A 49204-nucleotide genomic window follows, 5' to 3' on the forward strand; every position below is an offset into this window, starting at 1 on the left:
AGTGACGCGTCGAGGGCCGGTACGGTGCGCCGTACCGGCCCTTCGCCGTCTCGTCAGGAGGCCTTCTTGAGGCACACGACGTAGACGGTGCCGGCCTTCCTCGTGCTGGGGGCTGTGCTGACCGAGGAGGACTTCGCGGGCTGGGGGTGGCGGCTGCCGTTCCTGGCGAGCCTGCCGCTCGTCGCCGTGGGCCTGTACGTCCGGCTCCGCGTCCGTGAGGCCCCGGTCTTCCGCGAGGCGGTGGACGCGGGCCGGGTCGCCCGCGTGCCGTTCGCCGGGCTGATGCGCCACCAGTGGCGCCGCGTGCTGCTCGGGGCCGGCGCCATGACGATCGCGTACACGCTGTTCTACACCGCCACCACCTACTGCCTGGCGTACGGCACCACGACGCTCGGCCTGCCCAGGACCACCATGCTCGCGCTGACCCTGGCCGGGGTGGCCCTCATGGCGGCGGGCACGGCGGCCTCGGCGGCGGCGTCCGACCGGTTCGGCCGCCGCCGCACGCTCATCGCCGGTATGACCCTCGCGGCGGTGTGGGGGCCGGTGATGTTCCCGCTGATGGAGACCCGCTCAGTCGCCCTCACCGGGGTGGCGCTGGGCGGCGCGCTCGGGCTGATGGGGCTGACCTTCGGGCCCATGGGGGCCTACCTGCCCGAGTTGTTCCGGACCGAGTTCCGCTACAGCGGCGCCTCGGTGGCCTACAGCCTCGGCGGGGTGCTGGGCGGGGCGGTGCCGCCGCTGGTCGCCACCGGTCTGCAGGCGGGTGGGGGGAGCGCGGCCGTCGGCGGCTACGTGGGCGCGACGGCCGTGCTGAGCCTGCTGTGCGTGCTCGCGCTGCCCGAGACGCGGGGCCGGGTTCTGGACGACGACCTGGCGCGGCCGGCCGGGGCGTGACCCGGCTCGGCCGTCGCGTGCTCCGGGTGGACGCGCCCCGGATCAGGCGGCTTCGTACCCCGGGAACAGCAGCGAAAGCTCGCGCGGGTGGGCCGCGATCAGCCGCAGCTCGTCGTCGGTCAGCGGGCGGCCGTTCATCGCGTTGCAGAGCTGCACCAGCCGGAACGTCAGGTCCTCGTCGTGCACCTCGGCGCCCAGCCCCTCCATGACGTGGCGGAACCCCGCCTTGCCGCCGTACTCGCCGGTCAGCACGACCCGGCCGGCGCGGTCGTGCCAGTCCTCGGGGAACGGGCCGAGCGTCGCCTCGTCGTACAGCTCGTAGTTGCCGTGGTCCTTCAGCGCGCCGTCGGCGTGGATGCCGCTCTCGTGGGCGAAGGCGTTGCGTCCCACCCCCACCTGGTTGTACGGCAACGGCTGCCCGAACGCGTACGACGCCCACAGCCCGAACCGGCGCGCCCACGACAGGTCGAGCGGGTCGCCGATCTCCGCGTCCTTGGCGTCCAGGCCGAACCCGTGCCGGAAGGCGAGGATCGTGGACAGCAGGTCGGCGTTGCCGGAGCGCTCGCCGATGCCGTTCACGCAGGTGTTGATCCACGCGTCCTGCCCGGCCTCCAGGTCGCCGAGGGCGCCCGAGACGGAGTTGGCCACGGCCATCCCGAGGTCGTTGTGGCAGTGCGTCTCGACCGGCATGCCGGTGGCCGAGGCCAGCGCCGCGAAGCGCTCCCGGATGCGGCCGGGCGTGTCGCCGCCGATCGTGTCGCAGTACCGCACCCGGTCGGCGCCCGCCTCCTTGGCCGCCAGCGCGAACTCCACCAGGAACCCGGTGTCCGTGCGCGACCCGTCCTCCGCGTTCACGCCGACCGTCTCGGCGCCCGCGTCCTTGGCGGCGCGGACGGCGGCGGTCATCTCGCGCACGATCGCGTCGCGGTCGAGCCGGCCGCGGAACTTGTTCTGGATCATGTAGTCGGACGTCGAGATGGACAGGTTGTAGTGCCGCAGGCCCAGGGGCGCCGCGCGCTCCACGTCCGCCGCCACGCCCCGGCACCAGCCGGACAGCCGCAGTTCGCCGAACGCTCCGGCCTCGGCCAGCGCCACCTGCGCCCGGACGTACGGGACCTCGTGGAACAGGAACGGGAAGCCGATCTCGGACTGTGCCACGCCGAGCCTGGCCAGATAGAAGTTGACCATGGTCTTGCCGAACTTGGACAGGCCGGTGCGCGCGGTCTGCACGCCGTCCCGGTTGGTCACGTCGAGGAAGTGAATCTGGGGCATGCCCTCACGTTGACACGCGCTTTCAATGTGTATCAATATTGATTTTCATCAACATGCGGTCGAGGGGGGAGGCCGGACGTGGAGTGGATCGACGCCGCCACGGCGGCCGAGCGGCTCGGGGTGAAGCCCGCGACGCTCTACGCGTACGTGAGCCGCGGGCTGCTCACGCGGCGGCACGGCGAGGACCGCAGGAGCCTGTTCGAGGCGGGCGAGATCGAGCGGCTGGCGCGGCGCGGGCGGCCCCGGGGGCAGCCGCCGGAGCTCGTGATCGAGTCGGGCGTCACGGCCCTCGGGCTCGACCGGCCGTACTACCGGGGGCGCGACGCGCTCGCCCTGGCCAGGACGGCGGGATTCGAGGCGGTCGCCGAGTGGCTCTGGACGGCCGACCCGGGCGCCCTGCCGGCGCCGAGGGGGAGCGGTCGCGCGCCTGCGGCGGGTCGCGGTCGCTCGCGGGACGGGGCGCTCCGGGGCGCCGCCGCGTGGACGTGCGACCGGGACGCGTTGCGGGCCGCGATCGAGGCGCAACGGGGACTGCCCGCCGACCTGCTGCCCCTGGACAGGATCCAGGTCATCATCACCGTGCTGGGGGCGTCCGACTCGCTGCGCCACCAGCTCGACCCCGCCTCGGTGGCCGCCACCGGCCGCCGCCTCGTCGCGGGCCTCGTCGACGCCCTGCCACGAGCGGGCGACGCCCCGGCCAGGCCTTCAGGCGACGAGAAGCCGGGGGGCGGCGGGTCGGTGGCCGGGCGGCTCTGGGCGCGGCTGTGTCCGCGGCCCGCCACGCCCGCCCTCCTGTCCGCCCTGGAGGCGGCGCTCGTCCTCCTCGCCGACCACGAACTGGCCGCCTCCACGCTGGCCGCGCGGGTCGCCGCCTCCGCCCGCGCCGACCCGTACGCTGTGGTGCTCACCGGCCTCGGCGTCCTCGGCGGCCCGCTGCACGGCGGCGCGTCGTACGGCGCGGAACGCCTGCTCGACGAGGTGACCGAGCCGGGGCGCGCGACGCGCGTGATCGCCGACCGGATCCGGCGCGGCGAGCGCATCCCCGGCTTCGGCCACAGCGTCTACAAGAACGGCGACGCCCGCGGAGAGCTGCTTCTCGCGCTCGTCCGGGAGGCGGCGCCCGGCCACGAGCGGCTCGCCGCCACGCAGGCGGTCCTCGACGAGGTCCGCAGGCGGCGGCTTCCGGAGCGCAACGTCGACTTCGCCCTGGCCGCCCTCACGACCGTCGCCGGGATGGTGCCGGGCGCCGGAGAAGCGATCTTCGCGGTGGCCCGGATCGCCGGGTGGCTGGCGCACGCCATGGAGGAGTACGAACGCGGCTCCCTCCTGCGTCTGCGCGCCTCGTACACGGGCCCGCCCCCCGAACGCGCCACCGACGATCCGGCCACCACCTGACCCCGGCCGGACCTCCTGGGCTCGTGCCCCTCCCGGCCTCAGTCGTCGTGGGCGATCAGCATGAGCTGCCGCCACAGCAGCACGACGAACACCGCGGAGCCGGCGAAGGCGAACCAGAAGGGCGCCGCGACACCGAAGCGGGTGGCCAGGACACCGCCGATCACCGAGCCGACCACCAGACCGAAGTAGACGCAGATGGTGTTGACGCTGCCCACCCGGCCCTGGAGCTCGCGCGGGACCGCGCGCTGGCGGACGGTGACCGAGGTCGTGCCCCAGATGAAGGCGTGCGCGCCGAAGGCCAGGAAGATGGCCCCGGCGACCCACGGTGAATGCGTGAGGGCCAGACCCAGGTGGGTGAACGTCTCGATGACGAGTCCGATCCGCATCAGGGCGCCGAGGCTCACCCTGCGGGTGATGGCCCCGTACAGGCCGGTGCCGACCAGGCCGCCGATCCCGCCGATCGTGGTCATCAGGCCGAACCCCATGGCGCCCAGGCCGAGCTGTTCCTGGGTGTAGAGGACGAGAACCGACCAGGCCGCGCCGAACGTGAAGTTGAAGATCAGGATGGTGAGCGCCAGCGTGCGGACCGCCGCGTGCCGGATGGTCCAGGTGAACCCGGCGATGAGTTCCCGTACGGTGTCGGGCTTGGGGCCGCCGGCCTGGCGGCCGTGCGGCGGCAACGTGATCCGGGAGACCAGGACGATCCCCGCCGCCACCAGGAGCAGTTGGCCCGCGAACGGCCAGGTGAAGCCCAGGCCGAACAGCGCTGCGCCGATCGGCGGCCCGGCCAGCTGATTGAGCGTGATGAATCCCGTGCCCAGGCGGGCGTTGGCGATGACCAGATCGTCCTTGCCGACCATCATGGGCGTCAGCGTGGCCGTCGCGTTGTCGGCGAACACCTCGGCGATGGACCGGAGCGTGAGCGCCGCCAGCGCCGTCGCCACGGTCACGGTGCCGGTCACCATGAGCGCGACGAGCGCCGCCAGCACCATGGCCCGTGCCGCGTTCGCGACGAGCACGATCCTGCGCCGGTCGTGCCGATCCGACAGCACGCCCGCGTACAGGCTGAACAGCAGCGGCGGCGCCCAGCCGACCAGGGCCGACAGTGAGATCATCAGCGGGTCGCGGGTCAACGTCGCGATCAGCAGCGGTCCCGCGGCGGCCGCGACCCCGTCACCGAGATTCGTCAGCCAGCTCGAGGCCAGCACCCACCGGAACCCTGTCCCCAGCCGGGCAGGTAAAACTCTCTCCACCACCGCGATCACGAGCGCAAAACCATACGTTTCGCCGGAATCTACGGCAACGCATTTTTCGCCGCTGAACGCCGGCGTCATCCCGTCGCGCGACAGTTCAACGCCATCCGCCGGCGTTTCGACAAGGCCACCAGGAGCGTACGGAGGATCATGCCGGGGGGCGCTGCGGCTCGGGCGACAGGGCCTCGACCAGGTCACGGATCGTGCTGCGATGATCGCCGGACCGCCACGCGAGGGCGAGCACGCTCGGGGACAGACCCCTGACCGGGATGGTCATGATCCCCGGCCGCCGGTAGATCTCGGCGTTGCCGGCGGCGAGCAGGACGACGGTGTCGCCGCTCTCCAGCGCCGCGAAGGTCTCCTCGGCGTTCGTCACGGTCGTGCAGGTCACCGGTGGCCGCCCGCCGCGCTCGTCGGTCGCGAGCCAGTGGTCGCGGAGCGGGCCGGCGCTTTCCGGCAACGCCAGGAAATTCTCGTCCAGGAGTTCGGCGAAGTCGACCTCGTCCCGTCCGGCCAGCCAGTGGTCGTCCCGGAACGCGACCCAGCGCGGCTCCCGGGCCACGACCCGGACGTTGAGATCGTCCTGACCGGGGAACGGCAGCCAGACGAACGCCACGTCGACCTCGCCCTCGGCCAGGCCCGCCGTGGGGTCGGTCCAGTTGACCTGGCGCAGCCGCAGGTCGCAGCCCGGACGGCGTTCGGTGAACCGTTCCCGCAGCGTTCCCAGGAGGCCGCGCCCGACACTGGTCGACATGCCCACGACCAGCCGTGACGCTTCGGCGGCGGCGGCGTCACCGACGGCCCGCTGGGCCTCGTCCCACTGCTGGAGCAGCTTGCGCGCGGCCGGCAGCAGCGCCTCGCCCGGCGCGGTGAGCCGCACCGTGCGCCGGTCGCGGTCGAACAGCCTCACCCGCATCAGCTCTTCGAGCTGGCGGATCTGCTTGCTCAGCGCCGGCTGGGAGATGAACAGGCGCTCGGCCGCGCGGGTGAAGCTGAGCTCCTCCGCCACCGCCACGAAATACCTCATGTCACGTAGATGCGCATCCATAACCTCAAGTTATTACAGCAGGTATTGGACGTGCGGAGAAGGTCGGCGCCACGATGGCGGCATGAGCACCACGGAGGATCGCCTGGCGATCATCGAGACCTGTACCCGCATGGCGTGGCACGCCGACCAGCGTGAGTGGGAACGCCTCGGCGAGGTGTTCGCGGACTCGGTGACCCTGGACTACACCAGCCTGAACGGCGGCGAGCCCGCCGTGCTGACGCCGGCGCAGATCGTCGAGGCATGGTCGCGCCTGCTTGGCGCGTTCGACGCCACGCAGCACCTGATCACGAACCACCTGGTGACCGTCGACGGCGACACCGCGCTCTGCACGGCGTCGTTCCAGGCCACACACCGCCTCACCGATCCGTTCGGCTCGCAGCTGTGGACGCTGGGCGGCACCTACCGCTTCGACCTGGTCCGGTCGGCCGGCGCGTGGAAGATCAGCGCTGTGGTGATGACCGCCACCTGGGCCGACGGCAACCGGAACCTGATGTCCTTGGCGGCGGGGAACGGATGATCGCCCTCGTGACCGGCGGCAACCGGGGGATCGGCCGGGAGGTCTGCCGCGAGCTGGCGGCACTCGGCCACACCGTCCTCCTCACCGCCCGATCGCCGGAGGCGGCCGAGACCGCGGCCGGGGAACTGGGAGGCGACGTCGTCCCGCTGCGGCTCGACGTCACCTCCCAGGAGGACATCGCGGCGGTGGCGGCCGCTGTCGCCGAGCGGTACGGGCGGCTGGACGTCCTGGTCAACAACGCCGCCATCACCTACGACACCTGGCAGCGCGCCGCGTCCGCCGACCTGGACGTCGTCCGCGAGGCCGCCGAGACGAACCTGTACGGTCCCTGGCGGCTGATCCAGGGGCTGCTGCCGCTCCTGCGCGAGAGCGCGCACCCCCGGATCGTCAACGTCTCCAGCGAGGCGGCGTCGCTGACCAACATGGGCGGCGGCACCCCGGCGTACGGCACCACCAAGGTGGCCCTCAACGCCCTGACCCGCATGCTGGCGGCGGAGCTTCGCGGTGACGGCGTCCTCGTGAACGCGATCTGCCCGGGCTGGGTCGCGACGGACATGGGAGGCCCGGGCGGCCGTCCCGTCGCCGAGGGCGCGGCCGGCATCGTCTGGGCGGCCACACTGCCCGACGACGGCCCGACCGGCGGGTTCTTCCGCGACGGCCGTCCCCTCCCTTGGTAACCGCCCTGTGAAGGAAATGACATGATCTTGGTGACGGGCGCGACGGGCAACGTCGGCTCCGAAGTGGTCCGGGCCCTGGCCGCGGCCGGTGCACCCGTCCGGGCGCTGGTGCGCAAGCCGGACACCATAGCGCTGCCGGACGGCGTCGAGACGGTGACGGGCGACCTCGACCGGCCGGAGAGCATGACCGGAGCGCTGGCCGGGGCCCGGGCGGTGTTCCTGCTCCCCGGGTACGCCGACATGCCGGGCCTGCTGGCCGAGGCCCGGCGCGCGGGTGTGCAACAGGTCGTGCTGCTGTCCGGCGGCTCGGCCGGGAGCGGCGACATGACCAACGCGGTGACCCGATTCATGGCCGCGTCCGAGTCCGCCGTGCGGGAGTCCGGGCTGCCGTGGACGTTCCTGCGGCCGAGCGCGTTCATGTCCAACGCCCTGCGCTGGCTGCCGCAGCTCCGGTCCGGCGATCGGGTGCGGGTCCCGTTCCCGGACGTCCGCGCGGCGAGCGTCGACCCGTACGACATCGGGGCCGTCGCCGCCCGCGCGTTGCTGTCGGAGGAGTACCGGGGCGAGATCCTCCGGCCGACCGGCCCGGTCGCGATGCGGCCCGCCGACCAGGTCGCCGTGCTGGCCGGGGTCCTCGGCCGCGATCTCGAGGTCGTGGGCCTGACGGACGAGGAGGCGCGCACCGACCTGCTCGCCACCACGCCCGCCGAGTACGTGGACGCGTTCTTCGACTTCTACGTGAACGGCTCGCTCGACGAGTCGATCGTCCGCCCGACCGTCCGCGAGGTCACGGGCCGCGAGCCCCGCACCTTCGAGCAGTGGGCACAGGCCCACGCGGACGACTTCCGCTGAACCCGCTCGCATCTGACTCCGACTCCACGAAAGCTCCAGATGAACCAGAGATTGCGGCGCCTTCTCGCCGCAGGCTCCGCCGCCGCATGCGCGTTCGCGTCGGTGGCGGGCTGTTCGAACGACGACAAGCCCGCGGCGTCGCAGGCGCAGAAGGACCACACGCCCGCGGCGTCGCAGGCGCAGCAGGACGACACGCCCGCGCGGAAGGCGGAGCCGGGACGCTTCGCCTCGTCCAACCCGGGTTCGGTCAACACCTACTGGATCCAGGCACCGGAGGGCCTGGTCCTCATCGACACCCTGCGCACGCCGGCCGATGCCCGGAAGGCGGTGGCGGAGATCAAGAAGACCGGCAAGCCGGTCGCCGCCATCCTGCTCACCCACTCCCATCCCGACCATGTGGGCGGGGCGGGAGCCTTCCACGAGGCGTTCCCCCAAGCTCCCGTCTACGCGTCCAAGTCGACCGACAAGACGATGCGGGAGGACAAACGGGGCTTCTACCCGCTGGCCCGTTCGGCGAACGCGGACTTCCCCGCCAAGATCACCTACGCCGACCGGACCTTCGAGGACGGCGCGCCGTTGCGGGCCGGCGGCCTCCGCTTCGAGACCGCCACGTTCGCCCACGGCGAGTCCGACACCGCGGACGTCTACTACCGTCCCGACACCGGCGACCTCTTCTCCGGCGACCTGGCGACCGGCAAGGTCACGCCCGCGCTGATCGAGGGGACCAGCTGCGGCTGGCTCCAGATCCTCGACCAGCTCGGTGGGCGCTTCCCCGGGGCGAGGACGATGTACCCGGGGCATGGTGCCGCGGGCCCGGCCCGCGCACTGATCGACGAGCAGCGCCGGTATCTCCAGGTGTTCCGCGGTCTGGTCCGGCCGGCCGTCGCCCCGGACTCGCCCGAGGGCAGGACGGTCGGCCCCGGCGAGCAGAAGTCGATCATCGCCGAGCTGGACCGCGCCTACCCCGGCTTTCCGCCGGTCGCGGACCTTCCGACCATCGCGCAGGAGAACATCAAGGCCGTCGCGCGGGAGCTGTCCGCCGAGGACCCCGCGAAGACGCCCGCCGCCTGCGCGGACACCCCCCGGCAAGGGGCGGACGGGCTGCTCGCGCCGGTGAGCGCCTACGTCACCGCGGTCAACGGCCGTAACCTCGACGCGCTGGCGGGAGCGTTCGCCGCCGACGCGGAGCTCATCGACGTCGGGCGGCGTTTCCAGGGCCGCGCCGCGATCCGCGACTGGGCCCGGGCCGAGGTCATCGGCGGCACCCTGACCGTCATCCGGGTCGCCGAGAACCGGCCCGGGCACCAGCGCCTCCTGGTGCGCTTCGCCCCCGGCGGCCAGGGAGGCTTCGAGGCCTACTACGCCTTCACCGTCGACGGCTCGTCCATCACCAAAGCCGAACTGACCTATGCGAACTGATCGAAGGAGCGAACGTTTCATGACCACCATGCAGAAGGTGAAGTTCTCCGCCGGCGACGCGGCGCTGACCGGGAACCTGTTCCTGCCCCGCAGCGCCGGGCCGGTGCCGGGCATCGTGGTGGCGGGCACCTGGACGAGCGTCAAGGAGCTGATGGCCGACCGGTACGCCGAACGGCTCGCCGACCGCGGGTTCGCCGCCCTGTCCTTCGACTTCACCGGCTACGGCGAATCAGAGGGCGAGCCGCGCGACTACGAGGCGCCGGAACAGAAGGTCCGCGACATCAACCACGCGGTCACCTTCCTCGCCGGACATCCCGCGGTGGACGCCGCCCGTCTCGGCGCCCTCGGCGTCTGCGCGGCCGCGATGTACATGAGCGGGAACGCCGTCGACGACCCCCGCATCCGGTCGCTGGCGCTCGTCGCGCCCTGGCTGCACGACCCCGAGATCTGCCGGGAGGTGTACGGCGGCGAGGAGGGCGTCGCGAGCAAGCTCGCCGAGGCCGCACGGGCACGCGCCACGTACGAGGCGACCGGCGAGGTCGAGTACGTGCCGGTCGTCAGCGGCTCCGACCCTCGCGCCGCCATGCCGTTCGACATCGACTTCTACCTCAACCCCAACCGGGGCGGCCTCCCGCAGTGGCCCAACCGCTTCGCGGTGATGGCATGGCCGGGGTGGCTCGGCTACGACTCGATCTCCCTCGCCTCCAGGCTCACCCAGCCCGTCCTGCTCGTCCACAGTGAGGACGCCGCCATCCCGCACGGGGCGCGGCGCTTCCACGCCGCGCTGGCCGGGCCCAAGGAGTTCGTCTGGACCGAAGGCGACCAGTTCGCCTTCTACGACCAGGAACCGCAGGTCACGACGGCGGCGGACGCCGCGGCGGCCCACTTCGCCCGCACGCTGCCCGGCGAATAGCTGCCGGACGCCTGCTGCCGGGTTCGGCGGGCCGTGTAGCGGCCTTCTCGGATCAGCGTCTTTCCCGGCATGAGGGAAGGGGCGTGAAGCCGCACCCTGGTCGCGGCTTCACGCCCTGCGCTGACGCGACACCTGGTTGCGGCTTCAGGCCCTGCGTTGACGCGACACCTGGTTGCGGCTTCAGGCCCTGCGCCGACGCGACACCCTCAGGCCCGTGAGCCGCTCAGGTCGCCGGAGGCCAGGCGGCGCCGGGCCGGAAACCGCACGCGGGCACGGCCCGACCCGGCGCCCCGCGCCCTGAGGCCGCGGCCCCGCAGCCCCAGCCGCACCAGAAGTCACACGGACGCCGCAACCGGGCCCCTGTCCACGTACGCGGCCAGCGCCCGTACCCGGTCCGCGTGCTGGTCGTGCCCCACGATCACCGGCGGCTCGTTGTACGGCATGGCGTCCGACGAGCGGCGCAGCTTGATGTACTGCCCGCACGCGTCGATCGCGTACGGCTCCATGTCGTCCTGCAGCGCCCCGATCACCGTGATCCCGTACGTCTCGCCGATGCGCCGGAACAGCGCCACCGCCTCCCGCCGGTGCTCCTTGCCCAGGTTGCGGCCCAGCTCGTCCAGCACCAGGCACAGATGGCCGCCGCCGGACGAGGCGATCGCCGCCGCGCACACCAGCTTGACCGCCTTCTCGTCCATCAGCGCGGTGTTGGCCCGCCGGTTGTACGGCACGAACCCCTGCCCCTCGCCGCGTCGCCACTTCGGCGTCACCCGCCACTGCCAGCGCTGCTCCGGGTCGGCCGGCGCGGGCGGCACCGGGAACTCCAGCGTCGCGCCGTATCCGCCGTACGAGGTGTCGAGCTTCTCGAACTCCTCCGCCACCCGGGTGAGCCGTGCCTTGATCGCCGCGCTGAGCGCCGCCCGGTGGACGGCCGTCGACTGCGCCGCCTCCTCCGCGCCCTTGTCGGCCGCCGCCAGGTCCCGCTGCCGCGACACGACCTGGGCCTCGATCTGCCGCCGCTGATGCTTCTCGTACTCCTCCTGGCCACGCAGGTAGGACGCGAGCGCCCCGCACACCGCCGCGAACGTCGCCTGCTCGCGCGCCGTGCTCCCGCCCCGCTCCGACAGCAGGAACGCCAGCTCCTCGGGGATCTCGGCGTCCTCCTCCGGGAACGTGTCGCGCAGCGCCTGGTCGAAGTGGCGTTCGGCGATCCGCCACCACTCCTCGGCGGTGCGCGGCCGCTCCTCCTCGGGCAGCGCCCGCAGCCACTCGCGGGCCGTCTCGGCCGGACCGCCCCAGTCTGCGGCCAGCGCGGGCAGCTTCAACGCCTCCCGCTCGCCGCCGACGCGGGTCTCCTGCTCCCGCGCCTGGACGCGCTCGGCCTCGTGCCGCTGCCGCCGGCCCTCCAGCCGTTCGATCTCCATGTCTCGCGTACGGGCCCGGAAGTCGAGCCCGGCGGCCTGGCGCTCGGCCTCGGCCACCGCCGGGACGACCTCCTCCAGCGCGCCGGCCAGCTCCTCCAGCCGCGCTCGCCGCTCGGCCAGCCGCTCCTCCACCTCGGCGAGCCGCACCCCGGCCCGCGCGCCGTCGAGCCGCCGCTGCGCCTCGGCGACGGCCTCCTCCTCGTCGCGCACGGCCTGCGCCGCGGTCTCCTGCGTGTCACGGGCCCGGTTCAGGCGCTGCTCGGCGGCCTTGATGCGCGCCTCGCGCCCGGTCGCCACCCCGTCGAACGCCCCCACGACGCTCACCCCGGCCGCGCTGACCAGCACCGACCCGGGCAGGTCACGCAGCGCCCGGGCGGCCTCGTCCAGCCGGCCGGCATCGACGATCACCGCGTGCTCGTGCGGCCAGCCCCGCAGCCCGCCCAGGCTCAGCCCCGGGGTGCGGGACTGGTCACGTGCCTGCTCGGCCACGTCCAGCGCGTCGAGCAGGCCGGTGGCGGGGAGTCCGGCCGCGGTCAGGGCGTTGAGCTGCGCCGCGGCGGGGCCGCCCTCGGCGTCGTCCAGCGCCGCCTGCGCGGAGGCCACCTCCCGGTCGGCGACGCCGAGGGCCTTCAACGCCTCGTTCAGGCGCAGCCGCGCCTCGCGCAGCTCCCGCTCCGCCGCAGGGACGTCCCGGCCGTCGGCGAACCGGCGAGCCTCCTCCAGCTCGGGGATCCGGCCGCGCAGCTCGTCGGCGGAGTTCTCCGCCACGGCCCGGTCCGCCTCCAGCTTGGCGGCCCGCGCCTGGAGCGCCGCCAGCTCCCGCCGCGCCTCGGTGACGCCCCGGTCCAGCGTGTCGTCCTTCAACGTGGAGATCTCGGCCTTCACCAGTGCGATCGCCTCGGCCGCCGCCGCGTTCGCCGCCTGGTGCCCGGCGAGTTCGTCGGCCAGCGCCTCGTCCTTCGTCGCCGCGTCGGCCAGCTTGCGCGCCTGCCTGCCCCGCCAGCACCGGAGCGCCTCGGCCAGACGTACCCGGGCCTGGTCGCGGCGGTCGAACGTGGTCAGCAGCGCCCTCGACTCCGCCTCGAACTCGGCCAGCCGCTCGGCGGCCTGCGCCGCGCGCACCCGCTTGGCGTGCTCGTCGCGGCGTGCCTCCCGCTCCTGCTCCAGCTCGGCGTCGAGCCCGGTCAGCGCCGCGATCGCCTCGAACACCCGCTCCGGGGAGATCTCGTTGAGCGGCTGGGACAACAGGTTGGTGGCCACCTTGCTGCGCACGGAGGTGGACAGGAACGACACGCAGCGGACGCGGTCGCCGTACAGGACCTTGGTGAGGTCACGCGCCACCACGTCGCGCCGCCCGGCGGACCGGGGGAGGGACGCCCAGATCTCGTCGGCCCGCGCCACCCGCTCCGCCTCGGACGCGGCCGACGCCAGGTGGACGCCGTCACGCCAGCGGATCTCCAGATGCGGCGCCTCCTGGTTGACGCGCAGCCACACGGTCATGGCCCCGCCGGAGGTGTCGGGCACGGCGAACAGCTCCCCGCTCTCCAGCGGCTCCGCACCGTCCCCCTCGGCCCCGTCGCCGCCACTCACGCCTGCACCGGCCTCGCTGCCGCTGACACCTTCCACACCCAGGGCTCCCGCGCCCCGGTTCTCCAAGCCCGGGGCCGCCATTTCGAGGGCTTCCGGGCCAGGGCCTGCCGTGCCCCGGCCCGCCGTTCCCGAGGTCGCCGTGCCTCGGGCCGCTGTTCCCGAGGTCGCCGTGCCCGAGGCCGTTCCCGGTCCTGTCACACCCGGGCCTGTCGCGTCGGGGCGGAGGCCGCCTGGTCCTGTGACCGCCGTCGCGCCGGCCGGCAGGACGCGCGACAGATCCCCCGTACGCACCTCGGGCGGGCCGAAGACCCCCACGATGTAGCCGTGGTCGGCGCTGGCCCACTGCCGCCCGCCGGCGCCGCTGGCCAGCTCCGCGTTGAACAGCAGCTCCGACACAGCCTTGGCGCCCGAGGCGAACCGCCACTGCTCGTCGCCCAGCAGCGCCGTGACCGACGCGATGAACGACGACTTGCCCGCTCCGTTGGAGTCCTTGGGACCCGCGCCGGCGACGACGATGAGGGTGCCCGGGACGGTCGGCACCGGATGGGTCGAGAGCCGCGAGATGTTGACCGCCTGTACAGCGATCAGCACCCGGTCCCCGACCACGTTCTCCACCTGCGACACTCGAACTCCCGCCACCCTTCCTGTGCGGTCACGCCATCCACTGACCCGGCTCCGCCGCCGGACAGTCCCGTACCTGTCCACCCACCCGACCCTGGGTCGCGCGGTCCTGCTTCACCCGCTCGCCTGTGTGGTCGCGCGGTCCTGTCTCATCCGCCCGCCTGTGGAGTCGTGCGGTCTGCTTCATGCGCCTATCCGGCGGATCTTCGAGCTCGTACGGCCGCCGCGAGCGGTGTGTGGGGACCGGCCGCCAGGATCAGCTCCTCCTGCAACCGCCGCCGTGCCGCCGGGGTGAGCCGGTGGAACTGGGGGCCGGGCACGTACCCGCCCGCCTCCTCGCCCGCCTTGACCTGCGCCAGCAGCCCCGCGTGCCGCAGCACCCGCAGCGCCGCCTCCAGCTCGCCGATCGGCACTTGGGTGTGCCGCCGCAGCTCCTCGACCGGCGTGGGGTGCGGGGACAGCCACGTGTCCTCCGGCAGCACGCCTTCGGCGCGGGGGATCGCCACGGAATGCACGAGCACCAGCGTGAGCACCGCGCGCTCGGCCTCACCCAGCCCCATCGAGCCGCCTGGCCGGTTCGAGCCGCCGCCCAGTCCTGTCGAGCCACCTGGCCGGTTCGAGCCGCCGAACGCGTTCGAGCCACCCGACCCCACAGGGCCACGCGAACCCCGGGCTCTGCCCGGAGAAGCACCGTTGCTCCCGGGGTCACCCCCGATCAAGGTGGACGCGCTTTCGGCTCCTCCGGCAGTGTCTGCGGACGAGATCGTGGCGGCTGCGGCGGGGGTCGCCGCGCCTGCGGGAGAGCCTGCGGCTGCGGGAGATGTGGTCGCGCCTGTGAGAGAGGCTGCGCCGGCGGCCAAGGTATGTGACCCTGCGAGCGGGGTGTTCGTGCCTGCGGGCGCGTCACCTGCGGCCGGGTTGGTCGTGCCCGCCGGCGACGTGGCCGTTCCTGCGGATTGGGCTGCCGTGCCCGTGGCTGTGGTGCTCTCGTCTGCGTTGCCGCCGGCCGACGCGAGCCGGGGCGCGCCGCCGCGCGGGGCGACGATGTTCGGCGCGACGGTGTGCGCGAGCGTGCCGACGGTTCCCTCGCCGGGATCGCCGGAGTCGCGCGAGCTGCGGGGATCGCCGGGGGTGTCCAGGACGGCGTCGATGGCATCGGCGGCGCCGGAGCCGCTTGTGGCGTCGCCGGCCTCGCCGGAACGGCCGAGGGCACCGGGACCGGCAGCCTCGCGGAGCTGGCGTAGTGCCCGGGCGGCTGCCTCATCGGAGTATCCGGAGATCCAGCGTTCGCGATGTTGGATGAGCGTGCGGCCGCGCCGGGCGAGCATCTCGCCGAGCGTGTGCCGCAGCGCCGGGTCGCGCAGGGCGGCGAACCGCGCCTCCTGCACGGGTTCGGCGGCGTACTCCACCACCATGTACGCGGCCACCAGCTCAGCGCGCCGTCTCTCGTCGTAGCCGTCGAGGAGATCGTCGAAGTCCGCCACCCCGGCCTCGGCCCGCCCTCCGAGAGCCGACAAGGCAGCCGCCCGAGCCCCGGTAACCCGAGCCTCGGCCTCCCGAACCTCGATCGCCCGACCCCCGGCGGCCCGAAGGCCGCCTTCCGGAAGCTCAGTCGCAGGAGCCCCGGCCGCCCGAACGGCTTGCGGAAGCTCTGTCACGCGAACCCCGTCGGCCAGGGGCTCTGCACTCTCGCCCTCGGCCCGAAGCTTCGCCGGGTCCCCGCCGGACTCGGGCTCGGCAGGCCCACCGCCGATCTGAGTGTCGGGCTGCTCTCCGCCTGGCAGGGTCTCGGCCGGCTTCCCAGCAGGCATGGGCTCGGTTTGCTCGTCGCCGGGGCGCGTCTCCTCCAGCTCTCCCTCGGCGGGCACGGCACCCTGGTCCGCCTCGGCGCCCTGGTCCGCTCCGGCGGCGGTCGTCGCGCGGGCCGCCGCGACGATGTCGGCGTCCGCCACGACCCTCAGTTCCTGGCGCTCCGGCTCCGGGATCCGGCGTACGAGTTCCTTGAGCTGCGCCAGCGACGACACCGGCCACAGCGCGCACCTCGGGCCGAGGGTCACCAGCCCGTCCGCCATGACGACCCAGGCCGAGTCGTGCAGCCGGCGCAGCGCCCCCACCGCCCAGTTGCGCATGAGGTCGTCCGTGCGGCCGATCAGGGCCCGGTACGTCGCCAGCACCAGTTCCACCGGCGCGGGTTCGCCCGGCCACGGGTCGATGGAGTGGTCCGTCCAGCAGCACTTGAGGCACGCGGCCAGGACACGGCGTGTCTCGCCGGAACGCTCCACCGGCACCGGCGCCACCTGGTGTTCCTCCAGCAGGGCGGGGGTGACGCCGTCGGGCCACACCGGGAGCGCCTGGCCGGTGGAGTCGGGCCGGGTGAGCCGGAGCATGCCCGGCGGGGCCGGTGCCCCCGCGCCCAGCGTAAGAGGGCCGCCGGAGCGGGCCAGCACGTGGGGGGTGGCGCCGTCCGGGGGCGTGCGCTTCGAAGCCCGTGTCATGACGCGCCTCCGGGCAGGCTCGACGTGCCCACGACAGGACGGCGCGAGGCGTCCTCGCGCGACGCGCCCTTAGAGCGAAGCGCTCTGCCCTCTGCGCGAAGTGGCCTGCCCTCCGCCTGAGGCGATGGGTCATCCGCGTGAGGCGATGGGTCATCCGCGTGGACGAGAGTCCGAGCGAGAGACCGGATGCGGGTCATGGGGTGCGCTCCAGGTGGCCGTGGGAGAGCCAGGCCGGTTCACGGTCCGGGTCGATGGTGAGGTCGTCGGACCAGGTCAGCCGGTACGGCAGCTCCGGCCGCAGGTCGATCGTGGTCAGGTCGGCGAGCAGTCGCCGGGCCGACGGCCAGTCGTCGCCGAGCACGTCGGCCAGCGCCACCCGGGACGAGGGTCCGAGCAGCGACTCCGCGACCGCCGTCAGGCGCTCCACGACGGCCCCCGGCGAGGAGTCGAGCGAGTCCTGCGGCCCCGGGTCGGGCAGGGCGGAGCGTGGGGGAGTGGGCTGAGCCGGGGCCGGGCGGGGTGCCTCATCCACCGCCCGCGCGATCGCCGCCGGGTCGTGCCACGGCGCCGGCGCGTCGAACACGAACCCGTCGAGCACCGCCGCCAGCCGCTCCTTGGAGGCTGTCTGCGTGAACGTGCGCCACGTCTCGGTCGGCAGCAGAGTGAGGTTGCGGGTCGTGCCGGCCGAGTCGGCCAGGCGGCCGGCGGCCCGGCGGGAGGCGTCGCTGTAGGCGTAGATGGCGGCCCGCAGGTCGGTGCAGACCCTGTCGAGCTCGGGCCAGCGGGTCAGGATGGTGCCGTGCAGGCTCTGGGCGCGCCGGGCGATCTCCTCGGTGCCCCACAGCTTGGGCGCCTGCTCGCGCAGCTCCTCGATCGTGCCGGTGGTGAGCGTGATCAGCTCCAGCGCCCACAGCCGGAACGCGCGGGCGAGGTTGGCGGCGCTCTGCCGCGCCTCCTCCATGGTGGTGCGCGGGTCGGCGACGTTGAGGTCTTCGAGGGCGAGCAGCCGGTGCATCTCGGACTGGCCGCCGTCGTCCATCATCCGCCGGATGAACATCAGCCCCACCACGCTGGTGAACGACGCGCGGTAGCGGAGCTGGTTGGGCTTGGGGAACACCTCGCGGATGGCCCCGAGCCCCTTGAGCACCCGCAGCCGGTTGTCGAACTGGTCACCCGGGTAGGCGCGGCAGGCGAAGCGCATCTGCTCGTGCGTCAGCCACTCCTCGCCCGCCTCCGCGAACGCGGCGAACAGCGTCTCCGCGATGTCGACGAGGGCCGGGTCGTCCACCACGGCCCCGCTGTCACGGGCCAGGGCCGCGAACATGCGGCGGTAGGTCGACAGGACCGCCTCGTCGGAGAGCGCGGCGTCGAGGGTCAGGGGCTGATCGGGCACGCGCTCTAAGGTAAGGCTTCCGGCCGACAATCTCGGACCGCGGCGGGGCGCGGCCTTCCCGCTCCGGTTCGGCGCCGGGTGGACGATACGGGACAATCCACGCCGGGCGCCTGGCGATGCGGGACAATCCAGACGCACCGGTACGGGACGCGAAAAGGAGGGGCGGGCGTGAGGAGTGTCGAGGCGCAGCTGCTGCACCGGCCGCCGGGCCTGGACGCCGGTGAGGTGGTGCGGCGCCTGCTCGCCGTGCAGGCCCAGGACATCACCTCCGCCTACCTGGCCTTCCGCGCCCGTTCGGCGTCCCTCCGCCTGGCGGACGTCGAGGCGGCGTGGCGGGATCGCGAGATCGTCCGCGCCTGGGGCCCGCGCGGCACCCTGCACTTCGTGCACGCCGACGACCTGCCGTGGCTGCACGCCCTCACCCGGCGCGACACCACCGCCCTGCGCCGTCTGGGCCAGGAGGGCGTCACCGGCGACGACCTGCTGTCCCTGATCGAGGGCGCCCTGGCCGGTCAGGGGCCGCTCACCAAGGCCGAGCTGGAGGAGCGGCTGGCGGGCAGGGCGCGCGGGCAGGGCGTCGTGCACCTGGTCGCGCTGGCCGCCTTCCACGGGCTGGCCGTGCTGGCGCCGCCCCGGGGCGGCAAGCCCACGTACGTCCACGCCGCCGACTGGCTCGGCGCCCCGATCACGCCGGAGCCCGACCGGGAGCGGGCGCTGGCCGAGCTGGCGCGCCGTTACCGCCGCGCCCACCGGCCGGCCGAGCCGGAGGACCTGGCCGCCTGGTCCGGACTCTCCCTCGGGGAGGCACGTACGGCTTGGCGCCTGAGCGGCCCCGATCCGGATAAGCCGGATAATTCGGACGCGCCGGACCCGCGCCCCGGCGAGGAGGCCCTGGCGCGCCAGGCGGCGGGCGTCCCGGTGCGGCTGATTCCGGCGTTCGACGAGTTCCTGCTCGGCTGGAGGAGCCGCGACCCCGTCGTGCCCGCCGCGCACGCCCGGCAGGTGTTCCCCGGAGGCGGGATCCTGCGCCCCGTGGTGCTGGCCGACGGCCTGGCCGCAGGCGTCTGGGAGCGTAAGGGCCCGGAGGTGACCGTGAAACCCTTCGGCCCCCTGCCGGCGGAGCCGCTGGCGGAGGAGGTCGCCGACGTCCGCCGCTTCCTCAGCCGAGAAGAGGGGAGATGATCTCCTCCGCCACCCACCGGGCCACTCCCTCGGGGAACGGCGGACGCACGTTGAGCACGATGTGGGTCAGCCCGAGCCCCGCCAGCTCCTTGACCAGCGCACGGGTCGCCGCCGGGTCCTCGTACGAGACGGTGACCTGCGTGGACCGGGTCGGCGACGCGGGGTCCCGCCCGATGGCGGCGCACCGCTCGGCCGAGGAGGAGCGGCGGCCGGCGGGCCGGCTTGGGCTCGCACACCACGTCGCGCAGCCGGTAGTGGCGGCCGTTTCCTGACCGCTCACGTCGAAGTCGAAGCGCTCCTCGGTCCACATGCGCCTGATGATCTGGCAGGACTCCGCGAGCCGGGTCACGCCCTGGCCGGAGGAGGCGATGTGCAGCCCGTACGCGTCGTACTCCCGTGGTACGAGGGTGTCGCCCGGCTGGTGCGTCCCGCCCACGCCGAGCCCGAGGACGAGCGGCGCCTGCTGCGCGCCGCCCTCGACCGGCTGGCCGCGGATCAGTGAGCCAGGCTCAGAGCGGGTCCAGGGGCTGGGTTCCGAGCGGGTCCAGGGGGTGGGCTCAGAGCGGGTTCATCAGGTACGCCCCGGCCACCAGCGACGCGCACGCCACCACCAGGAAGAAGAACACGTAGAAGCCGCCCGGCAGGATCGTCAGCCGGGCGAGCTGGTCGGCGTCGGAGTCGCGGGCCTGCCGCAGCCGCCGCTTGCGCTGTAACTCGATGATCGGCCGCACCCCGCCGAACAGCAGGAACCACACCGCGACCATGGCCGCCGCCTGCTGCACCTCGTTGGGCGCGTACATCGACAGGGCGAACACCGCGCCGCCGGTCGCCAGCAGGATCAGCGCGCCGTACAGGTTGCGGATCAGCAGCAGCATGCACACAAGGAAGAGCAGCACGGTCCAGATCAGCAGCGTGATGCGCCCCCGCTCGGTCAGCCACGCGGCGGCCAGCCCGAGCAGCGACGGCGCGAGATAGCCGGCGAGTGCGGTCAGCACCATGCCGGGCCCGTTGGGCCGGCCCCGGGTCAGGGTCACGCCCGAGGTGTCGGAGTGCAGCCGGATGCCCTCGAGCTTGCGCCGGGTGAGCAGCGCCATCAGCGCGTGGCCCCCTTCGTGCGCGATCGTGATCAGGCCCCTGCTGAGCTGCCAGGGGGTCCTGAACGACACGATCGCGAGCGCCGCCAGAGCGGTGACCGGCACGACCCAGGGGGCGGGATCGGGTTGTGCCTTGATGAGGTGGGCCCAGAGCTCGTCCATCGCCCAAGACCCTATCCGGGCCGCGCCCCCCGTGTGGAGGCCGCTTGACCGCGGCCTCGGTGGGCAGGTGGGGAAGGCCGGCGTTTCCGTGTGGGGGCGCGTTCGCGTGCTGGTCACAGGCTGCTCGCCGGTACGACGTAGCGGACGTGATCTGATACAAAAGTGAAGGATCGGCTGGATACATGGCGCGACACCACCCGGGACCGGGACAGACGGTCACCCGATCAGCCGGCGGGAAGAGGGACGGCGTGGCACGGATGAGGAGTTTCAGGCGGGGCGAGGCGACCCGTCAGGAGGCGCCCGAGCACGAGATGGACCCCCGCGCCGTCGAGGAGCAGCCGTACCGGCCGACCGTCATCGACAACGCCGTCTACCAGGACGGCCATCGCCTGGACAACCCGGGTTCCCTCGCCGACGCCTTCGAACGGCTCAAGAAGACCCCCGAGAGCCTCGCCTGGATCGGCCTCTACCGGCCGAAGGAGTGGGAGCTGGTCAAGCTCGCCGAGGAGTTCGAGCTGCACGAGCTGGCGCTGGAGGACGCCATCGTCGGCTCCCAGCGCCCCAAGGCCGACCGCTACGGCGACACGCTGTTCGTGGTGCTGCGCGCGGCCCGCTACCTCGACGACGTGGAGGAGGTGGCGTTCGGCGAGGTGCACGTGTTCGTCGGCCCCAACTTCGTGATCACCGTACGGCACGCCGAGGCGCCCGACCTGCACAGCGTGCGCAAGCGCATGGAGTCCGACCCCGACCTCCTCCGGCAGGGTCCCCAGGCGGTGCTGTACGCGATCCTCGACGCCGTGGTCGACGGCTACGCCCCGGTCGTCGCCGGGCTGCAGAAGGACCTGGAGGAGATCGAGGCCCAGGTGTTCAGCGGCGACCCGTCGGTCTCGCGGCGCGTGTACGAGCTGTCGGGCGAGGTCATCGAGTTCCAGCGGGCCACCGCGCCGCTGGTGCGGCTGATCGACGGCTTCATCGCCGGGGCGGCCAAGTACGGGGTCAACGACGAGCTGCAGAGCTACCTGCGCGACGTGGCCGACCACGCCATCACGGTCAGCGAGCGGGTCGCCGCCTTCCGCCAGATGCTCCAGGACATCCTGGTGATCAACTCCACGCTTGTCACCCAGGCGCAGAACGCCGAGATGGCCAAGATGACCGAGGCGAGCATCCAACAGGGCGAGGAGGTCAAGAAGATCTCCGCGTGGGCGGCCATCCTGTTCGCGCCGACGCTGGTCGGCACCATCTACGGCATGAACTTCGACCACATGCCCGAGACCCACTGGGTGCTCGGCTATCCGTTCGCGGTCGTGCTCATGGGCGTGGTGTGCGTGACCCTCTACCTCGTCTTCAAGCGGCGCGACTGGCTTTGACGCGGCGGCTCACTCCGGGGAGGGGCTCTGGGCGGTCCAGCCGGCCGCCAGCACGATCCGCGTCTCCCGGCCGTCTCCCGTGCCGGGGCTGTCGCTGCTGGACAGCACCTGCGAGCTCGCCGGGTCGACGACCAGGGTCCGCCGCACGCCCGTGGCGGCGTCCAGCGTGAACGCGAACGCCTCGCCCGGCCGCCCCTTCGGGTCGGCGGAGCGGCCCAGGTAGCGCACGTTCGGCAGGTCCGCGAGCAGCCGGTACGCGGCGGCGCGCACGGCGGGCGGCGACGGCTTGCTCCACAGCAGCCCGCTCACCGCGTCGGCCAGCACCCCGTCGCCGGAGCCGGGCGGCAGGATCGCCACCACCCGCCGCCTGAGCGCGCCGGCGTCGGCGGGCAGCCGCTCGATCTCCTTGACCGACAGGGACCGGCCCGCCATGGTGAACGGCCTGGCGACCGGCCTCACGCCGCTCCCCGAACCGGGCCCGGAGATCCAGGCGCGGCCGTCGCGCGCCGCCCACAAGGTGGTCACCTCCGTGCCGGTCTGCCGCGTGACGCGCCAGTACGCGCCCCGTGGCGGCGGCTCCGAGGCCGCCGTGGTCGCCGCCGCCAGCAGCACGGCCCGGCCCGGGGCCGCCGCGTCGAGCCGCGCGGGCACGGCGGGGGCGCCCGCGCCTCCGGAGGCGCCGTACGCGATCAGCACCGCCGTCAGCGCCGCCGCGCACGCCAGCGGCGCCCGCCACGACAGGCGCCACCGCCGGGAAGCCCGCCGCACGTCCCGCGTGGCCCATGCCACCTGCCACCATCGGGAACGCCGACGCTCCAGGCGGCCCCGTGCCCGGGCCTGGACCGCCGGGTCCGGCCGGCGCGGCTCGCCGTACAGGTCGCGGACCAGTTCCAGCTCATCCACGGCCGGCCTCCTCCATCTCCAGCATGGGGTTGCTGCCGCCGAGCGCCGCGCGCAGCTTGCGCCGGGCCCGGTTCAGCCGCGACCCGACCGTGCCGTACGGGATGCCGAGGGCCGTGGCGATCTCCTCGTGGCTCAGCCCGGCCAGCGCCACGAGCAGCACCACGTCACGGTCACGCCGGTGGAGCTCCGCCAGGGCGGCGGCCAGCTCTGGCCGCAGGCTCTGCGCGCTGACCCGCGCGCTCACGCGCTCCTCGTGCCCGGGGGCGCTCTCCGCACCGGGCCCGTGGCGGCCGAGCGCGCGCAGCGCCCGCGCCTCCTGGCGGCGGTGCCGGCCCACGAGCTTGGTGGCGATGCCGAACAGCCAGGCCCGCACGGTGGCCCGCTCCGGGTCGTACTGGCCGCGCTTGCGGAAGGCGATGAGGAACGTGTCCGAGGCGACGTCCTCGGCGTGGTCCGGGCCGAGCCGCTGGGCGACGTAGGCGTAGATCTCGCCGAAGCAGGAGTCGAAGACGGCCGCGAACGCCTCGGCGTCCGCCAGGGGCACCTCCTCCAGCCGCTCACGCGCGTGCGCGTCGCTCACCCGCGCGCCGAGCCACGGCATCGCCGTCACGATGCTCTCCCCGTCATCTGCCACCCTCCGGACGCGATCTGCGGACATAGTTCATCTCCCGATCCGCCGGATCGCTTTCACGCCTGAGGAACTCTCACGCCGGGGAAACCGTGAAAGGGCTCCGCGCAAGGGTACGGCCCCGGTCCCGCCGACGGGAGCGGGGCCGGAGCCGTACCGGACTTGCGGAGCGGTCTGACTACACGGGCGGGTTCGCGTTCTGCAGGAGCTGCCGGAACTGGGCCGAGAACCAGTGGCCGGACAGCGGCGCGTCGGGCAGCGCCCCGCTCATGTTGTGGCCGTTGCGGTCGTTGCCGGTGTACGTCGGGTCGCACATCCGGTCGAAGCCCTTGCCCTCGTCGTTGTCGATCTGCGTGCTGGCGCCGTCGGACTCACCCGGCGGCTTGATCCACACGTACGCGTCGAGGCCGGGCGCCGGGTTGGGCCGCGGCCGCTCACCGAGGCCGGCGCCGCTCTGGTTGCACCAGTTGCCGGCGTGGATGCGCCGGTCGACGCGCGACTGGTTGACGAACTCGTCCACGTTGAGGGAGGTGCTGGGACCGGTGGGCCGGGCCGAGCCGCCCCAGCCGTTGCGCGAGGTGTCGATCAGCATGCCGATCGTCGACGGGAAGCCCTTCGACACCAGCGCGTTGCGGAAGGCCTGGGCGAAGGTCAGCTCGTCCACGTAGTCGTTCCAGTCCAGCCACTTCGACTGGCGCACGGACGTGCCGTTCACGGTGGTGCTCGCCGTGAAGTACGGCTCGGTCAGGGCGGAGTAGTTGGCGGTGTTGGTGATGAAGCCGTCCACGCTGGCGTAGCCGGCCGTGGTGCCGCGGACGGTGGAGGCCATGAGGTCCGCGGTCGGGCCGAAGTTGCTGGACCAGCCGATCCAGCCGTGGTGGGCGGCGTCGAGGTAGGTGTAGACGTTCGGGATGGCGTGCAGCTTGTTCAGGGCGTACTGGATGCCCTGCACGTACGCGCCGGACGACTGCGCCTCGGCGCACTTGGCCAGGTTCGTGTTCGTGACCAGGTTGGGCAGCGAGTCGATCTCGACGACGGTCACGATCCGCAGGGCCGCGTACTTCGGGTCCGCCATGATCTGGGCGATCGGGTCGATGTACTCGGTCTTGTAGCGGGCCAGGCCGTTCTGCGAGATGAGCAGCTCGCCGTTGGAGGCCAGGGCGGAGCAGTCGCGGTTGGGCAGGTTGTAGATGACGAACTGGATGGTCAGCGGCGTGCTGCCGTTGGCCGCGTCCTGCGCGACGGCGGCGTCGAGGTGGGCGCGCACGCCCTTGCCGCTGCTGGTGCCGGCGATGGCGGCGATGCGGTCGATCCACACGCCGGTGGAGATGTTGGCGACCGCCGAGCCGCCGGGCTCGGCCGCGGCCTTGGCCGACCAGTCGCTGTTGACGTAGCCGGTGGCCCCGGCGTACGGGTTGTCGACGTGGCCGGGTCCGCCGCCGCCGGTGTCGTTGTCGGCCTCGGTGGCGGTGACGATCACGCTGGTCAGGCCGCTGGCGGCGACGGTGATCGGCCGCGTGCCGTTGGTGGTGTCGCTGTCCTCGGCGGCCGAGACGGTGACGTTCTGCGGGGTGTTCCAGTTGGCGGAGGTGAAGGTCAGGCTCGCTCCGCCGGTGACGGTGAGGTTGCTGTCTCCGGTGCCCGCGGTGGAGGTGACGGTCACGTTCGAGGTGGGCTGGACGGCCAGGCGCACCGCGTACGTGGCGCTGGCGCCCTCGGGGACGCTCAGGGAGGTCGGCGTCACCTGGATGGCCTGCTGGCCGGGGTTGGGGCCGCCTCCGCAGGTCACGCCGTTGATGGCGAAGCTGGTCGGGTTGGTGTTGGTGCCGCTGTAGGAGCCGTTGAACCCGATGGTCCACTGGGCGCCGCTGGCCTGGGTGCTGTTGTAGCTGAGGCTGGAGGCGGTGACGTTCTGGCCGGACTGGCGCCAGTCCGCCTGCCAGCCGTTGGTCACCTGCTGGCTACCGGGCCAGGTGTAGGTCAGCCGCCAGGACGTGAGGGCGTCGCCCGTGTTGGTGATGGTGACGTTGGCGCCGAAGCCGCCGCCGCCGTCCCAAGTCTTGCTGTACGCGACCGAACAGGCGACGGCGGCCTGCGCCGGGGCTGCCGACATCAGCGCCGTGGCGAGCCCTGCGAGCAGGGCGCACACCGCGACGAGAAGGCGGTTTCTCATGTGGGGGGTCCTCTCAGAAGTGGGAGCGCTCCCATGCATAGCCCGGATTCACAAGTGTGTACAGACCCGGGTGAAGCGGAGGCCCGAACCCGCACCAGAGCCGTGAAAGTTTCATCGAGGCCCGTGATCACGCAGGCCGCGCGGTGAAACTTTCACGTCCCCGCCCTTCCCGACCTGGAAATCGCCGTCCCCGGGCGGCCGTCTCCTGTGCGGGGCATCGGCGCGCGCTTAACATCCGCGTAACCCCAGCGTGTTGGGAGCGCTCCCATCAGCAGTCGAGAGGACCTTCATGAGACACCGCCTCCTCGCCGCGCTCGCCGTCCTCGTCTTATCCGTCTCCGCGGCGCTGGCCGGCGCGGGCACCGCCATGGCCGCGGTGGCCTGCTCGGTCACGTACGTGAAGTCATGGGACAGCGGCGGCGGCTTCGGCGCCAACATCACCATCACCAACACCGGTGATCCGCTGACCAGCTGGCGGCTGACGTACGCCTGGCCCGGTAGCCAGCAGGTGACCAACGGCTGGCAGGCGGACTGGCGCCAGTCCGGCCAGAACGTCACCGCCTCCAGCCTCAGCTACAACAGCACCCAGGCCAGCGGCGCCCAGTGGACCATCGGGTTCAACGGCTCCTACAGCGGCACCAACACCAACCCCACCAGCTTCGCCATCAACGGCGTGACCTGTAGCGGCAACGGACCCGACCCGGGCCAGCAGGCCATCCAGGCCAGCCCCACGGCGGTGACCGTGCCCGAGGGCGGCAGCGCCACCTACGGCGTCCGCCTGGCCGCGCAGCCCACCTCGAACGTGACCGTCACCTCCACCGCCGGCAGTGGCGACGCCGACCTGACCGTGACCTCCGGCGCCAGCCTGACCTTCACCTCCGCCAACTGGAACACGGTCCAGAACGTCACCGTCTCGGCCGCCCAGGACAGCGACACCACGGGGGGCAGCCGGTCCATCACCGTCGCCTCCAGCGGGCTGACCAGCGTGACCGTCACCGCCACCGAGGCCGACGACGACGCGCCGCCGGCCAACAACTACGTGGCCGAGTTCACCACCCAGTACAACAAGCTCAAGGACCCCGCCAACGGCTACTTCTCGCCCGAGGGCATCCCGTACCACTCGGTCGAGACCCTCATCGTCGAGGCCCCCGACCACGGCCACGAGACGACGTCCGAGGCGTTCAGCTTCTGGCTGTGGCTGGAGGCGCAGTACGGCAGGGTCACCGGCAACTGGGCGCCGTTCAACAACGCCTGGAACGTGATGGAGCAGTACATCATCCCGTCGGCCGCTGGCCAGCCGGGTAACTCCACCTACAACCCGAACGACCCCGCCGACTACGCGCCCGAGAAGCCGCAGCCCAGCGGCTACCCGGTGGCGCTCGATAGCAGCGTCGTCGCCGGCCAGGACCCGCTCGCCAACGAGCTGCAGAGCACCTACGGCAACCGCAACATCTACGGCATGCACTGGCTGCTCGACGTCGACGACGTCTACGGCTACGGCACCGGCCGCGGCGCCAACCTCAGCGAGTGCGGCGACAACACCAAGCGCGTCACCTACATCAACACCTTCCAGCGCGGCCCGCAGGAGTCGACCTGGGAGACCGTCGCCCACCCGTCGTGCGAGACCGGCCGCTTCGGCAAGTCCGGCGCCGGCTACCCGCCGCTGTTCATCCAGGGCGGCGGCGCCAACCAGTGGCGCTACACCAACGCCCCCGACGCCGACGCGCGCGCCGTGCAGGCGGCGTACTGGGCGCTGACCTGGGCCACCGCGCAGGGCAAGCAGTCGCAGATCTCCACCACCCTGACCAAGGCCGCCAAGATGGGCGACTTCCTGCGCTACGCCTTCTACGACAAGTACTTCAAGAACCCCGGCTGCACCTCGAAGTCCTGCACCCCGGGCAGCGGCAAGAGCAGCTCGTCGTACATGATGACCTGGTACTACGCCTGGGGCGGCGACACCGGCGGCGCCTGGTCGTGGCGGGTCGGCTCCAGCTCCTGGCACCAGGGCTACCAGAACCCCTTCGCCGCCTGGGTGCTGTCCCCGGCAGGCCCCTCGGCCCTGCGCCCGCAGTCGCCGACCGCCGCCTCCGACTGGCAGACCAGCCTGAACCGGCAGCTCGACTCGTACCTGTGGCTCCAGTCCGCCGAGGGTGGCATCGCCGGCGGCGCCACCAACAGCTGGAACGGCGACTACCAGGCGCCGCCCGCCGGGACGCCCACCTTCTACGGCTGGGCCTACGACTGGCAGCCCGTCTACCACGACCCGCCGAGCAACCGGTGGTTCGGCTTCCAGGTGTGGTCGCTGGAGCGCGTGGCCGAGTACTACTACGTCAGCGGTGACGCCAAGGCCAAGGCCATCCTCGACAAGTGGGTGCCGTGGGCGCTGGCCAACACCACCTTCGGCAGCGGCGGCAACTACCGCATCCCCAACGACATGACCTGGACCGGCGCCCCCGCGGCCAGCTACAGCGGCGGCGGCACCCCCGGCCCCAACCCCGGCCTGCACGTCACCGTCGCCAACACCACCAACGACGTCGGCGTGGCCGCCGCCTACGCCCGCACGCTCACCTGGTACGCGGCCAAGTCCGGCAACGCCGCCGCCAAGACCGCAGCCAAGAACCTCATCGACGGCATCCTCGCCCACAAGGACGCCAAGGGCGCCGTGGTGAGCGAGACCCGCGAGGACTACAACCGCTTCGACGACCCGCACAACGACTCCACGAACACCGGCCTGTACATCCCGCCGGGCTACACCGGAACCATGCCCAACGGCGACCAGATCGCCCCCGGCAAGACGTTCCTCGACATCCGTTCCTTCTACAAGAACGACCCCGACTGGCCCAAGGTCCAGAGCTACCTGGACGGCGGCTCGGCCCCGTCCTTCACCTACCACCGCTTCTGGGCACAGGCCGACATCGCCATGGCCGCGGCCGACTACGGCACCCTTTTCCCGAACGGATGACCGCTCCATGACGCGACCGATCACCACGAGCCTCATCGCGTTGCTCGCGCTGGTCGGCGCGATCCTGCTGATCCCCAGGCCCGCCTCCGCGGCGACGGGCCTGCGGGTCAGCGGGACCCGCGTCGTCGAGGTGAACGGCAGCACGTTCGTCATGCGCGGCACCAGCCACGCGCACACCTGGTACCCGACCCGGACCGGCTCGTTCGCCGGCATCAAGTCGCTCGGCGCCAACACCGTCCGCGTGGTGCTGAGCGGCGGCCGGTGGACCGCGAACTCGGCCTCCGACGTGGCCGGCGTCGTCTCCCTGTGCAAGCAGAACCGGCTGATCTGCGTGCTGGAGAACCACGACACCACCGGCTACGGCGAGCAGAGCGGCGCCTACACGCTCGACCAGGCCGTCACCTACTGGATCGGCCTGCAGAGCGTGCTGGCCGGCCAGGAGAACCACGTCATCATCAACATCGGCAACGAGCCCGTCGGCAACAACGCCGTCACCCCCACCTGGACGCAGGCCACCTCCGCGGCGATCACCCGGATGCGCGCGGCCGGGTTCCAGCACCTGCTCATGGTCGACGCCCCCAACTGGGGCCAGGACTGGAAGGGGGAGATGCGCGACAACGCGGCCGCCGTGTTCGACGCCGACCCGCAGAAGAACACGGTGTTCTCCATCCATATGTACGGCGTCTACGACACGGCCACCGAGATCAACGCCTACCTGGACGCCTTCCGGACCGCCGGCCTGCCGCTGGTGATCGGGGAGTTCGGCGACATGCACTCCGACGGCGACCCCGACGAGGACACCATCATGGCCCAGGCCGTGGCCCGGGGCATCGGCTACCTCGGCTGGTCGTGGAGCGGCAACGGCGGCGGCGTGGAGTACCTCGACCAGGTCACCGCGTTCGACGCCGCCCGCCTCACGCCGTGGGGCGAGCGGCTGTTCAACGGCGCCAACGGCATCCGGGCGACCGCCCGCGAGGCCACGATCTACGGCGGCTCCACCGACACGAGCCCGCCGACGGCGCCCGCGAACCTCGCCGCGTCCGGCGTGACGTCGAGCCAGGCGAACCTGGCGTGGTCGGCGTCCACGGACAACGTGGGCGTGGCGGGCTACGACGTGCTGCGGGCCGGCGCCACCGGCTCGTTCGCGGTGGTCGGCACGTCCGCCACGACGTCGTACACCGCCACCGGGCTGTCGCCGAGCACGGCGTACCGCTTCCAGGTGCGGGCCCGTGACGCGGCCGGCAACACCTCGGCGGTGTCCGGCACGGTGACGGTCACCACCACCGGCGGCTCGGGCGGGGGCGGCTGCACGGCCACCTACAGCCAGGTCGGCAGCTGGCCGGGCGGCTTCCAGGGCCAGGTCAGCGTCGCCAACGGCGGCACCACGCCGACCACCGGCTGGACGGTCACCCTGACCTTCGCCAACGGGCAGAAGATCACCCAGATCTGGAACGCCCGGACCGGCCAGACGGCCAGCCCGTACACGATCGCGAACGAGTCGCACAACGGCGCGATCGCGGCGGGCGGGACGGCCACCTTCGGGTTCCTGGGCAGCTGGACCGGCAGCAACGCCGCGCCCACGGCGGCCTGCGCCCGCACCCCCTGATCCCGGGGAGAGCTCACCCCGGCCCCGGGGCTCATCCCGGGGCCAGGGCGGACTCACCCCAGGGCCGCGGCGATCTCGACGAGCAGGGCGTCGAGGTCGCCGCGCAGGCCCGGCTCCACCGCGCCCTCGCGCAGCCGGTCGCCGAGCTTGCGCCGCACCTCCGCGATCCCGCCGCGCGAGGTGACGTGCGCCAGCGTCTGGCGCAGGTCCAGCGCCGCGTCGGCCCGGATCCGGCCGGTCGCGGCCCCGGCGTTGAGCTCGTCGCGGAAGCGGTCCAGGGCGTGGGGGAGGGGGCGCGCCGCGAACGAGTAACGCGGCGACGAGGAGACCAGGGGCGCCGCCGCTGGGAGGTCGGCGGTCGTCTCCTGGGGCTGTGGCTCGGCCACCGCCGAGGGTGGGGCGGGGGGCACGCGGGGCGCCTGCTCGGCGGCCCGCGGTCCGAGCCACAGCACCGTCCCCGCGACCGGCACCAGCGCCAGCACCGCCAGCCCGTAGCGCAGCCTGCGGCGCGTCGCGGAGCGGCGCAGCGCCGCGACGAGCCGTACCGCCACGTCACCGGCGGTGGGCCGCCGCGCGGGCGACGGGTCGAGGCAACGCTGGCAGAGCGCCGCCAGTTCGCCCGGCACACCGGCCGGGCGCGGGCACGGCCGTGTCCTGCGCGCCCGCTCCAGCTCCTCCCACGTGGTCTCCGGGTACGGCGGGGCGCCGGTGAACATCTCGAACATCAGCACCCCGAGCGCGTACACGTCCACGGCCGGGTGGACCGGCGCGACCGCCAGCCGCTCCGGCGAGACGTACGGCGGAGTGCCCCGCTGGTCGTCCGGGTCGCCGATCGGCGCGGCGATGCCGAAGTCCAGCAGCTTCGGCCCGGAGCCGGTCAGCAGCACGTTCTCGGCGGACACGTCGCGGTGGACGATGCCCTGCCGGTGCGCCGCCTCCAGCACGCGGGCGATCCGCGCCGCCGTGGCCGCCGCCTCCCGCCACGGCAGCGGGCCCGCCGCCAGCCGCTCGGCCAGGGACACGCCGTCGAGCAGCCGCATCACCACGTACGCCGCGACCCGGCCCCGCGCCGTGACCGTCTCGCCGTAGTCGTAGACCTCGATCGCGTCCGGGTGCTCCAGCCGGGCGGTGGTCCTCGCCTCCCTGCGGGCCAGCTCCCGCTCCTCCTGCAGCACCTTCACCGCGACGAGCCGCTCCAGCGCGGTGTCGCGCGCCCGCCACAACACCGACGTGCCGCCGGAGGCGATGCGCTCCAGCAGCACGTAACGGCGGGCCAGGACGTCCCCCGGCTCATGCTGATTCACGGACGACCAGCTCCGCGGGCAGGATCGGGTTGACCGAGACGGTTCCGGACAGCAGCAGCCGGGTGGCCAGTATGGCCAGCTCCTCCACCGGCTGGCGCACCGTCGTCAGCGCCGGGACCGCGCGCCGCGCCAGCGGGGAGTCGTCGAACCCGATCACCGCGACGTCGTCCGGCACCCTGCGGCCGGCCCGGGCCAGCGCGTTGAGCGCTCCGGCGGCCATGAGGTCCGACGCGGCGAACACCGCGTCCAGGCCGGGGGAGCGGCGCAGCAGCCACTGCATGGCGTGCGTGCCCGACGGCAGCCCGAAGTCGCCGTACGCCACCGGCACGTCGCTCATCCCGGCCTGCCGGAGCGTCGTGACGAAGCCCTCCAGCCTGTCCTGCGCGGCCGGCAGGGTCGGCGGGCCGGCGATCACGCCGATCGACCGGCGTCCGCCGAGCAGCAGGTGCTCGGCCGCCTGCCGGGCCCCGTCGCGGTTGTCCACGTCGGCGTACGGGACCTTCACGTCGTCGGGCGGCCGGCCGATCCCGCGCACCGGGATGCCGGAGGTGGACAGCGTGATCGCCAGCGGGTGCTGCTTGCGGGCCGCGATCAGCAGCACCCCGTCGGCTCCGGCCGCGAGCGCGGGCAGCGTGCCCGGATCGGCGGGCGGCACGGTCATCACCATCATCGGCACGCACAGCTCGGCCAGCACATCGCCGCTCGCCGACAGGAACCGCGCGTAATACGGGTCCGAGAACAGCCGGTGGAGGTGGTCGCAGACCACCACCGCCACGCCTCCGGCCGCCCGCCGCGCCGGAGCGCCGCGCGGCGCCCGATGGCGCACGTACCCCAGACGTGACATCGCGTCGTAGACCTGACGGCGGGTCGACGTGCTGACCCTGACCGTGCCAGTCAATACGCGAGAAGCCGTCGCCTGGGAGACCCCGGCCTCGGCCGCTACCTGTGCGAGCGTGGGCAAATCGGTCACGGCGCACCTCGCCCAAGATCTATTGGGAGCGCTCCCTAAACTACCAGTGTTTCGGGGCTGTTAACAGATGCAGTCACGCTCCCGGTCAGGAAGTGCACGTCAGGGCACACGCCCGAGATGTCGGCCCGGCAGGTCGCGGGCCGACCGCCCGATCCTCGGCCCAGCGGCCTGGGCGCGGCCTGCCCGGACCCTCAGCCGAGCAGCTCGCGGGCGGCCCGTCCGATCCTCAGCCGAGCAGCTTGCGGGCCGCCTGTCCGATCCTCAGCCGAGCAGCTTGCGGGCCGCCTGTCCGATCCTCAGCCGAGCAGCTTGCGGGCCGCCTGCTCGATCTCCTCCTCCGACAGCAGCACGTGGTCGGCGGCGGCGCCGAGCGGGACGAAGCTGTCAGAGGACGTGACCCGGGCGATCTGCCCCGTGAACCCCGCGTCGACCAGCTCTGCCACGATGCCCTCCGACACCGCGCCGGTGTGGCGGGTCTCGTCGGCGATGAGCACCTTGCCGGTCAGCTCGGCCGAGCGCAGCAGGTCGTCGACCGGCAGCGGCGCGAGCCAGCGCAGGTCGAGCACCCGGCAGCTGAACCCCTCCTGGGTCAGCCGCACGGCGGCGCGCAGGCTCATCCGCACGCCGTTGCCGAAGGTCGCGATCGTCAGGTCGCGCCCGTCGCCGTAGGAGCGCGCCCGGCCGATCGGCACGTGCGTCTCGCTCCAGCGCGAGGGCGGCGTGTACGGCGCGAGCCAGCCGCCGTCGCCGTCCTCGAACAGGTCCCTGGTGTGGTAGAGCGCGATCGGCTCCAGGAACACGCACACCGACCCCTCGGTGCGGGCCGCCGCGAGACAGGTGCGCAGCATCGCCGAGGCGTCGTCGGGCCGCGACGGCGAGGCGATCACCACGCCGGGGATGTCGCGCAGCGCGGCCACCGCGTTGTCGTTGTGGAAGTGGCCGCCGAACCCCTTCTGGTAGGCGTAGCCCGCCACCCGCACCACGAGCGGGTTGCGGTAGGCGCCCTTGGAGAAGAACGACAGCGTGGCGGCCTCGCCGCGGATCTGGTCGAGCGCGTTGTGCAGGTAGGCGAGGTACTGGATCTCGGGGACCGGCAGCAGCCGCGACACGCCCGACCCCAGCGCCAGGCCGAGAATGGCCTGCTCGTCGAGGTGGGTGTCGAAGACCCGGCCCGGGCCGAAGCGCTTCTGCAGGCCGCGGGTCACGCCGTAGACGCCGCCCTTCTTGGCGACGTCCTCGCCGAAGACCATCATCTCGGGGTGGACGGCCAGCGCGTCGGCCAGCGTGCGGTTGATCGACTGGGCCAGCGTCATCGGCTTCTCGGCCTCGGGCGGCGCGCCGGCGAAGGCGCGCTCCCTGGCGGACGGCTCGGCGGCGACCGGTGCGATCTTGGCGATGAGGTCGGGGCGGCGTGGCGCGATCGGCGCCATGATCTCCGCGGCCGAGCCGAGCCGGGGCGCGCGGGTGGTCTCCAGCGCGATGCGCAGCACGTGCTCGCGCGTCGACTCGTACTTCCTGAGCAGCTCCTCCGGCGTGACCAGGCCCGACTCGACGAGCAGGCGGGCCCCTGCGACCAGCGGGTCGCGCTCGAGGTCGGCGCGCAGCTCGCGCTGGGTGCGGTAGGCGACCTCGACGTCGGAGCCGGCGTGGCCCATCAGCCGCACGGTCCTCAGATGCAGGAACGCGGGGGAGCGGTGGGTGCGCACGTGCTCGGCGGCGCGCACGGCGGCGTCGTGGGCCTCGACCAGGTCGCAGCCGTCGGCCGGGAAGTACGCGATGCCCGGCCGCCGCGCCGCGGCCTCCACCCAGCCCTTCGGGGTGCGGACGCTGATGCCGATGCCGTTGTCCTCGCACACGAACAGGATCGGCATCGCCTGCCCCTGGTGAGTGGCGTAGGCGGCGGTGTTGAAACCGGTCAGCGCGGAGGCGTGGTTGACGGAGGCGTCGCCGAAGCTGCACACCACGATCGCGTCGCCGGGCCAGGCCGCCGGGACGCCTAGCGCCCGGGCCCGTTCGATGGCGAAGGCGACGCCCACCGCGCGCGGCAGGTGGCTGGCGATCGTCGAGGTCTGCGGGATGATCGCCAGGTCGGGATGGCCGAACACCTTGTGCCGGCCGCCCGCGACGGGCTCCTCGGCGGCGGCGCACAGCCCCAGCAGGACGTCGCGCAGCCCCTGGTCGGGCAGCCGTCCGGCCTGCTCGGAGCGGGTGAGATAGAAGGCGCCGGAGCGGTAGTGCAGCAGCGCCGGATCGGTGGGCCGCAGTGCGGCGGCGACGGCCGCGTTGCCCTCGTGGCCGGCCGAGCCGATCGTGTAGAAGCCCTCGTCGCGCTCGCGCAGCCAGCGCGCGGCGATGTCGAGGAGGCGGCTGTCGATCTGCCGGTGGAAGAGCGCGCGGGCCTGCTCGCCGGTCAGCGAGCTCCCCTCCCGCACCGGACGGTCCGGATCCCTCGCCGGGGCCGCCGTCAGCGCCGCTACCGCTTCGATGAAGTGAGTCTCAACTGTGTCCCGCGCCACAAGCCCGATTATGTCTCCCCGCCGCCGCTCGCGTCTGCCTGTCGGCGCCGACATGTTGTGGACCGGTCCTATTGACGATGATCTATGCGAGTTTGTCAGGTTTGTGAACACTGAGCGGTTCCTGTGCGTCTACTGGGAGAAAACGTGGCACCCTCAACGCCGCGTTGAACCACTGGGGTCTCTGAAAGGAACCCGCATGTTACAACGCATCCGTGCGGCCGCCATCGTGCTGGCGATGGGAGCCGGGGGCCTGGTCCTGGCCCCGGCCGCCTCGGCCGCCGCAGCACCCGCCATCTCCAAGGTGAACGTCAGCCCCGGCTCGCCCGTCGTGGTCTTCGACAAGCCCGTGACGGCGACCTTCTCGTTCACCACCAAGGACGCCGGCTCGGCCGAGCTCCAGCTCAAGCCGCCCGGCGTGAGCGCCGGCAGCCCGGTCACGCTCACGTCGAAGCCCTTCGGCCAGTGGACCAGGTGGACCGGCACCCGCGCCTTCGAGGCCAAGGAAGCCGGCACGTGGAACATCCTGGCCGTGGCACACGGCTCGGGCGGCTCGGGCGAGAAGTCCGTCACCGGGACGTTCGAGATCCGCAAGGCGCTCGACACCAAGATCGTCGACTTCGACGCCGACCCCGACCGCGTCTCCCGCGGTGACACGATCAAGGTCTCCGGCACGCTGCTCGCCGCCGGCAAGGGGTACGCCGGGCAGAACGTGACCATCACCTTCCGCGAGCAGGGCACCGACGCCTACCGGCACGTCGCCAAGGCGTCCACCGGTCCCGGCGGCGCCTTCGCCGCGCGCGTCAGGGCCGAGGCCACCGGCTGGTGGCGGGCCGAGTTCGGCGGCAACGCCGAGGCCGCGTCCTCCGTCAGCGACACCGACCGGGTGGACGTCAGCGCCCGCGACCGCGACACCCGGATCACCGGCTTCGACGCGGCGCCCGAGCCGGTCGACAAGGGCGACACGCTCCGCTTCACCGGCGCCCTGCGCTCCGGCGGCGACGGCCTGCCCGGGCAGCGGGTCGCCATCCTGTTCAAGGCCCAGGGCTCGGACCGCTGGCAGTACGTCACCAGTGACGTGACCGGCCGCCACGGCCGCTTCCTGGCCTCGGCCACGGCCACCGGGTCGGGCTGGTGGCGCGCCGTCTTCCGGGGCGCCCACGGCTTCGACGGCTCGGCGAGCGCCGCCGACTGGGTGCGGGTCGACCAGCCCACGCCGCCGCCCGTGGAGAAGGCCGGCACGCGCGTCGTCGCGTTCAACGCCTACCCGGAGCCGGTCAAGCGCGGCAAGTACCTGAAGTTCCGGGGCCTGCTGCAGATCGACGACGAGGGAGCCTGGGAGGGTTACGCGGGCAAGGTCGCGCTGTACTTCAAGCCCGCGCACGCGCGCTCCTGGCAGTACGTCAAGACCACGTGGTCCGGTGACAGCGGCAAGCTGTGGACCAAGGTCAAGGCATGGAAGTCGGGCTCGTGGAAGTTCGTCTTCGCCGGGGACGGCGACACGTACGGCGACACCAGCCGCGCCGACTACGTGCGCGTCGTGAGGCGGTAGCTCTCACCGGTGCATGACATGAGGCCCGGGGCGGAGAGCCCCGGGCCTCATGCGTGTCAGTTCTGTTCGGGCGCCTTCGCCCCGAGGCTGAGGAGCATGGCCTTGATGTCGGTCATGTCGCTCTCGACTCGCCCGAGACGCTGGTCCATGGTGTCGAACCGCTGGTCCATGGTGTCGAACCGCTGGTCCATGGTGTCGAACCGCTGGTCCATGGCCTCGAATCGCTGGTCGATCGCTTCAAGGCGATCGTCGATCTTCGCGAACCGGCCGTCGACCTGTTCGAAGCGGAGATCGATGAGGTCCAGCCGCTCGTTGACGTGTTGAAACCCCCCCTTCATCTCGGCCCGCGTCGCGTCGATCCGCTGGTCCAGCTTGGTGCACCGCTGGTCGAGCTTGGTGAGGACGCCGCGTCCGACCAGGTCGATGCGGTCGTGCAGGGCTCCGAAGCGCTCCGTGACAGGCGTATCAGGCATGCCGCTCATCGTATGAGCCTCGAGAGTGCTGACGCGGACCTTCAGGTGTTCGACTTCCATCCGCAGGTCGATCATTGGGCGTTCCTTTCAGGGAGAAGCGGAATGGGGGGTGAACGCCGCTCCTTACGCTCACGCACGGAAGACTACATTCGGTCACCAGTTCGTCGCACAGTGATTCCGGGAACTACTCCACTCGCCGGAACCGGGCGATGGCGGCCGTCATCAGCACCAGCCCCAGAGCCGTCACCAGGCCCAGTTCCAGCCCCACCGGCACCTGGAAGTCGAACCAGCGCACCCCCGGGTTGAGGGCCGCGTTGTCCTGCGCCGGGACGTCCAGGTGGCTGAAGACGGCGTGCCGCATCGGGTCCACCGCGTACGTCATCGGGTTGACCACTGTCAGGGCGTGCAGCCATGACGGCAGGTTGGCCAGCGGGAACATCGCCCCCGACAGGAACATCATGGGCATGATCGCCATCTGCATGAGCCCGAAGAACGTCTGCATGTTGCGCATCCGCGCCGCCAGCGTCACCCCGAACGCGGTGATCGCGAACGCCGCGAGGAACATCTCCGCCACCAGCGTCAGCATGAGCGACGGCGAGTAGGGCACTCCCACGAGGCCGGCCATGGCGAGGATGACGACGCCCTGGCCCGTGGCGACGAGGGCGCCCCCCAGGCACTTGCCCACCACGATCGCGCCCCGCGAGACCGGCGCGACGAGCATCTCGCGCAGGAAGCCGAACTCGCGGTCCCACACGATGGAGCCGGCCGAGAACATGCCGGTCATGATGACCGTCATCGAGATCATCCCCGGGTACATGAACGTGCGGAAGTCGACGCCCGGGATGGAGCCGCGCACCAGCGACCCGAGCCCCGTGCCCATGACGAACAGCCACAGCACGGGCTGCAGCAGCATGGACGCCATGCGGGTCCGGTCGTTGACGAAGCGCAGCATCTCCCGGTGCAGCACCACCTTGATGGCCCGGAGGTCGTGGCCCGCGCCGCGGGCCGGGATCCGGACGCTGATCGCCTCGGTCGTCATCGTCACCGCCTCGCCGTCGTTCGCATGGAGGTCGTGTCAGGCATCGTCATCGCCTCGCCATCGTGCGCATCCAGGACATCGCGTCGGTGCCCGACTCGGCGTCGCGGATGGTGGAGCCGGTGTAGGACATGAACACGTCGTCCAGCGACGGCCGGGACACGCTGACCGACGTGATGGGCATGCCGAGCTCGGCGAACAGCCGCGGCACGAACTCCTCGCCCGAGGGCACGGCGAACGTCACCGCCCCCTCGTGCACGGCCGCCTCCAGCCCGAACCGTTCGCGCAGGGCCTCGATCGCCCTGGCGTCGTCGCCGGTGTGGATCTGCACGCGATCCTTGCCGACGCTGGCCTTGAGCGCCTCGGGGGAGTCGATGACCACCACCTCGCCGTGGTCGATGATCGCGATGCGGTCGCAGTACTCGGCCTCGTCCATGTAGTGCGTGGTCATGAAGATGGTGATGTCCTCCAGCCGGCGCAGCTCGTTGATGTAGCCCCAGATGGCCGAGCGGGTCTGCGGGTCGAGGCCGACGGTCGGCTCGTCGAGGAACAGCACCCGGGGCGAGTGGAGCAGGCCGCGGGCGATCTCCAGGCGCCGCTTCATGCCGCCGGAGAACGTCATGACCTTGGCATCCTTGCGGTCCCAGAGCGCCACCATCTCCATGACCTGCCGGATGCGGCCGGCGACGACGCCTTTCGGCACCCCGTACAGCTCGGCGTGGAAACGGAGGTTCTGCTCGGCGCTGAGGTAGCCGTCGAGGGTGGGGTCCTGGAAGACGAGCCCGATGTTGCGGCGGACCTCGTCGCGCTCGCGGACCACGTCGTGCCCGGCGACGAGCGCACTGCCGCCGGTCGGGTTGACCAGCGTGCACAGCATGCTGATCGTGGTGGTCTTGCCCGCGCCGTTCGGCCCGAGGAAGCCGAACACCTCGCCGGGCGCCACCTCGAACTCGACGCCCTTGACGGCCTCGACCTTGCCGTAGTTCTTGCGTAAGCCGTGGACGGCCACGGCGGGTCCGGTGTCCATTCAGTCCTCCGCGAGGATCTGGAAGACGGACTTGCGTGTCTGCTTGAGCAGCTTCTTGGCCTGGGCGACTTGCCGGTCGTTGGCCGTGTGGGTGAAGTGGACGAACGCCTCGGCGAGCTGGCCCCACAGCAGGCGCAGCTCGTGGCGGTCCTCGGGGACCGTGCGGGCGACCTCGTCCCAGGGGGCCGAGTCGCGCAGGTGGCGCTCGGCGTGCTCGCGGCCCCGCTCGGTGAGCCGGTACGCGCGGCGGCCGCCGCTCTCGTCGCCGACGATCAGGCCCTCGTCCTCCAGCTGCTGGAGGGCGGGGTAGACCGAGCCAGGGCTCGGCCGCCAGATCCCGCGGCTGCGGGACTCGATGTCCTGGATCATCTGGTAGCCGTTTTTCGGCTCCTCGGAGAGCAGGCTGAGCAGGGCCGCGCGCACGTCGCCGCGCCGGACGCGGGGCGGCTCGCCCTCCCAGCCCGGAGGGACGTCGGGCAGGTGCGGGTGGGGCGGCGGCGCCGGGGGCGGGGGAGCGGGATGGCCCGGATGGCCGAGGTGTCCGGGGTGGCCGTGGTGCGGCGGCGCTCCACGAGGTCCAGGAGGTCCGGGAGGTCCGGGAGGTCCAGGGGGCCCGGGCGGGAGCGGCGGGTGGTCGCGCAAGTCGTGGGGGTCGAACGTCATCGTGATCCTCTCCAACTATCGAGATAGTGTGACGATATATCTAGATAGTTGGCATGACAACGCCAAAATCGCCGCAAGTCCGGCGAAGGGCGGCAGTGTTAGCGGACGTTAACGGCGGCGTCGACGGCGGCCCGGGCCATCGCGCGCAGCAGCGGACGCATGTCGCGAGACGGCAGCTCTCCCGCGCTGTACGGGGTGGAGTTCAGCAGTCCGAACACCGCGTGCGTCGCCGCGCGCAGCCGGGCGGCCGGGCAGCCAGGGTGCAGCTCGGCCAGCACGGTCACCCACTCCTCGACATAGAGGCGCTGCAGCCGCCGGATGCGGCGCCGGTGCGGCTCGGGCACGTTGCCCAGCTCCCGGTCGTGCACCGTGATCAGCGCCGGCTGCTCCAGGGCGAAGGTGATCTGCACGTCGAGCAGCGCGTCCAGCGTCTCGGCGGAGGAGGCGGCCGGGGTCGCGGCGGAGGTGACGACGGCGGCGGCCGACTCGCGGAGCCGCGAGCTGACGTCGAGCAGCATCTCGGCCAGCAGGGCCTCCTTGCCCGCGAAGTGCCGGTAGAGCGCTGGGCCGGAGACGCCGACCGCCGCGCCGATGTCCTCGATCGACACCCCGTGGAAGCCTCGGGCGGCGAACAGCCGGGCGGCCGCGTCGAGGATCTCGGCGCGCCGGTTGCCGCGATTGCGGGTAGGGGTACGGGCGGTCGTCACGTCTCACATGCTAGACGGTTACGTTAACGGTGACTAACATCTCGAACAGGACGAGAGGGGAGTCATGAGCGACTGGCCCGTGCTGAGGTCGTCCGCCGACCCCGGCGGCGAGGACTTCAAGCGCAACGCCGAGCACAACGAGCGGCTCGCCGCCGAGCTGCTCGAACGGCTCGCGGCCGCGGCGCAGGGCGGCCCCGAGCGGGCGCGCCGCCGCCACGTCGAGCGTGGCAAGCTGCTGCCGCGCGACCGCGTGGACGGCCTGCTCGACCCCGGCTCGCGCTTCCTGGAGCTGTCGCCGCTGGCCGCGAACGGCCTCTACGACGACCAGGCGCCCGCCGCCGGCATCATCACCGGCGTCGGCCGGGTCTCCGGGCGCGAGTGCGTGGTCGTGGCCAACGACGCCACCGTCAAGGGCGGCACGTACTACCCGATCACCGTCAAGAAGCACCTGCGCGCGCAGGAGGTGGCGCTGCACAACCGCCTGCCGTGCGTCTACCTCGTCGACTCCGGCGGCGCCTTCCTGCCCAAGCAGGACGAGGTCTTCCCCGACCGCGAGCACTTCGGCCGCATCTTCTACAACCAGGCCACGATGTCCGCGCGAGGCATCCCGCAGATCGCCGCGGTCCTCGGCTCCTGCACGGCGGGCGGCGCGTACGTGCCCGCCATGAGCGACGAGGCCGTCATCGTCCGCGACCAGGGCACCATCTTCCTCGGCGGCCCGCCCCTGGTGAAGGCCGCCACCGGTGAGGAGGTCACCGCCGAGGAGCTGGGCGGCGGCGACCTGCACGCCCGGGTCAGCGGCGTCACCGACCACCTGGCCGCCGACGACGCCCACGCGCTGGCCATCGTCCGCGACATCGTCTCCACGCTCGCGCCCCGCGCGCCCCGGCCGTGGCCGGCGTCCGCGCCCGAGGAGCCCCGCCACGACCCGCGGGAGCTGTACGGCATCGTGCCCGGCGACACGCGCCAGCCGTACGACGTGCGCGAGGTCGTCGCGCGCGTCGTGGACGGCTCGCGGTTCCTGGAGTTCAAGGCCGAGTACGGCCCGACGCTCGTCACCGGCTTCGCGCACGTCCACGGCCACCCGGTCGGCATCGTGGCCAACAACGGCATCCTGTTCAGCGAGTCGGCGCTGAAGGGCGCCCACTTCATCGAACTGTGCGACCAGCGCGGCATCCCGCTGGTGTTCCTGCAGAACATCAGCGGCTTCATGGTCGGCAAGGCCTACGAGGCGGGCGGCATCGCCAAGCACGGCGCCAAGATGGTCACGGCCGTCTCCTGCGCCCGGGTGCCGAAGTTCACCGTCGTCATCGGCGGCTCGTTCGGCGCGGGCAACTACGCGATGGCCGGGCGGGCGTACTCGCCGCGGTTCCTGTGGATGTGGCCGAACGCCCGCATCTCCGTCATGGGCGGCGAGCAGGCGGCCAACGTCCTGACCACGGTCGGCTCCGCCGACGCCGACGCCATCCGCGCCCAGTACGAGCACCAGGGCAACCCGTACTACTCGACCGCCCGGCTCTGGGACGACGGCGTGATCGACCCGGTCGACACGCGCACCGTCCTCGGCCTGGCCCTGTCCGCGGCGGCCAACGCCCCGCTCGAACCCGTCCGCTACGGCGTCTTCCGGATGTGACCACGCGCATGAGTCCTTCGCTGTTCGACACCGTCCTCGTCGCCAACCGGGGCGAGATCGCCGTCCGGGTGATCCGGACGCTGCGCCGGCTGGGCATCGCGTCCGTGGCCGTCCACACCGCGTCGGACGTGGGGGCGCGGCACGTACTGGACGCCGACCAAGCCCTCCAGATCCCGAAATATCTGGATATGGAGGCGATAGTGGCGGCGGCCCAGGCGTCCGGCGCCCAGGCCGTCCACCCCGGCTACGGGTTCCTCGCCGAGAACGCCGCCTTCGCCCGCCGCTGCGCCGAGGCCGGGCTGGTCTTCGTCGGCCCGCCGCCCGAGGCCATCGACGCCATGGGCGACAAGATCCGCGCGAAGGCCACCGTGTCGGCCGCCGGCGTGCCCGTCGTCCCGGGCGCCGCCGAGCCCGCCGAGTCGCTGGCCGGCTGGAGCGACTTCCCTGCCTTGATCAAGCCCTCCGCCGGGGGCGGCGGCAAGGGCATGGTGCTGGTCCGCTCGGCCGCCGAGCTGCCCGACGCGATCGAGTCGGCCCGCCGTACGGCCGGCGCCGCGTTCGGCGACGACACGCTGCTCATCGAGCGCTACGTGACCAACCCCCGCCACATCGAGATCCAGGTGCTGGCCGACGCCCACGGCGGCGTCGTCCACCTCGGCGAGCGCGAGTGCAGTCTCCAGCGCCGCCACCAGAAGATCGTCGAGGAGGCGCCGTCGCCGTTCGTGGACGAGAGCCTGCGCGCCCGCATGGGCGCGGCGGCCGTCGAGGCGGCCCGCGCGGTCGGCTACACCGGAGCCGGCACCGTCGAGTTCATCGTGGACGGCACGACCGGCGAGCACCACTTCATGGAGATGAACACCCGCCTCCAGGTCGAGCACCCCGTCACCGAACTGGTCACCGGCCTCGACCTGGTGGAGCTCCAGCTCCGGGTGGCGGCGGGCGAGCCCCTGCCCTTCGGCCAGCAGGACGTACGGCTGCGCGGCCACGCGGTGGAGGCCCGTGTCTACGCCGAGGACCCCGCGCGCGGCTTCCTGCCGACGGGCGGGCGCGTCCTCGCCCTCCACGAGCCCGCGGGCGAGGGCGTCCGGGTCGACTCCGGGCTGGCCGAGGGCACGGTCGTGGGCAGCGAGTTCGACCCCATGCTGGCCAAGGTGATCGCCTGGGCCCCGTCCAGGGACGCGGCGCTGCTGCGGCTGGACCAGGCGCTGGCCCGCACCGCCGTGCTCGGTCTCACCACGAACGTCCCGTTCCTGCGCGCCCTCGTCACCCACCCCGCGGTCCGCTCCGGCGCGCTCGACACCGGCATGGTCGAGCGGATCCTGCCCGACCTGCCGCTCGCCGGCGAGCCGCCCGCCGAGGCGCTGGCCGCCGCCGCGCTCGTCTTCCACGCGCTGCCCCAGGGCGCCGACCCGTGGGAGGTCACCGACGGCTGGCGGGTCGGCGAGCGGGCGTGGACGACGTGGCGGCTGGAGTCCCGCGGCGGCGTGCGCGCCGTCCAGGCGCGCGGCCTGCCGTACGAGGCGGCCGAGGTACGCCTGCCCGTCGGCCGCCCCGTCGACCACCTCGTCGACGATCCCTTCGAGCGCCCCGGCTCCGGCGAAGACATCAACACCGGTCACGCCCCCGACACCGGCGACGACCCCGGCTCCGGCCGGGCCGTGCCCGCGCGCATCCGGCGCGACGGCTCCCGGCTGTCCGTCACGCTCGGCGCGCGCACCGGCCACTACGCGCACGTCCGTGACGGCGACACGCTCTGGCTCGGCCGCGACGGCTCCGCCTGGGCGTTCACCCGCCACCTCATCGGCGATCCCGGCGACCGCCCGGGCGCGACGGGCGCGGGCGACGGCGTCGTCCGCAGCCCCATGCCCGGCACCGTCCTGGTGGTCAAGGTCCAGACGGGCGACCTGGTCGCCGAGGGGGAGCCGCTGCTCATCGTGGAGGCCATGAAGATGGAGCACACCGTCACCGCCCCGCTCGCCGGCCGCGTCACCGAGCTGCCGGCCCAGGCCGGCCGGCCGGTCGACATGGACGCCGTCCTGGCCGTGGTCACCCCTGAGGAGGAGGCATGATGCGCCGGCCGTACGGCTTGGAGGGCCTGCCCCACCAGGTCGCCGTCTACGAGGTGGGCCCGCGCGACGGCCTGCAGAACGAGGCCGCGGTCGTCCCGGTCGAGGCGAAGGCGGAGTTCGTCGCGCGCCTGGCCGACGCCGGGCACAAGGTGATCGAGACGACCAGCTTCGTCCACCCGAAGTGGGTGCCGCAGCTCGCCGACGCCGACGAGCTGCTGACCCGGGTCCAGCGCAGGCCCGGCGTCCGCTACCCGGTGCTCGTGCCGAACGAGCGCGGCCTGGACCGGGCGCTGGCCCTGGAGGTGGACGAGATCGCCGTCTTCGCCAGCGCCACCGAGACGTTCGCCGCCAAGAACCTCAACCGCAGCCTGGAGAGCCAGTTCGACATGTTCGAGCCGGTCGTCGCCCGCGCCCTGGCCAACGGGATCAGGGTCCGCGCGTACGTCTCCATGTGCTTCGCCGACCCGTGGGAGGGGCCGACGCCGATCCCGCAGGTCGTCGAGGTGGGGGAGCGGCTGCTCGGGCTCGGCTGCTACGAGCTGTCGCTCGGCGACACGATCGGCGTGGCCACGCCCGGCCACGTCACCGCGCTCATCGAGGCGTTCGGCTCGCCCGACCGGCTCGCCGTCCACTTCCACGACACGTACGGCCAGGCGCTCGGCAACACGCTCGCCGCGCTCAGGACCGGCGTGACCACCGTCGACGCGTCCACGGGCGGCATCGGCGGCTGCCCGTACGCCGAGTCGGCCACCGGCAACCTCGCGACCGAGGACCTCGTCTGGATGCTCGACGGCCTCGGCGTCGAGACCGGCCTCGACCTCGGCAAGCTCGTGGAGACCAGCACCTGGCTGGCCCGGCTGCTCGGCCGCCCCAGCCCGTCCCGCGTCGTCCAGGCCCTCTCGAAAGGCTGACCACCCATGCTGACCGGCGAGTACGAAGAGCTGCGCAAGACCGTCGAGGCGTTCGCCCGCGACGTCGTCGCCCCGGTGATCGGTGACCACTACGAGCGGGAGGAGTTCCCGTACGGCATCGTGCGGCAGATGGGCGCGATGGGCCTGTTCGGGCTGCCGCTGCCGGAGGAGTACGGCGGCATGGGCGGCGACTACTTCGCCCTCTGCCTGACCCTGGAGGAGCTGGCCCGGGTCGACTCCAGCGTGGCCATCACGCTGGAGGCGGCGGTGTCGCTGGGCGCCATGCCGATCTACCGGTTCGGCACGCCCGAGCAGCGCGAGGAGTGGCTGCCCCGGCTGGCGACCGGCGAGATGCTCGGCGCGTTCGGGCTGACCGAGCCGGGCGGCGGCTCCGACGTGCCGGGCGGCATGCGCACCACGGCCGTCCTCGACGGCGCCGAATGGGTGATCAACGGGACGAAGGCGTTCATCACGAACTCCGGCACCGACATCACCGGCGTGGTCGCCGTCGCCGCCCTCACCGGCGAACAGGAGATCTCCACGATCCTCGTGCCGAGCGGCACCCCGGGCTTCACCGTGTCCAAGAAGTACTCCAAAGTCGGCTGGAACGCCTCCGACACCAGGGAGCTGGCCTTCGGCGACTGCCGGGTGCCCGCCGCCAACCTGCTCGGCGAGCGCGGGCGCGGCTACGCCCAGTTCCTGCGGACCCTCGACGAGGGACGTATCGCCATCGCCGCCATCGGCGTCGGCCTCGCGCAGGGTTGCGTGGACGAGTGCCTGCGCTACGTCCGCGACCGCCGGGCCTTCGGCCACCCGATCGGCCACTACCAGGCCATCCAGTTCAAGATCGCCGACATGGAGGCCCGGGCCCACACCGCCCGCCTGGCCTACTACCACGCCGCCGAGCGGATGCTGGCCGGGCAGGCGTTCAAGAAGGAGGCGGCGATCGCCAAGCTGGTCTCCTCGAACGCGGCCATGGACAACGCCCGCGACGCCACGCAGATCTTCGGCGGGTACGGCTTCATGAACGAGTTCCCGGTGGGCCGCTTCTACCGCGACGCCAAGATCCTGGAGATCGGCGAGGGCACGAGCGAGGTGCAGCGCATGCTCATCGCCCGCCAGCTCGGCCTCGGCGACCTCTGACCGGCTCTGTCACTCCGGCTCTGTCAGTCCGGCTCTGTCACTGCGGTTCTGTCACTGCGGGCGGCCGTTCAGGGAGAGCCACTTCTCGGGGGCGCCGCCGAACGGCTCCTGACGCGAGCCCACGGCCGTCATCAGCATGGCGGCCGTCTCCTCCGCCCGGGCGATCACCTCCGCCGGGTAGCCCAGCAGCACCTGGTGCTCGACGAACTCGTCCTCGTCGTCCAGGAACAGCCGCCCGTCGCGCATCCGGATGACGTCGAGGTCGAGGTCCACCATGGTCACCTCCTCCTCGCGCCACTCGGGCACCGTCGTGACGTCCACGTACACGTCCGTCCGGTGCGGCTCGGTGTGGAAGCTCGCCGTCCACCACGCCTCGCGCGGGAACAGCATGACGATCCCGGTCTCCCACCTGACCGGCGGGTCCGTGCCCTTGCGCGCCAGCGTGCCGTCGGGCACCCCGACCCACACGCCGTGCTCGTCCTCGCCGAGGAGCGTCCCCTGGTGGTGCCAGTGCAGCGCTCCCCCGTACTTGCGGTACACGACCATGATCTCGCTCACGCCCGGAACGCTAGCCCAAGGGCCCCGCGCCGCCCAGGGGAGGGGGTGACATAGGTTCGGATCATGACACCGATCGACGCCGTGGGGACGGAAGGGGAGCTGGTCATCAGGCCGGCCAGGGAGTCCGACGCGGAGGAGTTGTTCGGGCTGACCAGGGAGTTCGCGACGAGCTTCCGGCCCGAGCGGGCCGCGTTCGACGAGGCGCTGCCGCGGCTGCTGCGCGACGAGGACGCGCTGCTGATCACCGCCGTGACGGGCGGGCGGGTCCACGGCTACCTGCTGGGGTTCGCGCACCTGACCCTGTTCGCCAACGGGCCGGTCGCCATGGTGGAGGAGGCCATGGTGCGCCGCGGGTCGCGGCGGCAGGGCATCGGGCGGGCGCTGCTGGAGGAGTGCGAGCGGTGGGCCCGCGCCCGCGGCGCCCGGTACGTGTCGATGGCCACCCGGCGGGCGCCGGAGTTCTACCACGCCCTCGGCTACGAGGAGTCGGCCGCGTTCTTCCGCAAGATGCTCAGGTAGGAAGGGTACGGGGGCGGCTCGTCCTGTCGGAGGCGGATGGCATCCTGTAGGGCGTGACGATCCACACGGTGAGCCCGCTCTTCGTCGGCCGGGCGGGCGAGCTCGCCGCGCTCGGCGACGCCCTCTCCCGCGCCCGCGCCGGATCGTCGTCCACCGTGCTCGTCGGCGGCGAGGCCGGCGTGGGCAAGACGCGGCTGATCAGAGAGTTCACCGGCCGGGCCGGCGACGCGCTGGTCCTCGTCGGCGGCTGCCTGGAGCTCGGCACCGACGGCCTGCCGTTCGCGCCCTTCAGCGCCGTGCTGCGCGGCCTGGTGCGCGAGCGCGGCCGCGACGGGGTCGCCGCGCTCGTGCCCGGCGGCACCACGCGCGGGCTGGCCCGGCTGCTGCCCGAGTTCGGCGAGCCCGACCGCGACGGCGCCGAGGCCCGGGCGCGCCTGTTCGAGCAGGTGCTCGGGCTGCTCGAACGGCTGGCCGAGGACCAGCCGGTGGTGCTCGTCGTCGAGGACGCCCACTGGGCCGACCGCTCCACCCGCGACCTGCTGTCGTTCCTCGTCCGCTACCAGCGTTCCGACGCGGGCCTGCTCATCGTCGTCACGTACCGCACCGACGAGCTGCGCCGCACCCACCCGCTGCGCCCGCTGCTGGCCGAGCTGGCCCGGGTGGGCTGGGTGAGCCGGATGGAGCTGCGCAGGCTCACCCGCCGCGAGGTCGTGAAGCAGGCGGCCAGCATCCTGGAGCGCGAGCCGAGCCCTGCCGACGTCGAGATGATCTACGCGCGCAGCGAGGGCAACCCGCTGTTCGTGGAGGCGCTGCTCAGCGAGGCCGGGGGCGGCTTCGCGCTGCCGGAGTCGCTGCGCGACCTGCTGCTGGCCGGCGTCGAGCGGCTGCCCGAGGAGACGCAGGAGCTGCTGCGCGTGGCCAGCGCCGGAGGCCAGCACATCGAGCACGCGCTGCTGTCGGCCGTCTCCGGCCTCGACGACGCCGAGCTGTCCCGCGCCCTGCGGCCCGCCGTCGCGGGCAACGTCCTCGTGGTCGACGGCGAGGGCTACTCCTTCCGCCACGCGCTGATCCGCGAGGCGCTCCACGACGACCTGCTGCCCGGCGAGCACACCCGCCTGCACACCCGCTTCGCGCAGGCGCTGGAGCGCGACCCGTCCATCCTGCCCGCCCCGCGCGGCGCGATCGAGCTGGCCCACCACTGGCACTCCGCCCACGACGCCACCTGGGCGCTGGTCAGCGCCTGGGCGGCCGCCGCCGCCGCGCGCAAGGCCACCGCCTACGACGAGCAGCTCCGCATGCTGTCGCGGGTGCTGGAGCTGTGGGGCCAGGTGCCCGACGCCGCCGAGCGCATCGGCGCCGATCACGTCGAGGTGATGTCGCAGACCGTGACGGTCGCCCACCTCGCGGGCGAGTACGAGCGCGGCGTCGCCCTGGCCGGGGCGGCCCTGGCCGAGCTCGACCGCGACGCCGACCCGATCCGGGCCGCCGTCCTGCTGCGCAAGCGCGGCATCATCCGCTACGACCTGGGCCGGTTCGGCAATCTCGACGACCTGCGCCAGGCGGCGGCCCTGACGGCCGACGGGCCGGCCCGGCTGCGCGCCCGCGTCCTCGAGAACCTCGCCCGCATGCTCCACGGGACCGACGTGTGGGACGAGAGGATCGCCACCGCCGAGCAGGCCATCGAGCTGGCCCGCCAGGTGGGTGACGCCGCCTGCGAGGCCCACGCCCTGATCGCCCTCACCTGGGCCCGCGCCCGCGACTACTCCCAGTCCGAGGCCCATCTCGGTGGCTTCGCCGAGGCGCGGCGGCTCGCTCTCGGTGCCGACGCCTTCAGCGCGCTGCTCAGCTGCGCCATCTCCGAGTCCGACACGCTGGAGGGCGCGGGCCTGCACGAGCGGGCGGTCCGGGTGGCCCGCGACGGCGTCGCCGAGGCCGAGCGCTACGGCGTGGCCCGCACCTCCGGCGCCTTCCTGTCGATCAACCTGGCGGAGCCGCTGCTGTCGCTCGGCCGCTGGGACGAGGCCCTCGACGTCGTCGAGCACGCGCTCGACCTCATGCCCCCGCCACCGCACCAGGCCAGCCTGCAGGGTTTCAGCACCGACATCGCGCTGGCCCGCGGCCAGCTCGACCGGGCCGAGGAGTCGTTCGAGCGGGCCCGGTCCGTCCTGTCACGCGGCGTCTTCCGCGACCAGAACGTGGCCAGCGAACTTCCCCGGCTTCCCACCGTCGAATGCGCTCCTCGTCACAGGTCAGGCGTTCCGCAATGCCGATTTGTGTGCTGTTAATTCG

39 protein-coding genes are annotated in these 49204 nt (G+C 72.8%); 19 read left to right on the forward strand and 20 right to left on the reverse strand.

Going from position 1 to position 49204, the window contains the following annotated elements; genetic code table 11:
• Positions 1–87 precede the first annotated feature (87 nt).
• Entirely contained in the window at positions 88–894 is an 807-nt protein-coding gene (locus AB0H81_RS19015; RefSeq protein ID WP_358375988.1) for an MFS transporter, read from the forward strand.
• A 42-nt stretch (positions 895–936) separates the two neighbouring features.
• Here the strand turns inward: AB0H81_RS19015 and AB0H81_RS19020 are convergent, their stop codons facing one another.
• Positions 937–2166: a hypothetical protein gene (locus AB0H81_RS19020; RefSeq protein ID WP_358375989.1), complete on the reverse strand. Its 1230-nt coding sequence runs from the start codon at positions 2164–2166 to the stop codon at positions 937–939.
• Positions 2167–2244: 78 nt separating this feature from the next.
• Here AB0H81_RS19020 and AB0H81_RS19025 point away from each other — a divergent pair, with 78 nt between their 5' ends.
• Positions 2245–3561, forward strand: a complete 1317-nt coding sequence (locus tag AB0H81_RS19025; protein WP_358375991.1) for a citrate synthase — start codon at positions 2245–2247, stop codon at positions 3559–3561.
• 38 nt (positions 3562–3599) lie between these two features.
• Here AB0H81_RS19025 and AB0H81_RS19030 read toward each other — a convergent pair whose 3' ends face one another.
• The gene (locus AB0H81_RS19030) at positions 3600–4826 is read right to left on the reverse strand and encodes an MFS transporter (protein WP_358375993.1); all 1227 of its coding nucleotides are present in this window, start codon (positions 4824–4826) and stop codon (positions 3600–3602) included.
• Between the two features lie 136 nt (positions 4827–4962).
• Positions 4963–5841, reverse strand: coding sequence for a LysR family transcriptional regulator (locus AB0H81_RS19035; protein ID WP_358375994.1), 879 nt, complete (start codon positions 5839–5841; stop codon positions 4963–4965).
• A gap of 82 nt (positions 5842–5923) precedes the next feature.
• On the opposite strand from AB0H81_RS19035, the gene AB0H81_RS19040 reads away from it, so the two are divergent.
• From AB0H81_RS19040 to AB0H81_RS19060, 5 genes are read left to right on the forward strand one after another with little or no spacing between them, the layout of a single operon-like run.
• Entirely contained in the window at positions 5924–6379 is a 456-nt protein-coding gene (locus tag AB0H81_RS19040) for a nuclear transport factor 2 family protein (protein ID WP_358375995.1), read from the forward strand.
• Entirely contained in the window at positions 6376–7056 is a 681-nt protein-coding gene (locus tag AB0H81_RS19045) for an SDR family oxidoreductase (RefSeq protein ID WP_358375997.1), read from the forward strand. The genes AB0H81_RS19040 and AB0H81_RS19045 overlap by 4 nt, the downstream gene beginning before the upstream one ends.
• Before the next feature lie 21 nt (positions 7057–7077).
• Complete coding sequence (locus AB0H81_RS19050) at positions 7078–7908, forward strand: NAD(P)H-binding protein (protein ID WP_358375999.1); 831 nt, start codon at positions 7078–7080, stop codon at positions 7906–7908.
• Positions 7909–7947: 39 nt separating this feature from the next.
• Positions 7948–9327, forward strand: a complete 1380-nt coding sequence (locus AB0H81_RS19055; RefSeq protein ID WP_358376001.1) for an MBL fold metallo-hydrolase — start codon at positions 7948–7950, stop codon at positions 9325–9327.
• Between the two features lie 19 nt (positions 9328–9346).
• On the forward strand, positions 9347–10240 hold the full coding sequence (locus tag AB0H81_RS19060; protein WP_358376002.1) for an alpha/beta fold hydrolase: 894 nt from the start codon (positions 9347–9349) through the stop codon (positions 10238–10240).
• 335 nt (positions 10241–10575) lie between these two features.
• On the opposite strand, the gene AB0H81_RS19065 is transcribed toward AB0H81_RS19060, so the two are convergent.
• The 3 genes from AB0H81_RS19065 to AB0H81_RS19075 all read right to left on the reverse strand — a co-directional run bounded on the left by AB0H81_RS19065 (position 10576) and on the right by AB0H81_RS19075 (position 17760).
• Positions 10576–13875 (reverse strand): chromosome partitioning protein ParA, encoded by a 3300-nt coding sequence (locus AB0H81_RS19065; protein WP_358376004.1) that lies wholly within the window; start codon positions 13873–13875, stop codon positions 10576–10578.
• A 188-nt stretch (positions 13876–14063) separates the two neighbouring features.
• Complete coding sequence (locus tag AB0H81_RS19070) at positions 14064–16367, reverse strand: hypothetical protein (protein ID WP_358376005.1); 2304 nt, start codon at positions 16365–16367, stop codon at positions 14064–14066.
• Positions 16368–16560: 193 nt separating this feature from the next.
• Complete coding sequence (locus AB0H81_RS19075) at positions 16561–17760, reverse strand: hypothetical protein (RefSeq protein ID WP_358376007.1); 1200 nt, start codon at positions 17758–17760, stop codon at positions 16561–16563.
• 168 nt (positions 17761–17928) lie between these two features.
• Here AB0H81_RS19075 and AB0H81_RS19080 point away from each other — a divergent pair, with 168 nt between their 5' ends.
• Positions 17929–18942, forward strand: a complete 1014-nt coding sequence (locus tag AB0H81_RS19080) for a winged helix DNA-binding domain-containing protein (RefSeq protein ID WP_358376009.1) — start codon at positions 17929–17931, stop codon at positions 18940–18942.
• Here AB0H81_RS19080 and AB0H81_RS19085 read toward each other — a convergent pair.
• On the reverse strand, positions 18920–19252 hold the full coding sequence (locus AB0H81_RS19085; protein WP_358376011.1) for a hypothetical protein: 333 nt from the start codon (positions 19250–19252) through the stop codon (positions 18920–18922). The genes AB0H81_RS19080 and AB0H81_RS19085 overlap by 23 nt on opposite strands.
• 60 nt (positions 19253–19312) lie before the next feature.
• Between AB0H81_RS19085 and AB0H81_RS19090 the strand changes: the two genes are divergently transcribed.
• A complete protein-coding gene (locus tag AB0H81_RS19090) occupies positions 19313–19444 on the forward strand; it encodes a hypothetical protein (RefSeq protein ID WP_358376013.1) in 132 nt (43 codons plus the stop codon).
• Between the two features lie 55 nt (positions 19445–19499).
• On the opposite strand, the gene AB0H81_RS19095 is transcribed toward AB0H81_RS19090, so the two are convergent.
• Complete coding sequence (locus AB0H81_RS19095) at positions 19500–20198, reverse strand: M50 family metallopeptidase (protein ID WP_358376015.1); 699 nt, start codon at positions 20196–20198, stop codon at positions 19500–19502.
• Between the two features lie 257 nt (positions 20199–20455).
• Here AB0H81_RS19095 and AB0H81_RS19100 point away from each other — a divergent pair, with 257 nt between their 5' ends.
• The gene (locus AB0H81_RS19100) at positions 20456–21565 is read left to right on the forward strand and encodes a magnesium and cobalt transport protein CorA (RefSeq protein ID WP_358376017.1); all 1110 of its coding nucleotides are present in this window, start codon (positions 20456–20458) and stop codon (positions 21563–21565) included.
• A 9-nt stretch (positions 21566–21574) separates the two neighbouring features.
• Here the strand turns inward: AB0H81_RS19100 and AB0H81_RS19105 are convergent, their stop codons facing one another.
• The 3 genes from AB0H81_RS19105 to AB0H81_RS19115 all read right to left on the reverse strand — a co-directional run bounded on the left by AB0H81_RS19105 (position 21575) and on the right by AB0H81_RS19115 (position 25269).
• Entirely contained in the window at positions 21575–22468 is an 894-nt protein-coding gene (locus tag AB0H81_RS19105; protein ID WP_358376019.1) for a CU044_5270 family protein, read from the reverse strand.
• Complete coding sequence (locus AB0H81_RS19110; RefSeq protein WP_358376021.1) at positions 22461–23102, reverse strand: RNA polymerase sigma factor; 642 nt, start codon at positions 23100–23102, stop codon at positions 22461–22463. Before AB0H81_RS19110 ends, AB0H81_RS19105 begins: the two co-directional genes overlap by 8 nt.
• 172 nt (positions 23103–23274) lie before the next feature.
• Positions 23275–25269 (reverse strand): glycoside hydrolase family 6 protein, encoded by a 1995-nt coding sequence (locus AB0H81_RS19115; RefSeq protein ID WP_358376023.1) that lies wholly within the window; start codon positions 25267–25269, stop codon positions 23275–23277.
• Positions 25270–25558: 289 nt separating this feature from the next.
• Here AB0H81_RS19115 and AB0H81_RS19120 point away from each other — a divergent pair, with 289 nt between their 5' ends.
• Positions 25559–28231, forward strand: coding sequence for a glycoside hydrolase family 48 protein (locus AB0H81_RS19120; protein WP_358376025.1), 2673 nt, complete (start codon positions 25559–25561; stop codon positions 28229–28231).
• A gap of 7 nt (positions 28232–28238) precedes the next feature.
• Positions 28239–29837: a cellulase family glycosylhydrolase gene (locus tag AB0H81_RS19125; protein ID WP_358376027.1), complete on the forward strand. Its 1599-nt coding sequence runs from the start codon at positions 28239–28241 to the stop codon at positions 29835–29837.
• Positions 29838–29890: 53 nt separating this feature from the next.
• Here the strand turns inward: AB0H81_RS19125 and AB0H81_RS19130 are convergent, their stop codons facing one another.
• The 3 genes from AB0H81_RS19130 to AB0H81_RS19140 all read right to left on the reverse strand — a co-directional run bounded on the left by AB0H81_RS19130 (position 29891) and on the right by AB0H81_RS19140 (position 34543).
• Complete coding sequence (locus AB0H81_RS19130) at positions 29891–31141, reverse strand: serine/threonine-protein kinase (RefSeq protein WP_358376029.1); 1251 nt, start codon at positions 31139–31141, stop codon at positions 29891–29893.
• Positions 31128–32111 (reverse strand): LacI family DNA-binding transcriptional regulator, encoded by a 984-nt coding sequence (locus AB0H81_RS19135; protein WP_358376031.1) that lies wholly within the window; start codon positions 32109–32111, stop codon positions 31128–31130. Before AB0H81_RS19135 ends, AB0H81_RS19130 begins: the two co-directional genes overlap by 14 nt.
• Before the next feature lie 296 nt (positions 32112–32407).
• The gene (locus AB0H81_RS19140; protein WP_358376032.1) at positions 32408–34543 is read right to left on the reverse strand and encodes a thiamine pyrophosphate-dependent enzyme; all 2136 of its coding nucleotides are present in this window, start codon (positions 34541–34543) and stop codon (positions 32408–32410) included.
• A gap of 280 nt (positions 34544–34823) precedes the next feature.
• Between AB0H81_RS19140 and AB0H81_RS19145 the strand changes: the two genes are divergently transcribed.
• Complete coding sequence (locus tag AB0H81_RS19145; protein WP_358376034.1) at positions 34824–36176, forward strand: hypothetical protein; 1353 nt, start codon at positions 34824–34826, stop codon at positions 36174–36176.
• Between the two features lie 56 nt (positions 36177–36232).
• Here AB0H81_RS19145 and AB0H81_RS19150 read toward each other — a convergent pair whose 3' ends face one another.
• The 5 genes from AB0H81_RS19150 to AB0H81_RS19170 all read right to left on the reverse strand — a co-directional run bounded on the left by AB0H81_RS19150 (position 36233) and on the right by AB0H81_RS19170 (position 40082).
• Complete coding sequence (locus tag AB0H81_RS19150) at positions 36233–36724, reverse strand: hypothetical protein (RefSeq protein ID WP_358376036.1); 492 nt, start codon at positions 36722–36724, stop codon at positions 36233–36235.
• 109 nt (positions 36725–36833) lie between these two features.
• Positions 36834–37688 (reverse strand): ABC transporter permease, encoded by an 855-nt coding sequence (locus AB0H81_RS19155; RefSeq protein ID WP_358376038.1) that lies wholly within the window; start codon positions 37686–37688, stop codon positions 36834–36836.
• 46 nt (positions 37689–37734) lie between these two features.
• Positions 37735–38712 (reverse strand): ATP-binding cassette domain-containing protein, encoded by a 978-nt coding sequence (locus tag AB0H81_RS19160; protein WP_358376040.1) that lies wholly within the window; start codon positions 38710–38712, stop codon positions 37735–37737.
• Positions 38713–39375, reverse strand: a complete 663-nt coding sequence (locus AB0H81_RS19165) for a PadR family transcriptional regulator (protein WP_358376041.1) — start codon at positions 39373–39375, stop codon at positions 38713–38715. It abuts the gene before it with no gap.
• A 98-nt stretch (positions 39376–39473) separates the two neighbouring features.
• Complete coding sequence (locus tag AB0H81_RS19170) at positions 39474–40082, reverse strand: helix-turn-helix domain-containing protein (RefSeq protein WP_358376043.1); 609 nt, start codon at positions 40080–40082, stop codon at positions 39474–39476.
• A gap of 64 nt (positions 40083–40146) precedes the next feature.
• Between AB0H81_RS19170 and AB0H81_RS19175 the strand changes: the two genes are divergently transcribed.
• Genes AB0H81_RS19175 through AB0H81_RS19190 form a run of 4 tightly spaced genes read left to right on the forward strand, consistent with a single transcriptional unit; the run spans position 40147 to position 45838 of the window.
• Positions 40147–41715, forward strand: a complete 1569-nt coding sequence (locus AB0H81_RS19175) for a carboxyl transferase domain-containing protein (protein WP_358376045.1) — start codon at positions 40147–40149, stop codon at positions 41713–41715.
• Between the two features lie 8 nt (positions 41716–41723).
• Positions 41724–43784 carry a biotin carboxylase N-terminal domain-containing protein gene (locus AB0H81_RS19180; protein WP_358376048.1) on the forward strand — a complete coding sequence of 687 codons (2061 nt, stop codon included), beginning with the start codon at positions 41724–41726 and terminating at the stop codon, positions 43782–43784.
• Positions 43784–44695 carry a hydroxymethylglutaryl-CoA lyase gene (locus AB0H81_RS19185; protein ID WP_358376058.1) on the forward strand — a complete coding sequence of 304 codons (912 nt, stop codon included), beginning with the start codon at positions 43784–43786 and terminating at the stop codon, positions 44693–44695. The genes AB0H81_RS19180 and AB0H81_RS19185 overlap by 1 nt, the downstream gene beginning before the upstream one ends.
• Positions 44696–44701: 6 nt before the next feature.
• Entirely contained in the window at positions 44702–45838 is a 1137-nt protein-coding gene (locus tag AB0H81_RS19190) for an acyl-CoA dehydrogenase family protein (protein ID WP_358376050.1), read from the forward strand.
• A 51-nt stretch (positions 45839–45889) separates the two neighbouring features.
• On the opposite strand, the gene AB0H81_RS19195 is transcribed toward AB0H81_RS19190, so the two are convergent.
• Entirely contained in the window at positions 45890–46396 is a 507-nt protein-coding gene (locus AB0H81_RS19195; protein ID WP_358376052.1) for a DUF402 domain-containing protein, read from the reverse strand.
• A gap of 63 nt (positions 46397–46459) precedes the next feature.
• Here AB0H81_RS19195 and AB0H81_RS19200 point away from each other — a divergent pair, with 63 nt between their 5' ends.
• Together AB0H81_RS19200 and AB0H81_RS19205 are read left to right on the forward strand one after the other, a co-directional pair.
• Positions 46460–46915, forward strand: coding sequence for a GNAT family N-acetyltransferase (locus AB0H81_RS19200; RefSeq protein ID WP_358376054.1), 456 nt, complete (start codon positions 46460–46462; stop codon positions 46913–46915).
• Positions 46916–46968: 53 nt separating this feature from the next.
• Entirely contained in the window at positions 46969–49200 is a 2232-nt protein-coding gene (locus AB0H81_RS19205; protein WP_358376056.1) for an AAA family ATPase, read from the forward strand.
• Positions 49201–49204 lie beyond the last annotated feature (4 nt).

It is taken from the genome of Nonomuraea sp. NPDC050691, assembly GCF_040654455.1.
In the GTDB taxonomy this organism is placed as follows: domain Bacteria; phylum Actinomycetota; class Actinomycetes; order Streptosporangiales; family Streptosporangiaceae; genus Nonomuraea.

Excerpts from the sequence above, each read along its gene's own strand:
- AB0H81_RS19045 (WP_358375997.1), top strand. The coding sequence starts at position 6,376 with ATGATCGCCCTCGTGACCGGCGGCAACCGGGGGATCGGCCGGGAGGTC.
- AB0H81_RS19095 (WP_358376015.1), bottom strand. The coding sequence starts at position 20,198 with ATGGACGAGCTCTGGGCCCACCTCATCAAGGCACAACCCGATCCCGCC.
- AB0H81_RS19100 (WP_358376017.1), top strand. The coding sequence starts at position 20,456 with ATGAGGAGTTTCAGGCGGGGCGAGGCGACCCGTCAGGAGGCGCCCGAG.
- AB0H81_RS19145 (WP_358376034.1), top strand. The coding sequence starts at position 34,824 with ATGTTACAACGCATCCGTGCGGCCGCCATCGTGCTGGCGATGGGAGCC.
- AB0H81_RS19175 (WP_358376045.1), top strand. The coding sequence starts at position 40,147 with ATGAGCGACTGGCCCGTGCTGAGGTCGTCCGCCGACCCCGGCGGCGAG.
- AB0H81_RS19085 (WP_358376011.1), bottom strand. The coding sequence starts at position 19,252 with ATGTGGACCGAGGAGCGCTTCGACTTCGACGTGAGCGGTCAGGAAACG.
- AB0H81_RS19020 (WP_358375989.1), bottom strand. The coding sequence starts at position 2,166 with ATGCCCCAGATTCACTTCCTCGACGTGACCAACCGGGACGGCGTGCAG.
- AB0H81_RS19055 (WP_358376001.1), top strand. The coding sequence starts at position 7,948 with ATGAACCAGAGATTGCGGCGCCTTCTCGCCGCAGGCTCCGCCGCCGCA.
- AB0H81_RS19115 (WP_358376023.1), bottom strand. The coding sequence starts at position 25,269 with ATGAGAAACCGCCTTCTCGTCGCGGTGTGCGCCCTGCTCGCAGGGCTC.
- AB0H81_RS19190 (WP_358376050.1), top strand. The coding sequence starts at position 44,702 with ATGCTGACCGGCGAGTACGAAGAGCTGCGCAAGACCGTCGAGGCGTTC.
- AB0H81_RS19035 (WP_358375994.1), bottom strand. The coding sequence starts at position 5,841 with ATGAGGTATTTCGTGGCGGTGGCGGAGGAGCTCAGCTTCACCCGCGCG.
- AB0H81_RS19180 (WP_358376048.1), top strand. The coding sequence starts at position 41,724 with ATGAGTCCTTCGCTGTTCGACACCGTCCTCGTCGCCAACCGGGGCGAG.
- AB0H81_RS19150 (WP_358376036.1), bottom strand. The coding sequence starts at position 36,724 with ATGATCGACCTGCGGATGGAAGTCGAACACCTGAAGGTCCGCGTCAGC.
- AB0H81_RS19120 (WP_358376025.1), top strand. The coding sequence starts at position 25,559 with ATGAGACACCGCCTCCTCGCCGCGCTCGCCGTCCTCGTCTTATCCGTC.
- AB0H81_RS19165 (WP_358376041.1), bottom strand. The coding sequence starts at position 39,375 with ATGACGTTCGACCCCCACGACTTGCGCGACCACCCGCCGCTCCCGCCC.
- AB0H81_RS19070 (WP_358376005.1), bottom strand. The coding sequence starts at position 16,367 with ATGACACGGGCTTCGAAGCGCACGCCCCCGGACGGCGCCACCCCCCAC.
- AB0H81_RS19125 (WP_358376027.1), top strand. The coding sequence starts at position 28,239 with ATGACGCGACCGATCACCACGAGCCTCATCGCGTTGCTCGCGCTGGTC.
- AB0H81_RS19050 (WP_358375999.1), top strand. The coding sequence starts at position 7,078 with ATGATCTTGGTGACGGGCGCGACGGGCAACGTCGGCTCCGAAGTGGTC.
- AB0H81_RS19155 (WP_358376038.1), bottom strand. The coding sequence starts at position 37,688 with ATGACGACCGAGGCGATCAGCGTCCGGATCCCGGCCCGCGGCGCGGGC.
- AB0H81_RS19185 (WP_358376058.1), top strand. The coding sequence starts at position 43,784 with ATGCGCCGGCCGTACGGCTTGGAGGGCCTGCCCCACCAGGTCGCCGTC.
- AB0H81_RS19060 (WP_358376002.1), top strand. The coding sequence starts at position 9,347 with ATGACCACCATGCAGAAGGTGAAGTTCTCCGCCGGCGACGCGGCGCTG.
- AB0H81_RS19200 (WP_358376054.1), top strand. The coding sequence starts at position 46,460 with ATGACACCGATCGACGCCGTGGGGACGGAAGGGGAGCTGGTCATCAGG.
- AB0H81_RS19040 (WP_358375995.1), top strand. The coding sequence starts at position 5,924 with ATGAGCACCACGGAGGATCGCCTGGCGATCATCGAGACCTGTACCCGC.
- AB0H81_RS19160 (WP_358376040.1), bottom strand. The coding sequence starts at position 38,712 with ATGGACACCGGACCCGCCGTGGCCGTCCACGGCTTACGCAAGAACTAC.